This window comes from Cryobacterium sp. TMS1-20-1 (assembly GCF_004402355.1).
In the GTDB taxonomy this organism is placed as follows: Bacteria; Actinomycetota; Actinomycetes; order Actinomycetales; family Microbacteriaceae; genus Cryobacterium; species Cryobacterium levicorallinum.
The window spans coordinates 1-55,589 of record NZ_SOGF01000051.1 but is presented as its reverse complement, the minus strand read 5'-3'; the positions used below and the strand labels follow the sequence as shown (position 1 = coordinate 55,589).

55 protein-coding genes, 1 tRNA gene and 1 pseudogene (1 of these 57 running past the window's edge) are annotated in these 55,589 nt (G+C 65.2%); 27 read left to right on the top strand and 30 right to left on the bottom strand.

The genetic code is table 11. The annotated features are described in order from the left end of the window. Positions 1-252 carry the 3' end of an ATP-dependent RecD-like DNA helicase gene (locus E3O45_RS10885; protein WP_134443424.1) on the top strand. It extends 1,104 nt beyond the left edge of the window, so only the last 252 of its 1,356 coding nucleotides appear in the window; its start codon lies beyond the left edge, outside the window; the stop codon is at positions 250-252. Between the two features lie 38 nt (positions 253-290). Here the strand turns inward: E3O45_RS10885 and E3O45_RS10880 are convergent, their stop codons facing one another. The 4 genes from E3O45_RS10880 to E3O45_RS10865 form a co-directional block, all read right to left on the bottom strand. Next, positions 291-884, bottom strand: coding sequence for a hypothetical protein (locus E3O45_RS10880; protein ID WP_134443423.1), 594 nt, complete (start codon positions 882-884; stop codon positions 291-293). 51 nt (positions 885-935) lie between these two features. After that, positions 936-1,346: a DUF4383 domain-containing protein gene (locus E3O45_RS10875; RefSeq protein WP_134443422.1), complete on the bottom strand. Its 411-nt coding sequence runs from the start codon at positions 1,344-1,346 to the stop codon at positions 936-938. A 170-nt stretch (positions 1,347-1,516) separates the two neighbouring features. Beyond that, positions 1,517-1,780 (bottom strand): GlsB/YeaQ/YmgE family stress response membrane protein, encoded by a 264-nt coding sequence (locus tag E3O45_RS10870; RefSeq protein WP_134443421.1) that lies wholly within the window; start codon positions 1,778-1,780, stop codon positions 1,517-1,519. 115 nt (positions 1,781-1,895) lie between these two features. Continuing rightward, positions 1,896-2,171 carry a hypothetical protein gene (locus tag E3O45_RS10865; protein ID WP_134443420.1) on the bottom strand — a complete coding sequence of 92 codons (276 nt, stop codon included), beginning with the start codon at positions 2,169-2,171 and terminating at the stop codon, positions 1,896-1,898. Positions 2,172-2,441: 270 nt separating this feature from the next. On the opposite strand from E3O45_RS10865, the gene E3O45_RS10860 reads away from it, so the two are divergent. After that, positions 2,442-2,909 carry a MarR family winged helix-turn-helix transcriptional regulator gene (locus E3O45_RS10860; RefSeq protein ID WP_134443419.1) on the top strand — a complete coding sequence of 156 codons (468 nt, stop codon included), beginning with the start codon at positions 2,442-2,444 and terminating at the stop codon, positions 2,907-2,909. Positions 2,910-2,944: 35 nt separating this feature from the next. Here the strand turns inward: E3O45_RS10860 and E3O45_RS10855 are convergent, their stop codons facing one another. After that, positions 2,945-3,823, bottom strand: coding sequence for an NAD-dependent epimerase/dehydratase family protein (locus tag E3O45_RS10855; RefSeq protein WP_134443418.1), 879 nt, complete (start codon positions 3,821-3,823; stop codon positions 2,945-2,947). A 312-nt stretch (positions 3,824-4,135) separates the two neighbouring features. Next, positions 4,136-4,206 (bottom strand) — tRNA-Gly (locus E3O45_RS10850). Between the two features lie 71 nt (positions 4,207-4,277). Here E3O45_RS10850 and dcd point away from each other — a divergent pair. Together dcd and E3O45_RS10840 are read left to right on the top strand one after the other, a co-directional pair. Beyond that, positions 4,278-4,859 carry a dCTP deaminase gene (dcd, locus tag E3O45_RS10845; protein WP_104132984.1) on the top strand — a complete coding sequence of 194 codons (582 nt, stop codon included), beginning with the start codon at positions 4,278-4,280 and terminating at the stop codon, positions 4,857-4,859. 85 nt (positions 4,860-4,944) lie between these two features. Further along, on the top strand, positions 4,945-5,466 hold the full coding sequence (locus E3O45_RS10840) for a hypothetical protein (protein WP_092447970.1): 522 nt from the start codon (positions 4,945-4,947) through the stop codon (positions 5,464-5,466). 35 nt (positions 5,467-5,501) lie between these two features. On the opposite strand, the gene E3O45_RS10835 is transcribed toward E3O45_RS10840, so the two are convergent. After that, complete coding sequence (locus tag E3O45_RS10835; RefSeq protein WP_134443417.1) at positions 5,502-6,302, bottom strand: isocitrate lyase/phosphoenolpyruvate mutase family protein; 801 nt, start codon at positions 6,300-6,302, stop codon at positions 5,502-5,504. A gap of 96 nt (positions 6,303-6,398) precedes the next feature. Continuing rightward, positions 6,399-7,445, bottom strand: coding sequence for a LacI family DNA-binding transcriptional regulator (locus tag E3O45_RS10830; RefSeq protein ID WP_134443416.1), 1,047 nt, complete (start codon positions 7,443-7,445; stop codon positions 6,399-6,401). Positions 7,446-7,577: 132 nt separating this feature from the next. On the opposite strand from E3O45_RS10830, the gene E3O45_RS10825 reads away from it, so the two are divergent. The 6 genes from E3O45_RS10825 to E3O45_RS10800 are packed head-to-tail and all read left to right on the top strand — an operon-like array spanning position 7,578 to position 13,797. Further along, positions 7,578-9,206: an ABC transporter substrate-binding protein gene (locus tag E3O45_RS10825; RefSeq protein ID WP_134443415.1), complete on the top strand. Its 1,629-nt coding sequence runs from the start codon at positions 7,578-7,580 to the stop codon at positions 9,204-9,206. Positions 9,207-9,238: 32 nt separating this feature from the next. Then, entirely contained in the window at positions 9,239-10,177 is a 939-nt protein-coding gene (locus E3O45_RS10820; protein ID WP_241980427.1) for an ABC transporter permease, read from the top strand. Beyond that, positions 10,174-11,061 (top strand): ABC transporter permease, encoded by an 888-nt coding sequence (locus E3O45_RS10815; RefSeq protein WP_134443413.1) that lies wholly within the window; start codon positions 10,174-10,176, stop codon positions 11,059-11,061. The genes E3O45_RS10820 and E3O45_RS10815 overlap by 4 nt, the downstream gene beginning before the upstream one ends. Beyond that, entirely contained in the window at positions 11,061-11,864 is an 804-nt protein-coding gene (locus tag E3O45_RS10810) for an ABC transporter ATP-binding protein (protein ID WP_134443412.1), read from the top strand. Before E3O45_RS10815 ends, E3O45_RS10810 begins: the two co-directional genes overlap by 1 nt. Beyond that, complete coding sequence (locus E3O45_RS10805) at positions 11,861-12,697, top strand: ABC transporter ATP-binding protein (RefSeq protein WP_134443411.1); 837 nt, start codon at positions 11,861-11,863, stop codon at positions 12,695-12,697. The genes E3O45_RS10810 and E3O45_RS10805 overlap by 4 nt, the downstream gene beginning before the upstream one ends. Further along, positions 12,694-13,797 (top strand): C45 family peptidase, encoded by a 1,104-nt coding sequence (locus E3O45_RS10800; protein ID WP_134443410.1) that lies wholly within the window; start codon positions 12,694-12,696, stop codon positions 13,795-13,797. Before E3O45_RS10805 ends, E3O45_RS10800 begins: the two co-directional genes overlap by 4 nt. 109 nt (positions 13,798-13,906) lie before the next feature. Here the strand turns inward: E3O45_RS10800 and E3O45_RS10795 are convergent, their stop codons facing one another. Next, the gene (locus E3O45_RS10795; RefSeq protein ID WP_134443409.1) at positions 13,907-14,656 is read right to left on the bottom strand and encodes an SDR family NAD(P)-dependent oxidoreductase; all 750 of its coding nucleotides are present in this window, start codon (positions 14,654-14,656) and stop codon (positions 13,907-13,909) included. Continuing rightward, positions 14,649-15,521 carry a fumarylacetoacetate hydrolase family protein gene (locus E3O45_RS10790; RefSeq protein ID WP_134443408.1) on the bottom strand — a complete coding sequence of 291 codons (873 nt, stop codon included), beginning with the start codon at positions 15,519-15,521 and terminating at the stop codon, positions 14,649-14,651. The genes E3O45_RS10795 and E3O45_RS10790 overlap by 8 nt, the downstream gene beginning before the upstream one ends. Positions 15,522-15,630: 109 nt before the next feature. On the opposite strand from E3O45_RS10790, the gene E3O45_RS10785 reads away from it, so the two are divergent. The 4 genes from E3O45_RS10785 to E3O45_RS10770 are packed head-to-tail and all read left to right on the top strand — an operon-like array spanning position 15,631 to position 19,140. Next, complete coding sequence (locus E3O45_RS10785) at positions 15,631-16,917, top strand: L-fuconate dehydratase (RefSeq protein ID WP_134443407.1); 1,287 nt, start codon at positions 15,631-15,633, stop codon at positions 16,915-16,917. Further along, positions 16,910-17,866 (top strand): aldo/keto reductase, encoded by a 957-nt coding sequence (locus tag E3O45_RS10780; protein WP_134443406.1) that lies wholly within the window; start codon positions 16,910-16,912, stop codon positions 17,864-17,866. The genes E3O45_RS10785 and E3O45_RS10780 overlap by 8 nt, the downstream gene beginning before the upstream one ends. Next, entirely contained in the window at positions 17,863-18,711 is an 849-nt protein-coding gene (locus tag E3O45_RS10775) for an amidohydrolase (protein WP_198418253.1), read from the top strand. Before E3O45_RS10780 ends, E3O45_RS10775 begins: the two co-directional genes overlap by 4 nt. A 15-nt stretch (positions 18,712-18,726) precedes the next feature. Then, positions 18,727-19,140 carry an RbsD/FucU family protein gene (locus E3O45_RS10770; RefSeq protein ID WP_134443405.1) on the top strand — a complete coding sequence of 138 codons (414 nt, stop codon included), beginning with the start codon at positions 18,727-18,729 and terminating at the stop codon, positions 19,138-19,140. Between the two features lie 49 nt (positions 19,141-19,189). Here the strand turns inward: E3O45_RS10770 and E3O45_RS10765 are convergent, their stop codons facing one another. Continuing rightward, the gene (locus E3O45_RS10765; protein ID WP_134443404.1) at positions 19,190-20,059 is read right to left on the bottom strand and encodes a sugar phosphate isomerase/epimerase; all 870 of its coding nucleotides are present in this window, start codon (positions 20,057-20,059) and stop codon (positions 19,190-19,192) included. A 212-nt stretch (positions 20,060-20,271) separates the two neighbouring features. Here E3O45_RS10765 and E3O45_RS10760 point away from each other — a divergent pair, with 212 nt between their 5' ends. The 3 genes from E3O45_RS10760 to E3O45_RS10750 all read left to right on the top strand — a co-directional run bounded on the left by E3O45_RS10760 (position 20,272) and on the right by E3O45_RS10750 (position 23,961). Then, positions 20,272-21,783 (top strand): sugar ABC transporter ATP-binding protein, encoded by a 1,512-nt coding sequence (locus E3O45_RS10760; protein ID WP_134443403.1) that lies wholly within the window; start codon positions 20,272-20,274, stop codon positions 21,781-21,783. A gap of 5 nt (positions 21,784-21,788) precedes the next feature. Further along, entirely contained in the window at positions 21,789-22,811 is a 1,023-nt protein-coding gene (locus tag E3O45_RS10755) for an ABC transporter permease (RefSeq protein ID WP_134443402.1), read from the top strand. Between the two features lie 169 nt (positions 22,812-22,980). Next, positions 22,981-23,961 (top strand): ABC transporter substrate-binding protein, encoded by a 981-nt coding sequence (locus tag E3O45_RS10750; protein ID WP_134443401.1) that lies wholly within the window; start codon positions 22,981-22,983, stop codon positions 23,959-23,961. A gap of 74 nt (positions 23,962-24,035) precedes the next feature. Here E3O45_RS10750 and E3O45_RS10745 read toward each other — a convergent pair whose 3' ends face one another. From E3O45_RS10745 to E3O45_RS10695, 11 genes are all read right to left on the bottom strand, one after another. Further along, entirely contained in the window at positions 24,036-25,673 is a 1,638-nt protein-coding gene (locus E3O45_RS10745; RefSeq protein ID WP_134443400.1) for a fucose isomerase, read from the bottom strand. Further along, the gene (locus E3O45_RS10740; RefSeq protein WP_174843081.1) at positions 25,670-27,229 is read right to left on the bottom strand and encodes an FGGY-family carbohydrate kinase; all 1,560 of its coding nucleotides are present in this window, start codon (positions 27,227-27,229) and stop codon (positions 25,670-25,672) included. The genes E3O45_RS10745 and E3O45_RS10740 overlap by 4 nt, the downstream gene beginning before the upstream one ends. 64 nt (positions 27,230-27,293) lie before the next feature. Next, the gene (locus E3O45_RS10735; protein ID WP_134443399.1) at positions 27,294-28,256 is read right to left on the bottom strand and encodes a LacI family DNA-binding transcriptional regulator; all 963 of its coding nucleotides are present in this window, start codon (positions 28,254-28,256) and stop codon (positions 27,294-27,296) included. 87 nt (positions 28,257-28,343) lie between these two features. Then, positions 28,344-29,291, bottom strand: a complete 948-nt coding sequence (locus E3O45_RS10730; protein WP_241985322.1) for a phosphotriesterase — start codon at positions 29,289-29,291, stop codon at positions 28,344-28,346. 2 nt (positions 29,292-29,293) lie between these two features. Then, positions 29,294-30,208, bottom strand: a complete 915-nt coding sequence (locus E3O45_RS10725) for a shikimate dehydrogenase (RefSeq protein WP_134443397.1) — start codon at positions 30,206-30,208, stop codon at positions 29,294-29,296. Next, positions 30,205-30,858, bottom strand: a complete 654-nt coding sequence (locus E3O45_RS10720; protein ID WP_134443396.1) for a bifunctional 4-hydroxy-2-oxoglutarate aldolase/2-dehydro-3-deoxy-phosphogluconate aldolase — start codon at positions 30,856-30,858, stop codon at positions 30,205-30,207. Before E3O45_RS10720 ends, E3O45_RS10725 begins: the two co-directional genes overlap by 4 nt. A gap of 2 nt (positions 30,859-30,860) precedes the next feature. Further along, the gene (locus E3O45_RS10715; protein ID WP_134443395.1) at positions 30,861-31,817 is read right to left on the bottom strand and encodes an NAD(P)-dependent oxidoreductase; all 957 of its coding nucleotides are present in this window, start codon (positions 31,815-31,817) and stop codon (positions 30,861-30,863) included. Next, entirely contained in the window at positions 31,817-33,316 is a 1,500-nt protein-coding gene (gene xylB, locus E3O45_RS10710) for a xylulokinase (protein WP_134443394.1), read from the bottom strand. The genes E3O45_RS10715 and xylB overlap by 1 nt, the downstream gene beginning before the upstream one ends. Next, positions 33,313-33,900, bottom strand: a complete 588-nt coding sequence (locus E3O45_RS10705) for a glucose-6-phosphate isomerase family protein (protein WP_241985321.1) — start codon at positions 33,898-33,900, stop codon at positions 33,313-33,315. Before E3O45_RS10705 ends, xylB begins: the two co-directional genes overlap by 4 nt. Before the next feature lie 72 nt (positions 33,901-33,972). Next, positions 33,973-34,833, bottom strand: coding sequence for a GntR family transcriptional regulator (locus tag E3O45_RS10700; RefSeq protein WP_134443393.1), 861 nt, complete (start codon positions 34,831-34,833; stop codon positions 33,973-33,975). Positions 34,834-34,836: 3 nt separating this feature from the next. Then, a complete protein-coding gene (locus E3O45_RS10695; protein ID WP_134443392.1) occupies positions 34,837-35,808 on the bottom strand; it encodes a ribokinase in 972 nt (323 codons plus the stop codon). Positions 35,809-35,939: 131 nt separating this feature from the next. Between E3O45_RS10695 and E3O45_RS10690 the strand changes: the two genes are divergently transcribed. Next, complete coding sequence (locus E3O45_RS10690) at positions 35,940-36,605, top strand: transaldolase family protein (protein ID WP_134443391.1); 666 nt, start codon at positions 35,940-35,942, stop codon at positions 36,603-36,605. A gap of 6 nt (positions 36,606-36,611) precedes the next feature. On the opposite strand, the gene E3O45_RS10685 is transcribed toward E3O45_RS10690, so the two are convergent. The 3 genes from E3O45_RS10685 to E3O45_RS10675 form a co-directional block, all read right to left on the bottom strand. Further along, positions 36,612-37,292, bottom strand: coding sequence for a FadR/GntR family transcriptional regulator (locus tag E3O45_RS10685; protein ID WP_134443390.1), 681 nt, complete (start codon positions 37,290-37,292; stop codon positions 36,612-36,614). A 69-nt stretch (positions 37,293-37,361) separates the two neighbouring features. Continuing rightward, entirely contained in the window at positions 37,362-38,342 is a 981-nt protein-coding gene (locus E3O45_RS10680) for a Gfo/Idh/MocA family protein (protein WP_134443389.1), read from the bottom strand. Positions 38,343-38,562: 220 nt separating this feature from the next. Continuing rightward, positions 38,563-39,873 (bottom strand): MFS transporter, encoded by a 1,311-nt coding sequence (locus E3O45_RS10675; RefSeq protein WP_134443388.1) that lies wholly within the window; start codon positions 39,871-39,873, stop codon positions 38,563-38,565. A 203-nt stretch (positions 39,874-40,076) separates the two neighbouring features. Between E3O45_RS10675 and dnaK the strand changes: the two genes are divergently transcribed. The 5 genes from dnaK to E3O45_RS10650 all read left to right on the top strand — a co-directional run bounded on the left by dnaK (position 40,077) and on the right by E3O45_RS10650 (position 45,242). Continuing rightward, positions 40,077-41,951, top strand: coding sequence for a molecular chaperone DnaK (dnaK, locus tag E3O45_RS10670; protein WP_092447963.1), 1,875 nt, complete (start codon positions 40,077-40,079; stop codon positions 41,949-41,951). A 9-nt stretch (positions 41,952-41,960) separates the two neighbouring features. Beyond that, entirely contained in the window at positions 41,961-42,587 is a 627-nt protein-coding gene (locus tag E3O45_RS10665; RefSeq protein WP_092447962.1) for a nucleotide exchange factor GrpE, read from the top strand. Then, positions 42,580-43,581 (top strand): DnaJ C-terminal domain-containing protein, encoded by a 1,002-nt coding sequence (locus E3O45_RS10660; protein ID WP_134443387.1) that lies wholly within the window; start codon positions 42,580-42,582, stop codon positions 43,579-43,581. Before E3O45_RS10665 ends, E3O45_RS10660 begins: the two co-directional genes overlap by 8 nt. Before the next feature lie 2 nt (positions 43,582-43,583). Beyond that, on the top strand, positions 43,584-44,000 hold the full coding sequence (locus E3O45_RS10655) for a heat shock protein transcriptional repressor HspR (protein WP_134443386.1): 417 nt from the start codon (positions 43,584-43,586) through the stop codon (positions 43,998-44,000). Between the two features lie 75 nt (positions 44,001-44,075). Next, positions 44,076-45,242: a class I SAM-dependent methyltransferase gene (locus tag E3O45_RS10650; RefSeq protein WP_134443385.1), complete on the top strand. Its 1,167-nt coding sequence runs from the start codon at positions 44,076-44,078 to the stop codon at positions 45,240-45,242. Between the two features lie 105 nt (positions 45,243-45,347). Here E3O45_RS10650 and E3O45_RS10645 read toward each other — a convergent pair whose 3' ends face one another. The 4 genes from E3O45_RS10645 to E3O45_RS10630 form a co-directional block, all read right to left on the bottom strand. Continuing rightward, entirely contained in the window at positions 45,348-45,941 is a 594-nt protein-coding gene (locus E3O45_RS10645; RefSeq protein WP_134443384.1) for a histidine phosphatase family protein, read from the bottom strand. Beyond that, positions 45,938-47,260: a glycosyltransferase 87 family protein gene (locus E3O45_RS10640; protein ID WP_134443383.1), complete on the bottom strand. Its 1,323-nt coding sequence runs from the start codon at positions 47,258-47,260 to the stop codon at positions 45,938-45,940. The genes E3O45_RS10645 and E3O45_RS10640 overlap by 4 nt, the downstream gene beginning before the upstream one ends. A 169-nt stretch (positions 47,261-47,429) precedes the next feature. Then, positions 47,430-50,888 carry a DEAD/DEAH box helicase gene (locus E3O45_RS10635; RefSeq protein WP_134443382.1) on the bottom strand — a complete coding sequence of 1,153 codons (3,459 nt, stop codon included), beginning with the start codon at positions 50,886-50,888 and terminating at the stop codon, positions 47,430-47,432. Positions 50,889-51,073: 185 nt separating this feature from the next. After that, positions 51,074-51,589, bottom strand: a complete 516-nt coding sequence (locus E3O45_RS10630; RefSeq protein ID WP_134443381.1) for an Lrp/AsnC family transcriptional regulator — start codon at positions 51,587-51,589, stop codon at positions 51,074-51,076. A 234-nt stretch (positions 51,590-51,823) separates the two neighbouring features. Here E3O45_RS10630 and E3O45_RS10625 point away from each other — a divergent pair, with 234 nt between their 5' ends. Genes E3O45_RS10625 through E3O45_RS10610 form a run of 4 tightly spaced genes read left to right on the top strand, consistent with a single transcriptional unit; the run spans position 51,824 to position 55,073 of the window. Then, positions 51,824-52,903 (top strand): thiamine pyrophosphate-dependent enzyme, encoded by a 1,080-nt coding sequence (locus E3O45_RS10625; protein WP_134443477.1) that lies wholly within the window; start codon positions 51,824-51,826, stop codon positions 52,901-52,903. Continuing rightward, positions 52,896-53,978, top strand: coding sequence for an alpha-ketoacid dehydrogenase subunit beta (locus E3O45_RS10620; protein WP_241985320.1), 1,083 nt, complete (start codon positions 52,896-52,898; stop codon positions 53,976-53,978). Before E3O45_RS10625 ends, E3O45_RS10620 begins: the two co-directional genes overlap by 8 nt. Further along, complete coding sequence (locus tag E3O45_RS10615) at positions 53,971-54,300, top strand: biotin/lipoyl-containing protein (protein WP_134443380.1); 330 nt, start codon at positions 53,971-53,973, stop codon at positions 54,298-54,300. The genes E3O45_RS10620 and E3O45_RS10615 overlap by 8 nt, the downstream gene beginning before the upstream one ends. 2 nt (positions 54,301-54,302) lie before the next feature. After that, entirely contained in the window at positions 54,303-55,073 is a 771-nt protein-coding gene (locus tag E3O45_RS10610; protein WP_134443379.1) for an alpha/beta fold hydrolase, read from the top strand. A gap of 31 nt (positions 55,074-55,104) precedes the next feature. Here the strand turns inward: E3O45_RS10610 and E3O45_RS18045 are convergent. After that, positions 55,105-55,266, bottom strand: a pseudogene (locus E3O45_RS18045) (hypothetical protein); the annotation flags it as partial. Positions 55,267-55,589: the final 323 nt, after the last annotated feature.

Sequence of the window (55,589 nt, the reverse complement as noted above, 5' to 3'; positions counted from 1 at the left end):
ACCTACGAGCGGGCGATTGTCGACCTGGGAGCACGGGTATTCAGCCCCGGTCAGACGTACGTTGCGCTGAGCCGGCTGACCAGCCTCAATGGCCTATACCTGACCAGGCCACTGCGACCGAGCGACATAATCGTCGACGAGAACGTCAAACGGTTCATGAACATCGAGGTGGTGCCGCCGGTGGCCAACCTGGCGGGGCTTGACGCGTCGGGCCAGGAGCCAACCGCCCCCGAAACCGGGCTGTCCGCCTGATTCGTGCTGTCGTGCGCTGGTGAGCTCTGCGAGGGACTCTAGTGTGCTCCGTGGCCGCCGGAGTCGGGGATGGTCGGTTCGGTCACTCCGGGCGAACCGTGGGGCACGGCATGAGAGCCGACCTCCGTGGCGGCAAGGGCCGGGGTGGTGAGCGCCGAGAGCAGAAAGCCTCCGACGACGAGGCCGGTAAGAAAACGCCAGCCGCTGGGTGCGGCAGCGCCTGCTGCGGAAACACGTCCCGTTTCACTGCTGGGGGTCGCGGGCGTAGGGGGCCCGGTCGGAGAGCGGCGCAGTGCGATGGCTACCGTAGCGGCCAGGAATACGTTGAAGAGTGAAGCGACGGACATCGGGTAGAGCGGCAGGCCGGTTTGGCCACTGGTCACCCCGAGGCCACTGCCGAGCACGGCGGTGGTACCCCAGATGACGACCGGGATGAGCGCCGCGCCCACAATGATCCGGGGCACCAGCACCCGGCCAGCAGCGAGGGTGGCGATTCCCCAGCCGAGTTCGGCAATGCCGAACCCGACCAGCAGAACCGACAGGGGCAATGGAGCGGTCACACCCACGGCCAGATGGATCAGGGCGGCGCCGAAAGCGGCGAAGCCGAGCCAGGTGCGAACGACCGGGGACATTATGCTCCTATTGACTTGGTGCGCGAAGGGATGGAGTGAAGCGGTGCGGCGTTAGGCGTTGGCTTTACTGTGAACCGTTTTGTCTGCGGTGAGGCCGACACCGAGAAGCACGATCGCGCTGGCGAGGTGCAGGAAGTGGTCGGCGGTGTTGAGCGCCAGGATGTTCAGCGAGGTGCTCGCGATGAAGAATCCGACGATTCCGAGAAGCAGGTACACGGCACCGATCGTGCTGTTGGTGGCCTTGGCTGCCATGGCGTTGGAGAGTCCGGCGATGAGCAGGGCCGCTCCGATCAAGAGGTGCGCGATGTTGTGCAGCGGGTTGACCTCGAAGATGCCGAGAAGCAATCCGCCCTCGGTGGCGATGAAGCCGACACTGCCGGTGACGGCGAAGCCGAGTAATCCGACGAGAACATAGACCGCGCCGAAGACGGTGGCGATCAGGCGATTGGGTGATGTGCGCATTTCAGGTGCCTCCTAGGTGATTCACGGCTAACCCGTGGTTGCTATTTGTTCGGAGCTCCATCCGCTTCGGATTGGTACTAATTGTGGCCCTGATCTCCCCGTTTAAGGGGATCGGCGCGCAAAAACAGCGCGCCACCCGAATTGGGTGACGCGCTGTGTGCCGAGGCGGGTCAGGCCTTGCGACGGTTAGTGATCGCGCCGTAGATAAGCAGCACGATCAGCGAACCGACGATAGCGAGGGCCCAGGTAGTCAGCGAGAAGAACTCCTCCAGACTGACATTGAACAGGAGCCCGCCGAGCCAGCCACCGAGGAAGGCACCGACAACCCCGAGCAGCAGGGTGATAAGCCAGCCCCCGCCCTGGCGACCGGGCAGGATCGCCTTCGCGATGGCTCCGGCGATGAGACCGAGCAGGAGAAATCCGAGGAAACTCATGAGAACTGCCTTTCAGGTTGGCCTGGATGTGGCGCGGACTAAGCCGTTCGCGTGAATGTACCCGCCTGTCTGTGCACCGTCAATAGCCTCCGGCCAACGATTCGACTTGCGGGCTTCAGTCCAGCCAGTAGTCGTCGTCCAGGTACTGCGGGCCGGTCACCGGGGTTGCGTCGTTGATATCGGGGAGGTCGACGGCGTTGATCGTTTCAATCTTGACCATGGAGTGGGCCGTGATCAGCAGGGAGACGTGCGCCCGCATGGGGCTGACGACGTCGACGAAGCCGCCGCCGCTGTGCACGGCGGCGGACAGAGCTGACTTGAGACCGGCAATGTTGTACTCGGCCGACAGGTAAAACCAGTCGTCATTGATCGTCAACCGATAGCTCTGCATTGCATTGTCCATTTCGTTGTGACAGGTTCGTGAGCGCGCTGCCGGTTAGGAGCGTGCGGGGGCTTCGTTGCCACCGCGGACTCTGCGCGTCGCGCTGCTCGGCAGCGCGAGTTTCAATATACGGGATTTGCTTCAAACAGTAAACTATTTAATAATTAAGAAACTTAGCAATTGATCTAGCGGCTACACTGACAGAACAGAATGCCCTCACGGGCAATTTTGCGAGCCTGAAGTTGGGCGAAACCAACAGACCAGAGGTCAGGAGAACGAATGTATGGTCGGGACAGTTCCGGATGCACCCCGGACGCCTTGTCGGCATCCGCTTTAGCTTTTCTGCGCGCCATGGATCGGAATCGAAACCGGGTTGCGACCGAGAGCGGTCTGACCGGGAGCGAGCTGCGCGCCGTGGCTCGCGTTGCCGAAGCGGGCAGCATTACCCCGAAATTGCTCGCGGAATCGATGGAAATGACGACCGGTGCAGTGACCGCGATCTCGAATCGACTCGTGGCCTTGCAACTGCTGGTTCGGGTGGCTCACCCGCACGATCGACGCAGTCTGCTCTTGACCTTGACACCGGCCGCGGAGCAGATCACGCAGAAAATCTACGACGACTTCGAGGCGCTCATCGCTCACTCCGTGCGCGACGTGAGCCCGGAGGACCAAGCACGGCTGGGCGCCATGCTGTCCGCGATGGCGTTGACCGTGGGATCGGATGCCGATCTGAGCCTGACCGCCTGAGTATGACCGCCTGGGCCTGACCGCCTGGGCCACCGTTAGGGGTGGCGGATTCCGCGTCCGGCCAGCATGGCCCGGTATCCTTCCCGGTAGGTGGGGTAGCTGAAGATGAAGCCGGTATCGCGCAGAAGCTGGTTGCTCAGTAGCTTGTCGCCGCCCCTTTGGCTTTCGCGGGTGCGCGTCGGCTGGTCCGACTCGTTCAGCGCCGACTCGTTCAGTGCCGGTTCGGGCAGGCCGAGCTCGGCGGCGAGAAAGGTCAGCACCTCGTCACTGCGCACTGGCTCATTGTCGACGCCGAGATAGAGCGGCGCCGGTCGCTCAGAACGCAGCAGCAGGTGAACGATCGCGGCGGCTGCGTCGTCCCGGTGGATGCGGTTGGTGTGGCGTGACTGGGCGGAGAGCCCGGCACCCGCGCGTACTTGGGCGATCAGGCGTTCACGGCCGGGGCCGTAAATGCCGGCCAGGCGCAAAACGGTGGCGGCGGGGAGTCTGGAGTGGAGCATCCGTTCGGCATCGAGCACGATTGAATCGGTGCCCGGTCTCGGATTCGCCGGGGTCTGCTCGTCGACCCGGCTGCCGTCGTTGACGTCGTAGACCGCCGTCGACGAGACCAGCAGCACGCGGCGCGGCGTGACCTGCGCCTCATTGAGCGCGTCGAGCAGGTTGCGCAGGCCATCAAGGTAGGCGGCGCGATAGGCCAGGGCCGTGGGGCTGCCGGCCGAGATCGCGACGACCACGAACTCGGTGTCTGGCGGGATGGCGGGCTTCTCGACGCTCAGGTCGATGGACTGGCCGGTGATTTCTGGGGGGAGCAGGCGTGCGTTGCGCCGCAGCCCGACCACAGTATGCCCCAGCCGCGCGAACCGCAGGCCAACCTCGGTGCCGAGGTCGCCGCATCCGGCAATGAGTACCGTCATCTGTCTCCTTGATTTATTCCACGCTAGCGGGCGCACCCTGACGATGAGCCCGCAGCGCCGCGAAGTGCGGGCATTACCATGAAACCATGCCTATCGTTCCTGACACGTCTGACTGAAGCTGGGTAATTGAACGCCCATGCCCGGCCGGTCGTTTTCGGGCCGGCGAGGTGGGCTGGTGACGACGCTCGGGGCGTACTTTCGGCACGACGTGGGTGCCGACCAACCTCGTCGCTGACTGGACAACTTTGGGTGGTCACAGTCCGGTTGCACCACACGAAGTTGTCCACTGAGAACGTGACGGTGCTTATTCGGAGCGGATGACGGGAATCGAACCCGCGCTATCAGCTTGGGAAGCTGAAGTTCTACCATTGAACTACATCCGCGCGCCCGACCGTGAGTGAACAACAATCGGAACGGTGCCAGCATATCAACCCGGCGCGGCTAGGCTGGCACCGTGCTGCTCTCAGATCGCGATATCAAGGCTGAACTCGACGCTGGACGAATCGGTTTGGAGCCGCTCGACCCCGCAATGATCCAGCCATCGAGCATTGATGTGCGCCTCGACCGCCTGTTTCGGCTGTTCGACAACCACAAGTACGCCTACATCGATCCGGCCGAGGACCAGCCAGAGCTGACCCGCCTGATCGAGACCAAGCCCGACGAGCCGTTCATTCTGCACCCGGGCGAATTCGTGCTCGGCGCTACGTATGAGCAGGTGACCCTGCCAGACGACATTGCCGCCCGGCTCGAGGGCAAGAGCTCGCTCGGACGTCTCGGTCTGCTGACCCACTCCACGGCCGGGTTCATCGACCCCGGCTTTTCGGGCCACGTCACGCTCGAGCTCAGCAACGTCGCGACGCTGCCGATCAAGCTCTGGCCCGGAATGAAGATTGGCCAGCTGTGCTTCTTTCAGCTCAGCTCCCCGGCCGAGAAGCCCTACGGCTCGAGCGAATACGGCTCCCGCTACCAGGGCCAGCGCGGCCCGACGGCGTCGCGCTCGTTCCAAAACTTTCACCGCACGGTCATCGACCGCTGACGCAGCCTTCCAACACCAGCGGATGCCCGCGGGCCGAGCAAACGTAATATGTCGAACGTAACCTCGCGTCGGGTAAAATCGGAGGATGACCTCCATGCCCACCCGATTCGATGAGGCGCTGATCGCGCACGGCCCCACGCCGGAGTATCCCGGGCGCATGCACCGCTTCGGCCAGATGGTCGGATCCTGGGCCGCCAAGGGTACCCGCCTCGACGAAACCACCGGAGAGTGGATCGAACGTGACTTCGTTTGGATGGTCGAATTCATCCTCGACGGGCGGGCCGTGCAAGACGTCGAAGTCGTTGCGAGCACGACGCATCCGTCTGGGTTTGAAACCGTCGCCACTACCGTGCGCGTCTACGACCCGTTCGCCGGAGCCTGGCGCGTGAGCTACTTCGCCCCGGCGCTGGGCGAATACTGCCAGCTTGTGGCCACCCCATACCGGCATGGAGTTCGTCAGGAGGGCACCCGCACGGACGGTCGCCCGATCCGCTGGAATTTCACCGCCATCACCCCCGACAGCTACAAGTGGGAGGGGTGGGTCTCCGCCGATGAGGGCGCGACCTGGCAACTCGTCGAACACAATGAGGCCACCCGCATCCGCTGAGAAACGGATGCTGATGGCCTCGGTGTCTGGGCGGCTTAGAGGGTGAACTTGAACCCGAGGTCGGCCGGGTAGTCGCCGAGGGCGGTGAGGTTCGTGGCCGCGGCCTGCAGTGCTGCGAGGGTGAGGCCGAGGGTGCCCGGGCCGAAACTGACCCGGCTGATGCCGAGTTCCGCGAGGCGCTTCAGCGGAACAAGTCCGGGCGCACCGATCACCGATATTTTGCCGTTGACCTGCTCGATCGCGCGGGCCACCTTGTCCTCGTCGGTCAGGCCGAGGAAGAAGATGACGTCAGCGCCGGCGCCGAGGTAGGCGTTGGCGCGGGCGACGGCTTCGTCCCAGTCGCCGCCGCCGGCCAGGGTGTCGACGCGGGCGTTGATGACGACGGGAATGCCGCTCTGCTCGGCGCCGGCTCTCGCGGCGGCCACGCGGGCGGCGGCGGTCTCGATGTCGAACTGCGGGGCCTTGTCGGCGCCGACCGAGTCCTCGATGTTGATGCCGACGATGCCGGATTCCTCGATCAGGCGACGCACGTTGCGGGTCACGCAGGCAACATCCGGTGCGTAGCCCTTCTCGAAGTCGGCAGAGACCGGCAGGTCGACGGCGCGGGCGATGATCGTGGCGGCGAGAATGGCCTCGTCGAGCGAGAGTCCCTCGCCGTCTGGCAGGCCGCGCACGTTCGAGATGGAGTGGCTCGCGGTGGCGAGGGCCTTCACGCCGGGCGCATCGGCCACGATCTTGGCGGTAATGGCATCCCACACGTTGGTGACGATGAGGGGCTCGCCGGGCACGTGCAGCGAGAGCAGGAGTTCGGCCTTCTGGAGCTGGGTAAGAGTCATACCCTTCAGTCTGACCGGCCTGCGCGCCCCGGGCGAGGGGGCCAGCCTTAGTTCAGCGGATGCTCAGGCAACTGCGGGTTGGCGCCCAGTCCGCGGCTACGCGACCGACGTGCGGTTCGTGGACTGCCGGGGTCTGAGCACATTCTCGATCATCGGCGGACTGCTGCGGGTATCGCCGTCGATGCGTCGCAGCAGAAAATCGACCGCGGCCTTCGCTGTGATTTCGGGCGTGAGGTCGATCGAGGTGATCGGCGGGGCGCTGTTGCGGGTCTGCTCGGAATCGGAGCCGGCCACGATCATGACGTCGGCCGGAACCTCGTAGCCGGCTCGCTGGAGCCGGCGCTGCAGACCCGCCGCGTGCCGCCCGGTCAGGCAGTACACCGCGTCGGGCAGGCTCTGCTCGCCGGCCGTGGCGAGCATCCGCTCAGCGATCGCTTCCCCGCCGGGTTCGCCGGCGGTTTCGTCCTGCTGGTAGACCGCAGCGGCCTGGCCGCGCTCGGCGGCCCAGGCCCGGTAGGTGCTCTCGCTGTCGGCGTTCCAAGCGTTGGTGTCGGTGCCGACGACGAGGGCGACGCGCCGGGCGCCGTGCTCGGTGAGGTGGTTGAGCACCGCGCGGGTGTCTGCGTCGGTGCCGAGGCCGAGCCAATCGGTGAAGTCGGCGCGCTCCACGTCCCGGCCGACCGTCACGAGCGGAATTCCGTTGCGCTGTAAAAGCTCGATCACGGGATCGTTGCCGAGGGGGTCGGAAATGATGAAGCCGTCGACGGCCAGAGCGATGCCGGGCACGTTCTTGGTGGTGGGGTCGCGCACGAGCATGAGCCCGAACCCGCGGTCGAGGGCTTCGACCGCGGCGGCACCGGCGAAACGTACGAAGTAGTCGACCCCGGCTGGCTGGTAGGAGTCGAGGGTGTCGAGCGGTCGAATGACCAGGCCGAGCACCCCGAGCCGGTTACTTTGCAGCCCGCGCGCGATGGCGTCCGCGCTGTAACCGAGGCGTTCAGCGACATCGAGAACGCGCTGACGGGTGGCCGCGGCGACGGCTCCCTTACCGTTGAGCGAGTGCGACACCGTGGTGATCGAGACCCCGGCTTCGCGCGCCACATCGTGGATGGTGACGCGTCTCCGTTCCGGCAACGAGTTCATACCTGCACGTTACCGTCATATTTCCGATAGCAAAACGTTTTGTACAAAAGCTGGCCCAAAACGTTTTGGTCAGTTAGGTTCTCATAAAAGCCCTTGCACGCCACAGCGTTGTTGATCAGTAGGAGCATCACCATGAAAAAAAGAACAGTCGTTATCGTCGGCGTTCTGGCCGTTGCCCTCAGCGGCTGCGCCGCCGGAAACACCGACGGAGCAGCGCCGAGCATCAGGACGGCAGACCTGGCCGTGACCACTCCGGCCGGCGGGGAACTCGACCTGGCCACCTGGAACCTCCCCTTCGGAGAGCCGGCTTCGCTCGACCCGATCAAGGCGTACAACTACGCGGAGAACACCGTCGTGGCCAACCTGTGCGAGGGCCTGATGCAGCTGCAGCCCGACTACACCGTGCAGCCGAACCTCGCGGAAAGCGTCGAGAGCCCGGATGCCTCAACCTGGGTGTACACCATTCGCCAGGGCGTCGAGTTCTGGGACGGCGAGACCATGACCGCCGACGACGTGCTGTACAGCCTCGGCCGTCAGCTCGACCCGAACGAGGGCAGCTACTGGGCCGGCGGCGTCGTTGACAATATCGCCTCGATCGAGAAGACCGGCGACTGGGAGATCACCGTCACGCTCATCGAGCCCGACTCCACCTTCAACTCCTATCTGGCCACCCCGATCGGCAACGTCGTGGAGCAGGCCCACCGGCTCGCCGCCGGCGAAAGCTACGGCACTCCCTCGGGCGGCGTCATGTGCACCGGCCCGTATTCGGTCGGCGCCTGGAACCAGGGCCAGAGCATCTCCCTGGAGCGCAACGACAACTACTGGAACACCGACAAGGTCGCCAAGACCGCGCAGGTCGACATCAGCTTCATTGTCGACGCCGCCGCGATCTCCAACGCACTGACCACCGGCGCCATCGACGGTTCCTATGACGTTCCGCTCGGCTCGATCGCCACCCTGCAGTCGGCCACCGACGGCAGCCTCATCCTCGGTCGTTCGCTGCAACTCATCGCGATCATCGGCACCGGCAACGGAGCCTTCGCCGACCCGGCCGTGCGCCAGGCGCTCATGCTCGCCACCGACCGCGAGGCGATCGCCGCGACGGTTTTTGAGGGCACCGCCGAGGCATCCGCTTCGCTCGTTCCGAACAACTCCTGGTCGTACGGCAGCGATGTGTTCGAACAGGGCCGGGCCGACCTGCCGTCGACTGCCGTCGACATTGAAGGCGCCAAAGAAGCACTGAAGGCGGCCACGACCGACCTGACCCAGCCGATCTCCATCGTCTACCCGGCCGAGCGCACCTACTACGCCGACATCATCTCGGAGATCTCCAACGGCGCCACCGCGCTCGGGCTCACGGTTGTTCCCGAGGGAGTGCCGAGCGCCCAGTTCGGTGCGTTCTTCTCCGACCCGGAGGCACGCGCCGGCCACGACGCCTTCGTCACCGCGAACTACCTCGACGTCGCTGACCCGCTCGCCTTTCTGCGCACGATCCTCGGCAGCACCGGCGGCCAGAACTACAACGCCTACAGCAACACCGAAATGGATGCCCTCCTCGCCGACGCCGGCGCCGCCAGCGACGACGACGAGCGCGCCACGCTCGTGAATGAAATTCAGGGTCTGGCCATGGACGAACTCCCGTGGATTCCGATCGTGGACCCGTCGGTGCGGCTCTTCCTCAACGACCGGGTTACCGGCGTGCCGGCCTCGTTCGTCTACCTGTACTACCCGTGGGCTGCCGACCTCGGCGCTGCCGAGTAGTCACTGTTCACCGCTGAAAGGGTCGTTCCGTGATGTTTGTTTTTCGTAGGCTGCTGGCGCTCGCCGGGGTGCTTTTCGTGTCGAGCTTTCTGGTCTTCGCCGCGATGTATGCCGCCCCCGGCAGTCCCGAGAACTTTCTGGTGCAGGGCCGCACGGTCTCGCCGGAGGTCCTTGCGGCCATTCGGGAACAATATTCACTGGACGACCCCTTTCTGGTTCGGTTCTGGAACTGGATCACCAATGTGCTGCACGGAGACTTCGGGCAGTCGCTGAGCAACCGGCAAGACGTGGGCGAACTGCTCGCCAACCGGCTGCCGACCACCCTGATGCTCGTCACCCTCGCCGCCGTGATCATTGTCGTGCTCGGCATCGGCCTCGGCGTCATCGCCGGCACGCGCGACGGCGCGATCGACAAGATCATCGTGCTCGGCTCCAACCTCGGCTTTGCCGTTCCCACCTTTTTCGCCGCGCTCATCCTGATGAGCGTGTTCAGCGTCGCGCTCGGCTGGTTTCCGGTCTTCGGCAGCGGCGACGGTTTCTTCGATCGCATCTGGCACCTCACCCTGCCGGCGTTCGCGCTCGCGCTGCCCTCGGCGGCCGTCGTCGCCCGCATCACCCGCACGTCTATCCGCGAAGAGCGAGACAGCGAACACTCCGCCATGTCTCGGGCCCGCGGAGTACCCAGCGGCCTGGTGCTGCGCCGTCACGTCATTCGCAATTCAATGCTGCCGGTGAGCACCATCGTCGGCGTGCACATCGCCGGACTCATCGCCGGATCCTTCGTGGTCGAGTACGCCTTCACCCTCGACGGCCTCGGCACCCTGCTGGTCGGGGCGGTGCAGCGCAAGGACTTCGCCGTCGTGCAAGCGATCGCCATCATTCTGGTCGCCGCCTTCGGCATCATCAACCTGCTGGTCGATCTGCTCTATGCCAGTATCGACCCGCGAGTGAGATTGGGGCTCAACGCATGAGCACACAGATTCTACCCACCCACACTCGACCGCCCGCCACCCCGCTCGCTCGCTTTCTGTCGGCCCTCTACGAGCGGATGGGCGTGCTCGGCCTGATCGCGATCGGCATCGTTCTGGTCGTGCTGCTCGGCGCCGTGCTCGCCCCGGTGATCGCGCCCTACGACCCGACCGTCGGCTCGGTCACCGAGCGCTACAGCGGCATGACCGCGGCGCACCTGCTCGGCACCGACCAGGCCGGCCGGGATATTTTCTCGCGCCTGCTCTGGGGTGCCAGGTCGAGCCTGGCCGGGCCGCTCATCGTCGTAGCGGTCACGGCCGTGCTCGGCACGCTCATCGCCTTGGTCAGCGTCTGGTGGGGCGGGCTGGTCGACTCCCTGCTCAGCCGCGTGCTCGACCTGCTCTTCGCCTTTCCCAACCTGCTGCTCGCCGTGCTCGCCATCGCCGTGTTCGGGCCGAGCCTCACCACGGCCGCCCTGGCCCTGTCTATCGCCTACATTCCCTACACGGCACGGGTCATTCGCAGCATGGCACTGCGGGAACGCAACCTGCCCTACGTGCAATCGCCGCAGTTGCAGGGCATCTCCGGTGTCGTTATCACGGTGCGTCACCTGCTGCCCAATATCGCGCCGCTGATCGTCACCGGCGCCACCATCAACTTCGGATTCGCCATGATCGAACTCGCCGCGCTCTCCTTTCTCGGCCTCGGCGTGCAACCGCCCGCCGCCGACTGGGGACTCATGGTCAGCAACGGCCAGCAGTCCCTGCTCAAGGGGTATCCGGCGGAGAGCCTGCTGGCCGGGCTGTGCATCATGCTGACCGTCGCCTCACTCGGCTATATCGGAGAGAAGCTCGGCGGCCGCGCCGCCGCGGGGAGGAAGGTCTGATGCTCCAGATCGACAACCTCTCGCTCACCCTGGCCGGCAAATACGCCGACCTCTCCATTCTTCGCAACGTCTCCCTCACCGTGGCCACCGGCGAGGCCGTGGGGCTGGTCGGGGAATCCGGCAGCGGCAAATCGATGACTCTGCGCTCGATTCTGCACATGGCCCCGGCCAATGCCACCGTCACGGGGCAGATCCTGCTCGACGGCGAAGGCGTGCTCGGCCTGCGGGGCGAAGACCTGCGACGGATGCGCTCCCGCGACGTGTCGATGATCGCCCAGAATCCACATGCGGTGCTGAACCCCGTGCTTCCGGTGGAACGCTATCTGCTGGAGGGCATGCACGACGCCCAGGGGCTCGCCACCAGGGCCGCAAGGATCCGGGCCGGGGAGCTGCTGGAACAGGTCGGCATCGATGAGGTCGATCGGGTGCTGCGCTCCTACCCGCACCAATTGTCGGGCGGCATGCTGCAACGCGTCGTCATCGCCGGCGCCATTGCGGGCAAGCCCCGGCTCATGCTCGCGGACGAGCCCACCACCGCCCTCGACGTGACCACTCAGGCCGAGGTCATGGCCATTCTGGACGATTGCCGCCGCGAACTCGGTATGGCCATGCTCTTTGTGACCCATGACCTCGACCTGGCGGCTGCGGTGTGCGATCGCATCAACGTAATGAAGGACGGCGAAATCGTGGAAACCGGCGTGCCCGAACAACTGCGGGACCATCCGAAGCATCCTTATACGCGCGCCCTGATGGCATCCCGCCCCGCCGGAGTCAGCTGGACCCGCGCGGGAGGACAAGCATGAGCCAGACGACTCAACCGGCCATCGTCGTGGAGTCGCTGACCCGGATCTTCCGCACCGGCCGGGGCCGCACGGTCACGGCCCTCGACGGCGTTTCGGTGACGGTCGAGGCCGGCAGCTGCCTCGCCGTGGTCGGCGAATCCGGGTCGGGAAAGACGACACTCGCGCGCATCATCGTGGGACTGGAGCGGGCCGATGCCGGCACGGTCACCCTGGTCGGTCGCCCGGTCGCCCCGAAGGCTCGCCGCCGGGAGCTGCGCAGGCGCGCCCGGCAGATTCAGATGGTGTTCCAAGACCCGCAGAGCTCCCTGAACCGCCGCCTGCCGGTGAGTGCCGCGGTCGACGAGGTGTTGCGGGCCCACTCTAGCCTTGGCGCTCGCGCCCGGCGCGAAATGTGCGCCGAGCTGTTCGAGCAGGTCGGACTCGAGTCCCGGCACCTCGGCGCCCGGCCCGACGAGCTCTCGGGCGGTCAGCGGCAGCGGGTGGCGATCGCTCGCGCGCTCGCCGCCGATCCCGCCGTGATCGTGCTCGACGAATCGGTCGCCGCCCTCGACGTGACCGTGCAGGCGCAAATCTTGCAGCTGCTCGCCGAGCTGCGGGCAGCGAAGGGCCTCACCTATCTGTTCATCACGCACGACCTGTCGGTGGTTCAGCAAATCGCCGATCACGTCGTCGTCATGCGACGCGGCGTGATCGTGGAGCGGGGAACGACGGCGGAAGTGCTGGGCAACCCCCAGCATCCGTATACCCAACTGTTGCTCGAGTGCGCGCCGCGCCCCGGCTGGAAACCCCAGCGTGGCATGATCCATGCCCTGCGCGAGGAGATCGCCTCATGAGCCTGCACGGCCTCGGCCGCCCACTTGCCCCGCAACTGCTCAGCATTGATTCGACGGATGCCTACGAGCGCGGCCGCCAGCGCGGCCTGCGGCTGGGGGACTCCCTCGAGACCGGCATTGGCATCTATCAACGCTTGTTCGCCGGGGCCGGCATCGACCTGCGCGTCGTTCAGGCGAACGCCGAAAGCGCCATCATCGCGACCGAAGCGTGGAGCCCGGCGCTCGCCGCGGAACTCCGCGGTACGGCTGATGCGAGTGGTCAGCAGTTATGGAAGATCGCCGCCCTGAACGCGCGCACCGAGATTCTCTCTGGTGCAAGCGGAGCGAGCGGTACCAAGCCGGGCGAGTGCTCGACCATCGTCAGCACCCGGGCCAGCCCGGTCGGCGCGCAGACCTGGGACTGGCACGATGAACTCGCCGGCTGCTGGCACCTGCAGCACGTGCAGGGCGCCCCGCACAGCTTCGTCGGCCTGACCGAACACGGCATTCTCAGCAAGATCGGCATCAACGATGCCGGGGTCGGCATCATGCTCAATATCCTCGGCCACCAATCCGACCGCGCCGACGGCGTGCCCGTGCACCTGGTTGGCGCGCGCGTGCTCGCCGAGGCAGGCACCCTCGAAGAGGCGCTTCAGATTCTCCAGACGGCACCGGTGAGCACGTCGAGCGCCATCACTGTGCTCACCCCGGATGCCGCCGTGACGGTCGAGCTCAACCCGACCGGCTCGCAGGTGGTGCAGCCGCGCAACGGCATGCTGCTGCACACCAACCACTTTCTCGACGGGGGCCTCGGCCAGGGCGAGAAACCGGGACTCTACGACCCCGACTCACAATTGCGGCTCGGGATGCTCCTGGAGCGAACCAGGGTCGCGCCGTTGCCCACGGTGGCCGCCGACCTCGTTCCCTACCTGGTTTCGCGCCCCGGCGACGTCGCCGAACTGTGCTGCGTGCCCGCCCCCGGCGCCACGCTGGGCGACCGCTGGGCCACGTTGGCCACGATCACCCTCGATGCCGCGGCGCGCACGATGACCGTGTCGGCCGGGTCGCCTCTGGCCGCCGTCGACGAGAACGCGCCCGTCACGACCCTGGTCGCGGGGTAGCGCGCACCGGCATCCGCTCACCGCGCCCGTTACGGGTCGCCGCGCCAGTTAGAACTGGCGCGAGGGCTCGCAGCTGGCGCGATGACGCTTCTGGCCAGAATGTCGGGCGTCACTCCGGCCGAAGCCGCAACTGCTGCATTCCACCGTCGACCGCCAAGGAGATGCCCACGGTGGAACCGGAACGTGGGCTGGCCAGATACGCCACCGCGTCGGCGACCTCGATGGCGTCGACCAGGCGGCCGTGCGGCTGGCGAGCGTTGAGAGCGGCTCGCTCGGCCTCGGGGTCGGCCGCCTTCTCAAGCAGACGGCCGATCCAGGGGGTGTCCGCCGTACCGGGGCTCACGCAGTTGACGCGGATGCCGTCGGACAGGTGATCGGCGGCCATCGCGCGGGTGAGGGCGAGCACTGCGCCCTTGGAGGCGCTGTACAGCGCACGCTGCGGCAGCCCTGCCGTGGCCGCAATCGACGACGTATTCACGATTGCCGCCGACGGCGAACGGAGCAGCCACGGCAGCGCGGCGCGCGTGACCCGGGCGATGCCCACTACGTTGATGTTCAGAACGCGCGCCCACTCCTCGTCGTCGTTGTCAGCGATCGTTCCCTGAGCGCCGATACCGGCGTTATTGATGACGATGTCGATTCGTCCGAATTCCGCCCCGACCGCGGCGATCGCGTCGTCGACGGAGGCCGAGTCCGCAATGTCGGTCCGCACCGCGAAGTGCTCCGCAGCCGCCCCTTGCGGGTTCAGGTCGAGCACGGCCACCCGGGCACCGCCGGCGTGCAGGCGGTCGGCGATCGCGGCGCCGATTCCGGACGCGCCGCCGGTGACGACGGCGACGAGGTTCTCGAACTCATTCATGCTGGCGCCTTTCAATGGAGGTCGGGACGAAATTCTGGCGTTGTCGACCGAGCCCCTCGATTTCGATTTCGCAGGTGTCTCCGGCCTGGAGATAGGGAAAGCGTCCCGACAGCGCGACGCCCTCCGGCGTGCCGGTGAGCACGAGGTCCCCGGGCTCGAGCGTCAGATACTGGCTCAGGTGCCAGATCACGTAGTCCACGCTGAAGATCTGGTCCGCGGTGGTCGAGTCCTGCCGCGGCTCGCCATTCACCCAGCTGCGCAGGGACAGGTTCTGGTAATCGACTTCATCGGGCGTCACCAGCCACGGGCCGGTCGGGTTGAAGCCGGGCGCGCACTTGCCCTTCGACCACTGCCCGCCGGAGACGCTCATCTGAAAGTCACGTTCCGAGAGATCATTGGCGGTGACGAAGCCCGCAATATGGCCGAGGCTGTCTGCCGGACTGGCCAGGTATGACGCACGGCGGCTGATGACCACGCCCAGTTCAACTTCCCAATCGGTTTTGGTGCTCGTGCGCGGAATCTCGACGGTGTCGTTGGGCCCGACCACGGTATTGGGAGTCTTCAAAAACATAATCGGGATCTCGGGCGGAAGGGAGCCGGATTCGGCCGCATGAGCGGCATAGTTCATACCAATGCAGATCACCGCGCTCGGTCGGGCGATCGGTGCCCCGATCCGCAGCGCTTGCGCGTCGTTCAGCGAGGGGAGGGAACCCGCCGCCAACGCCGCCCGAACCGCCGTCGGGCCGGTGCCGGCGAGGAAGACACCGTCAATGTCCGCGGTGATCGTGGTCAGGTCAAAGTACGTGCCGTCGACCAACACCGTTGGGGTTTCCTGGCCGATCGGACCCAGGCGGGCAAACTTCATGGGGCCAACTCTCGTCGTTGAGTGTCCGGCAGCACCGGATCAAGTCCTCGATTGACATTCTATACATCGGATGTTTAGGCTCGGGGAGCTGACCAAGGAGAAAAATTTCGTGAGTAAAATTCTGGCACTGCAGACCAGCGACGTACGCTTTCCCACCTCCACCTCGCTCGACGGCTCCGACGCGATGAACCCGGACCCGGACTACTCGGCGGCGTATGTGCGCATCATCACCGATGCGGAGGATGGCCTGGAGGGGCACGGTTTCGTCTTCACGATCGGGCGCGGCAACGATGTGCAGGTTGCGGCGATCGACGCGCTGGCGGAGCATCTGGTCGGCCGCAACACGGAAGACCTGCTCGCCACCATGGGCGCGACCTGGCGCGAGTTCGTGTGGGACTCGCAGTTGCGCTGGCTCGGACCGGAGAAGGGCGTCATGCACATGGCCATCGGCGCCGTTGTGAACGCGCTCTGGGATCTGAAGGCGAAACGCGCGCAGCTGCCGCTGTGGCAGCTGCTCTCCCGCATGACACCGGAGCAGCTGGTGGAGCTGGTGGATTTTCGCTACCTCACGGAGGTGCTCACCCCCGACGATGCGCTGCGTATCTTGCGCGCCGCGGTGCCCTGGCGGGCCGAACGTGAAGCGGAGCTGCTGGCATCCGGTTACCCCGCCTACACGACGACGCCGGGATGGTTGGGCTACAGCGACGCAAAGCTTGCCCGACTCGCAGCAGAGGCGGTCGATGAGGGATTCGGCATGATCAAGCTCAAGGTCGGCGGCAACCTCGACGATGACATTCGACGGATGCGCCTGGCCCGGAAAACGGTCGGACCGGATATTCGCATCGGTGTCGACGCCAACCAGCGCTGGGGCGTCAGCGAGGCGATCGAGTGGATGTCGCACCTCGCCGAATTCGATGTGGCCTGGATCGAAGAACCGACGAGTCCGGATGACATTCTCGGGCACGCGGCCATCGCCCGCGGTGTGGCGCCGATTCCCGTTGCGACCGGTGAGCACATGGCCAATCGCATCATGTTCAAGCAGTTTCTCCAGGCCGATGCCCTGCAGGTGCTGCAGATTGACGCCACCCGCGTGGGCGGGGTGAACGAGAACATCACGATTCTCCTGCTGGCCGCCCAGTTCGGCGTGCGCGTGTGTCCGCACGCCGGCGGGGTGGGGCTGTGCGAAGCCGTTCAGCACCTGTCAATGTTCGACTTCGTCGCCGTCTCCGGCACCAAGGACGGCCGGGTGATCGAATTCGTCGACCACCTGCATGAACACTTCGTCACCCCTGTCGCGTTGCGGGGTGGCGCTTACCAGGCTCCGACGGCGCCGGGGGCCGGCACCGAGATGCTGGCCGCCAGCCGCGACGAGTACGCTTTCATCAGAAATGACTGAATTCACTCCCGGGCGGCTCGGCTATGGCGCGGCCAATGTGGGAAACCTCTACCGGGCGATAACGGATGCCGAAGCCAGCCTGATTCTGGGCGCGGCATGGGACGCCGGAATTCGGCACTTCGACACCGCCCCGCACTACGGCCTCGGCCTGTCGGAGCGTCGCCTCGGTGCGTTTTTGGCCACAAAATCGCGGGATGAATTCACCGTGTCGACCAAAGTGGGCCGACTGTTGCGGCCGAACCCGGAGGGTGCGGGCCGGCTCGATCTGGACAATGATTTCGCGGTGCCCGCCGAGCTGAAGCGCGTCTGGGACTTCTCGCCCGACGGCATCCGCAGCAGCCTGGATGAGTCGCTCGAGCGCACCGGCCTGGATCGCTTTGATGTGGTCTACCTGCACGACCCCGAACGCAATGACCTTCAGGACGGGCTCGACCGGGCTATTCCAGCCCTGGTCGGGTTACGCGCGGCCGGGCTGGTGCGCCGCATCGGGGTGGGGTCCATGGCCACGGCCGCGCTGCTGGCATGTGTGCAGACTGGCGCGCTCGACCTCATCATGATCGCGGGCCGGTACACGCTGGCCGATCAGTCGGCGCTGGCCGAGGTCGTACCGGCCTGCCGACACTACGGCGTCGGAATCGTCAATGCCTCCGTGTTCAACTCCGGGCTGCTCGCCACCGATCGCCCCGGATCGGACGCCCGCTACGATTACGCCGACGTTCCGGTTGAATTGCTCGCCCGGGTTCAGCGCATCGCCGCAGTCTGTCAAGATTTTGGGGTGTCACTGCCCGCCGCCGCACTGCAATACTCGCTGCGCGACAACATGGTGCGCTGTGTCGTGGTCGGCGGGAGCAGCCCACACCAGCTGGCCCAGAATGCGCAGCGGATGGCCGAGGTCATCCCGAGCGAACTCTGGCAGCGGCTCACCGAACAGAACCTCATCCCGGCGTGACCGCACCGGGCGAGCGCATCGACGCGCACATGCACCTGTGGGATCTGACCGTGTCGGAGTACGGATGGCTCGGCCCCGAACACGGCGCCTTGTACGCCAGCTGGACTGCCGAGCAGGCGCAGGTTGAACTCGCAACGGCCGGAATGGACGGCGCCGTGCTCGTGCAGGCGGAGGATTCACTCGTCGACACGGCGTATCTGCTCGAGGTGGCGATGAGCCACCCCTGGGTTCGCGGCGTCGTCGGCTGGGTTCCACTCGAGGATGTGCGCAGGAGCATCGATGCCCTCGAGCGCTGGGGCGAGCACCGGGCCTTTTGCGGTGTGCGCCACCTGATCAATGACGACCCCCGAGCGGATTTTCTCGACCTGCCGCAGGTACGCGAGTCTCTGTCCATCCTTGCGACGCGAGGACTGCCCTTTGACCTTCATGATCCCTGGCCTCGTCATCTCGACCAGGCCGAGCGGCTGGTGCGCGCTCTGCCCGAACTGACGCTCGTGGTCGACCATCTTGGAACGCCGCCGCGCGGTAGGGACGATTTCGCTGATTGGCGGCGGTCCCTCAGCCGGGTTGCCGAGCACCCCGGAACCGTGGCGAAATTCTCCGGATTACGAACCGAGACGGCGCCGTATTTGATCGATGCACTCCGAGACGTCTGGCAGATAGCCCTCGACCTCTTCGGCCCCGACCGCCTCATGTATGGCGGCGATTGGCCCATCACCGAGCCGCACGGGGGCTACCAGCCAACCTGGCAGGTGATCAGTGAGCTTGCCGCTGAACTGAGCCCGCCGGAACGCGCGAGCATTCTCGGCGGCACCGCCGCACGGATTTACCACCTGACCGACTAACGATTGGAACCTGCAATGCTCATTGGAATCAACCCACTCCTGACCGGCGATCTGCTTAAGCACCTCGAGGAAATGGGGCACTCGGACAAGGTCATCGTCGTGGACGCTCACTTTCCGGCCGCACGGCTGGCCAACCGTCTGGTGGAGCTTCCCGGCACCACGGCGCCGGAGGTTCTGGCTGCCATCCGCAGCGTCTTACCGCTGGATGATTCCCCGGCGGTGGACCTCATGACCTCGGCCGATGGCGCGGTTCTTCCGGTGCAGACTGAGCTGTTGGAAGCGGCGCGGATCGACCTGACCGGCGCCCGGTTCGTCGACCGATTCGACTTCTATCGGGATGTCGCTGATGCCTATGTCATCGTGCGCACCGGCGAAACGCGCACCTACGGTTGTGTCATCGTGCGCAAAGGGCTCGTCGGGCACGAGTAGCCCCTATGCGCCTTCCGGTCGCAGCGGCGGCCGGAAGGCCAGGGATGGCTTACTGGAGTGAAATTGACTGCACGGCCCGGAGCTGGTTTCGGATGAAGGTATTGGCGTGTGCCGCTAGGTCATCGGAGTCTTCCCAGAGGTTGCGCCAGATGCCGAGGGTGCGGCTGAGATCACGATTGACGACGGAGGAGGAGAAGGACTCGAACACAATCGGCCCGTCATAGTTGATCCGTGCCAAGCCACGGAAGAAGGATCCGAAGTCCACGGTTCCCGAACCCAGATAGCCACGGTGGCTCTCTCCGATGTGCACGTATCCCAGCCGGTCGGCGACGTCGAGCACCGGGGAGAACAGATCGGATTCCTCGATGTTCATGTGGTACGTGTCGAGGTGCACGGAGACGTTGTCGTGATCGATTTCGGTAAGAAATTCAAGAGCCTGCCGCCCGGTGTTCATCAGATTGGTCTCATACCGGTTCACGACCTCGAGGGAGAGATGAATTCCCTGGTCGGCCGCACGCGAGGCCAGACGGTTGATCGCGGCCGCACTCGATGCTCGACCCGACACCGTAGCCGGCTCCATGTACTTCTGCATCGCGCTGTAGATGACACCGCAGAGCCGTGTGCCGCCGAAGGCCGAAATGATGTCCAGACACTCTTCCAGCATCCTCTCCCCGGCAGCGACACACGCGGGGTCTGAACTGCTCAGGTCGGTTGATTGACTCAATCCCAGTGAGGCGGTCGCGGCCAAATCGTGCTCGGCGAGCAGTCGCGCTGCCAGTTCGCGGTCAAACGTGAACGGGTCCATGAGCGGAATTTCGATCAAATCGAAGCCCGCGTGCTTGGTTTTCTCAATGGCAAGGGTCAGCCCGGCTTCGTCGAAAGACCCCGTAAACACTAGGGCGTGGGCGCCAATTTGCATGTGGACTTCTCTCTCACAAGTTCTTCATTGAATTTTGCATTGCCAAGAACCAGCACGCCCGGTATTGCGAACGGTCCAGTTTTAGATACATTAGGGTACAGCTCTGACCCAATACCAATTTATGTGAAATTGGTCGGATCTTTACGGCAATGTCTGCCATGATCAAGTGGCTGGTAGCCGAGGTCCATCCTCCGATGAAGTAGGTGATGTGTATGTCAAACCAATTATTGAGAGTCACCGGAATCAGCAAAAGCTTTCCGGGCGTTCAAGCGCTCAAAGACGTTCAATTCGAACTCAACAGTGGTGAAGTCCTCGCGCTCGTGGGCGAGAACGGTGCGGGCAAGTCGAGCTTGATGAAGATTCTTTCGGGCATCTACGCCAAGGATGAGGGCAGCATCTTCCTCGAGGGCGTCGAGGTGAACATCGACAGCCCCAAGACCGCGCAGGCCTTGGGGATCAGCATTATCCACCAGGAGATGAACCTGATGGCTCATCTCACGATTGCGCAGAATATCTTCATCGGGCGCGAGCCGCGCGAGGGACTGTTCCTGCGGGAGCGGGCACTCAACCTAAAAGCAGATGAATTGCTCAAGCGCCTGGGTATCAACCTGGACCCGACGGCCCTCGTTGAAACGCTCACTGTCGCGAAACAGCAGATGGTGGAGATTGCCAAGGCATTGTCGTTCGACGCGAAGGTGCTCATTATGGATGAGCCGACGTCGGCACTGACGGATGTCGAGACCGAAACGCTCTTCACCCTCATCGAGGGCCTGAAGAAGACCGGCACAGGAATCATCTACATCTCGCACCGCATGGATGAGCTGCTGCGGATCACCGACCGCGTCACCGTTCTGCGGGACGGTGAATACATTGGAACTCTGCAAAAAGCAGAACTGGATATTCCCCGAATCATTGAAATGATGGTCGGTCGACACATCGAGGCCAGCGCGCGTCCGACAGCGCGTGATCGCGCCGGCGACGAGGTGGTGCTCAAGGTTGAAGGCCTGAGCACGCGTCGGCTCGTCAAGGACGTCTCATTCGAACTCAAACGCGGCGAAATTCTTGGCTTCGCGGGAATGATGGGGGCCGGCCGAACGGAGGTCGCCCGGGCGATCATCGGGGCTGACGCGGCTGAGAGCGGCCGAGTGCACGTCAACGGCAAGCCGGTCACGATCAAGCAGCCGGCCGACGCGGTCGCGCACGGAATCGGCTACCTCTCAGAGGACCGCAAGGCCTATGGCCTCCTGCTGGAGCAGGACGTGAAGACCAACATTCTGCTGGCCTCCCTGCGCGATTACACCGATGCGCTGGGTTTCGTGCACACACTGAAGGGCAAGCAGAAGGCGAACGAATACGTCGCGTCTTTGCGCATCAAGACGCCGTCGATTTCGGCAACGACCAAGAACCTGTCCGGCGGCAATCAGCAGAAGGTCGTCATCGCGAAATGGTTGGCGCGGGACTGCGACATCCTCATTTTTGACGAACCGACCCGGGGTATCGACGTTGGAGCCAAGGAAGAAATCTACAAGTTGCTCAACGACCTCGTAGCCCAGGGCAAGTCGATCATCATGATCTCCTCTGAACTACCCGAAGTGCTGCGTCTGTCACACCGCATCGTGGTGATGGCCAACGGACGGATCACCGGAATACTCGACAACGAAGATGCCGATCAAGCAAAAATAATGGACTATGCCACCCGCATGGGCGACGAGAAAGTGTTGTGACGGCGATGAACGCTACCCCCGTAACTGACCAGAAGAGCATTGTGGGAGAGACGACGCCGGACCCGCGCCGTTCGGCCAGAAGCTTCCTGCAGGCTAAAATTCAGCAGTCCCTGGCATTTGCGACGCTCGTCGTACTGCTGGTTTTCTTCTCCATTGCGAGCAGCAACTTCTTCACCTGGAGCAACATCTCCGGAATTTTGCTCTCCACGGCCGTGATCGGCATCCTCGCTCTCGGCACCACTTTTGTGATCATCACCGGCGGAATCGACCTGTCCATCGGTACCGGTATGACGCTGGCGGCGGTTATGACCGGTATCTTCCTGGTCAACCTCGAGTTGCCACTGATCGTCGGTGTGATCGGAGGCATCCTCACCGGCGGGCTGATGGGATTTGTGAACGGCTTCAACATCGCCGTTCTGAGACTTCCACCGTTCATCGCGACCCTGGCCATGATGCTCATCGCGCAGGGGCTCGCTCTGGTCATCTCCGGCGTACGCCCGATCTATTTCTCCGGCATCCCCGGGTTCAAGGACATCGCCCTCGGGTTTGTCATTCCGGGCCTGCCGAACGCGGTGTTGATCCTGTTTCTACTCGCTCTCGTGGCCTTCGTGCTGCTGAGCAAGACGCTGCTGGGCCGTTACACCTTCGCGATCGGCAGCAATGAGGAAGCAACCCGGCTCTCCGGAGTAGACACCCGCAAGTGGAAAATAGTGATCTACACCGTCGCCGGTCTGTTCACCGGAGTCGCCGGCGTCGTCATCGGGGCGCGACTCGATTCGGCTCAGCCGCAGTTGGGCTCGGGGTACGAGCTGCAGGCCATCGCTGCCGTCATCATCGGCGGAACGTCGCTGCTGGGCGGTCGGGGGTCGATTCTGGGGACCTTGATCGGCGCGCTCATTATGAGCGTGTTGATCAACGGACTTCGAATTATGTCGATCCAAACCGAATGGCAAAACGTCGTCATCGGGGTAGTTATTTTGGTGGCTGTGTTCACCGATGCGCTGCGTCAGCGACGAGGCGTGTCCTAGCCGACGGACGCTGTTTGTCTGGTATTTTGAAATCGGTTACATCCGCGTAATCACGGCAAATATAACGATCTTGTATCTGCCTGTATTTCGATCGTTTTTCCGCACCAATATCGCTAGCATTACGTGACAGCAAAGACGTTGTCCGCCGAAACAACAATGGAGTTAATCGATGAAGAAAAAAGTAGCCTTTCTAGCCGCTGCGGCAGTTATCTCGCTCGCCCTGGCCGGATGCTCGGCGGGTGGCGCAAGTACTGTTGACGCTGGCGCGAACAGCGACAAGCCGTACATTGCCCTCGTGTCCAAGGGATTCCAGCACCAGTTCTGGCAGGCCGTGAAGAGCGGGGCTGAAAGCAAGGCCGCCGAGCTCGGCGTCACCGTGACCTTTGACGGCCCGGCCTCTGAAACCGAGGTGGACAGCCAGCTGCAGATGCTTCAGGCCGCCATCGACAAGAAGCCGGATGCGATCGGCTACGCGGCGCTCGACCCCGAAGCGTGCGTGTCACTGATGGACGCGGCGAAGGCGGCGGAGATTCCCGTGGTTCAGTTCGACGCCGGTTGCAACAGTGACTACCCGTTGAGCATCGCCAAAACCGACAGCCTCGGCGCCGGCGCACTCGCGGCCGACCACATGGCCGAGCTCATCGGCGGCAAGGGTGAGGTCGGCATCGTCGGTCACAGCCAGATCAACTCCACTGGTGTCGAACGTCGCGACGGATTCGTCGACCAGATGGCGGCGGAGTACCCGGACATCACCATCGTTGACATTCAGTACGGCGACGGTGACCACCTGAAGTCGGCGGATATCGCCAAGGCCATGATCGCCGCACACCCTGACCTCAAGGGCCTGTACGGAACCAACGAGGGCTCGGCCATCGGTATCGTGAACGCGGTCGGCGAGCTGGGGCTGGCTGCCGGTGAACTCACCGTCATCGGTTTCGACTCCGGTCAGGCTCAGATGGATGCCATCACCAATGGCCTGATGGCCGGCGCGATCACGCAGAACCCCATCGGGATCGGCGAGGCAACGGTTCAGGCCGCCTTCGACGCCATCAATGGCAAGACTCCCGCGAAGATCATCGACACCGGATACTTCTGGTTCGACAAGACCAACATGGAAGACCCTGAGATCGCAGCCGTTCTCTACAAGTAGTCACACGGCCTGATCACACAAAGCAGCCCCCACCCGATCGGGTGGGGGCTGCTTTGTGTGATCAGCGGATGTAATTAGACGGCGACGTCACCGCACAGGTGTACGAGAACGCCGAGCTCTGCAAAGAGTGCCGCCTTGGCCACCAGCGCGCGGTCCGCGGTGTCGGCATCCGGTGCATAGACAACCTGCGCGTGGTTGGCCTTGTGTCGGCCCATCAGCTGGTTGCGCGTGACGCCGTTCAGCACAGCGTGCATGATCGGCCACTGCGGGTCGGTGGCATCCAGGCGGCGCTGGGTCTCAGCGGCGGGGAGGTCCGCGACGTGACCCCGGCCGAGGTCCACGTGCAGCACGCCATCCATGATGAAAACCCGGGACCAGACGATTTCACCCGGTTTGGACACTCCGCTGAGTGTTCCTCCGCCGAGCGGGAAGAACATCGGTGGCTGACGCATGCTGTAGCTCTTGTCGTAGCCGCCGTTGTGAGAGGCCGGAACCGATCCGGAAATCTCGAAAACCCAGACGAACTCCCCGTTGTACTCCTCGCCCCAGCGCACATCGTGCAGCGTGTTCGCCGGGTCGAGCCCCATGGCGGTCCAGACCCGGTTGGTGATCAGCGCATCGACAGCCACTCCCTCATCCACTTCGTTGAAGTGCGGCAGAGCCGCTCCGGCGTACAGCTCGCGCTGGCCGTCACGGGAGAAGACCGGAGGGCGTTCGACGTTGTTCAGCAGGCCTTCGGCGAGGTCGCTGGCCGGCACGAGGTCCTTGAGGCCTTGCTGGTATTGAATACCGACGGCGTCGAGGCCGAAGTCATCCGATATGCGCAGCGCGGCGATGTACATCTTGAACTGGCTGTGCACCTGGGCGGGGGTGAGCTCGGTGGCATCGTCCGGGCCGAAGTGGAACGTGAACCCGGCGTTGTCCAGCCAGGCCTTGACCGTGTCGGCTTCCGCGTCGGTGACCAGGGCCATTTCGGCGAACAGGGCGCTCTGGGACAGGCGCTCCTTGTAGATGCCGAGCGGGTTGAGCAGCTCGTCGTCGATGATGGCGTTGTACATGCCCATGCAACCCTCGTCGAAGATTCCGATGATGGCTTGTTCCTGCTGCAACTGGTGCGCCAGGGCAACGCCGAGGGCGACTTCGGGGCTGGCCGCATCAAGCGCGGGAAGATCGCGAACGTGGCTCTCGTCGGGAATGATCCGTCCGGTCTCCAGCCAGGTTTCAAGCTGCGACACGGCCCACTCGTCGGTGAAGTCCTCGCTCCAGAGAGAGGAGTAGGCGATGCCGGCCTTGGTGAGGCTCGCGGTGAGATTGAGCAGGCCGACCAGTCCGGGGTAGTCTCCGGCCCAGTTGGCCACGACGAGAATGGGGCCCCGGTGGGCGCGCAGGCCGGCGAGCACATGGTGGCTGTACTGCCAGACGGCCTCAACCACCACAATCGGAGCGTCACTGGGGATGGTCTTGAAAACCTCGATGCCCATGCGCTGGCTGTCGATGAAACCGTGGCCGCTCGCAGTGTCGGCGGCGTGCCCTCGCTTTACGCTCCAACCGAACCGATTCACCGCTGAACCGAAGTCCGCTTCGAGTTGCTGCTGGGTGGGCCAGCACCTGAGGTTCGCAGCCTGGCGGAGGTCTCCGCTCGTCACGGTGAAAATCGTGCGCTCGGGCGTCGATGCCCGGGTGAGCGGTGTGGGCAGGAGGTAGCTGGTCATACAAGACTCGCTTTCTGATATTTGGTGTCGGTTTGTGTCGCGGTCGGTGAAAGGGAAGGGGACTCCGCTCGGCTCTGCCGAGCGGCGAGGGAGTGGGAAATATCCCGGGTAGCCGGGTACAGGTCGCGATACAACCCGTACAGCTCGTCGTAATCGGCACGAACCGCGGGATCGGGCTGTCGCACCTCGGCGGGCGGGTTCCACGAGTCGATATCTGCAGTTGAGACGGCGAGAGCGGCGAGAAAGGCAGCGCCGAAGCTCGCTCCGATCAGCACGCTCGGGATCACCTGAGGAAGCCCCGTGACATCACTGACGATCTGGGTCCAGAGGTCGCCCTGGGCGCCGCCGCCGACGGCCACGATGCGCTCAATCGAACCGCCGGCCAGCTGCATGGCTTCGATGTTGTGCCGCACTCCGAATGCCGTCGCCTCCAGAGCGGCGCGGTACAGATCGCCCGCCGTGTGGGAAATGGTCAGGCCGGCGATGACACCGCGGGCATTGGGATCTTGAATCGGGGTGCGTTCCCCCGCGAAGTAGGGCAGCATAAGCAACCCACGCGCCCCCGGACCGGATGCCGCCGCCAGGGCGAGCAGCTCGGGAAAGTCACCGGCGCCGAGCAGGTCGCGCAGCCAACCGGTGATCGCACCCGACGTGGCCATGCCGCCCGCGAGGTTATGCGTGCCGGGGAAGGCGCCGACCGTGCCCCAGAGGCCGACGGCCGTGACCGGTTCAGGAACCGTATTGACCAGAAACATGGTGGTTCCGTACATGAGCATGAGATCTCCGGGATGCTGGGCGCCCACGCTCACCGCCTCGGACCAGGCGTCGATCGTGCCGGCGATCACGGGGATGCCCGCGGGCAGCCCCGACTCGGCGGCGGCGGCATCCGTGATGTGGCCAGCGATGTCGCCGGGCCAGCACAGGGCCGGGAGTTCGATCGGTCCGGCTAGCGGCCGCGCCCATGGTTCGTGCCAGGCGTGTGCGCCGGCGTCGTAGAGCGGGGTGCACTGACTGGCGGAGTGGTGGTCGAGCACGTAGGCGCCGGTGAGGTTCCAGGCCAGCCAGGAGCTCGGCATGAAGAGCCGGCGTGATTGAGCGAAGACTGCGGGTTCGTTGTCCGCGAGCCAGGCCAGCTTGGGGCCAACGGCCTGGGTCGACAGCGCCGACCCGGCGCGAGCCATGATGACGTCGTCGCCGCCCAGCGCGTGGGTGAGGTCGGCGATCTGCTGGGTCGCACGGGTGTCAATCCCGTAGAGGATGGCTGGTCGCAGCGGCATTCCGGAGGCGTCGGTGACCAGGACACACGGCCCCATTCCACTGACTCCCACTGCGATGATGTGGACGTTGTCGTCTGAGGCCGCATCGAGCAGTTCGCGGGAGATGGCGACGAATTCGCTCCACCAGAGGTCGGCATCCATCTCGACCCAGCCGTCTCGGGGCCGGGACGGGTCGTGCGATCGGCTGGCCGAGTGCAGCACGGTTCCGTCGAGCGTCACGAGCACGCCCTTGCTGCTGGACGTGCCGATATCTACGCCGATAATCGCATCAATGCTCATGGAGCCAGCCTAAATGAAATCGATTTCAGGGTCAACAATGCGGCCCCTGAACGCGGAGGTCTGATCAGGAGAGATTGCTGAGTGTGATGGTGCGAGGAGGTTGATCGTCACCGCGAAGGCGCTCGATCAGCAGCCGAGCTGCGGCTTCACCGAGCAGGCGTGCCGGCAGGGGGATCACGGTCACCCCACGGGGCGACAGAGTGGCAAACGGCAGGTCACCGAAACTGGCGACACCCACTACGGGTGGGGTGAGATCCCGCTCGATCAGTGCTCGCAGGGCTCCGACGGCCATAAGGTTGTTCGCGACGAAAACGGCGTCCGGTGGTTCCGGCAGATTCAGCAGCTCCAACATCGCCGTATGGCCGCCATCCACGCGAAAATCGGCGTGCCGCAAATACCGGTCAACGCTCCCTGACGCCGCGGCATCGGCATCGACGATCTCTCGCCAACCGTCGGCGCGGGCCTCGGCTGTTCTGCCGCCGCGTGGCCCCGTGATGCAGCCGATGCGCCGAAAGCCTTGCTCCAGCAGGGCCCGCGTCGCATCGCGTCCGCCCGCGACGTTGTCAACGGTCACGGTATCGATCTCAGGCAGGCTGCGATCAACGGCCACCACGGGGCGCCCGCGCCGGGTGAGGGGGGTCAGATTAACGTGATCGGTTGCGGCGGCGAGAATGATGCCGGCCATGTTCTCTGAGACGACGACATCGAGATAACGGGCCTCCTTGGCGGCATCCTCATCGGTGTTGCACAGCACGACCGAGTAGCCGGATTGCTGAGCCACGTCTTCCACGCCGCGCGCCAATGCCGTGAAGAACGGGTTCTCGATGTCCGGAATGATCAGCGCGATGACCTCAGAGGACTGCTTTCGAAGCGTGCGAGCGGTGCGGTTGGGCGTGAAAGACAGCCGCTCGGCCGCCGCACGAACCCGGTCGCTGCGTTCCGCCGAGACGGTGATGCCGTTGAAAACGCGGGACACGGTGGCCGGGGAGACTCCCGCAAGCGCGGCGACGTCATAAATCGTGGCCATGTAGGTCCTTTCCTGCAAGGGACTCAACCTTACTGAACGTTATCGGCGCCCGCCGCGCGGGCGCGACAGAAGCGGCACCGGCGCAGTTCACGCCGGGGTCCAGGTGAGAAATTGTGCGGCATTGGTGCGGAGTATCCGCTCCACCTGCTGGTTCCCGATCCGGGCGCGCAGGGCGGGAAGGTAGCGGTTCCCGAGATAGGCCAAGCCCGGCATTCCCCCGTAGGAGACGTAGCGGCTCCGGCGCGCCACGTCGCCGCCGATCAGCAGCCGGTTCAGGCCACCACCAGCGACGACGGCTTCGGTGAGCGTGAGTAGTTCGGCATCGCTGCGCGTGCGCGGGCGGGCGATGCCGTCATAGCCGAGCCAGGCGTCCCGGGCCACCAGCTCCAGATGCAGGGCGGGGTTCGGGTCGCGATCAGCATGCGCGAGCACAACTCGTTGCGGTGCCACACCGAAACCCTCCAGCAGATCGAGCACTTCGTGGGCCGCCGTGCAGTATTCCAGGTGCACCATGATCGGCGCCCCGGACGCCGCGTGAGCGAGGGCAACCGCCTCGAGCGTTTGCCGTTCGAACGGCGAGATCGACCAGTAACCGATCCCGGCCTTCAGCAGACCGGCGCGCACGGGATCGCCGGTCGGCGTCACGGCCCGTGTCGGCTGATCATCTCGTATCGGCATGCCGTCGTGCAGGTCGGCCAGGAACAGGGCGGCGCGACTGCCGGCATCCAGCTGACGAAGCCAGTGGTCGGCCGAGTAGTGGGCATCGCGATGGGCGCCGGTTGCGGCAATCACGGTGAGCCCCGACGAAGCACTGATTCGAGCCACCGCCTCCGGGTTGCGACCGAGCCCGATCGGGGTCGCGTCGACCATGGCATCAAACCCGCTCGCCCGTAACAGTCGGGCTTCACTGCCGGATGCCGCCTCGTCGTTCAGCTCGTCACCGAGCAGCAGCGGACTGACCTGAAAGAGGTGCTCGTGATAGTCGACCAGACCCAGCGTGGCTGGATCGACGTCGCCGAGAACGCTGCGAATCATGTTCATCGTGCAGCCAGCGCGGCCTCGGAGAGGCGGCTCACCAGGTCGTCGGTGAGCTCGATAGTGAACACCTCGGCTATGACCTGCGACCAGCCATGGATGAAGTAGCGCCAGCCGTCTATCACGGTGAGCTCCGCGGAATCCGCTTGCGCACGTGCCTGCGCCAGAAACTCCAAGCTGCCGCGGTAATTGAACTCCCAGACATACGCAGCTTCGGGAAACCGCGTTTCGTCCGGAACAGGGCTGCCCGGGCGATCCTTACCGAGCCCGCTGGCATTGACGATGAGGCTGTGCGCGGGGGCATCGGCAAGCACGGTCCTTGTGGTTTCGGGACTTTCGACCAGAACAAAACGGATCAGCTCGGCGGGAGTTCCTCGGCGAAGGTGCACCGCGCGCAAATGGTCAAGTCGACCCTGGTCCGTATCGGTGACAACGATCCGCTCTGGCCGGTCGGCCCGCCCGGCCAGATAGCAGGAGAGGGCGCCGCCGGCGCCGCCGGCACCCAGACACACGACGTGGCCTCCCGTGCGGGTGAAGTGATCGTCGGGGAGGAATTCCTGCGCGGCGAGCCCCGCCGTCAGGGGGTCCTTGGCGTGGCCGATGAGCCGGCCATTTCTCTTGGCAATACTCGAGAGTTCTCCGCCGACGGTGCTGAACTCGTCGAGCTCGTCGAACAGGTCGTGGGTGGCCGCAAACAGACCCATTTTGTGGGTGGTCACCAGGGCGCCCCAGTGATTCGGGTCGTCCCTGATCTGCTGCACGAGGTGAACGTACTGCTGGGGTGTGGCGTCGATCGCCAGGTCGTGACCGATCAGCGTGCGCGTCGGGAGACCGAGAATATCGGCCCAGGTCGGAAAGATTTTCATGATCGACGATTTCTCGGTGCTCACCCCGACAAATCCCATATAGCCGCTCATGCCCGTACCTCTGCCGGGTCCAGGCGGGTGCCGGCGGACACGAATTGAGCGGCGAGACGTTGGATATTGTCGTAGCGCCCGGCTGCGAGATCGGCGGCAGAGACCAAATCGCTGCCGGCTCCGACTGCGATCGCTCCGGCATCGAACCAGGCGCCGATGTTGCCCGGAGTGACACCGCCCGTCGGCATGAACGGAACAGCCGGGAACGGTCCGCGAAGGGACCGGAGAAAGGCCGGGCCGCCGAGTGAGGCAGGAAATATCTTCACCACATCGGTTCCGTATTCCGCGGCGGCCATGATTTCACTCGGAGTGAGCGCCCCGGTCATCACGAGCAGCCCCGTGGCCTTCATCGCCGCGGTGAGCTTGGGCCGGGTGCCGGGGCTGACCAGAAAGGCCGCGCCGGCATCCGCTGCTCGGCGCGCTTCATCGGCGGTCGTGACCGTGCCCGCGCCGAGGTAGACGGTGTCGCCGTACTGGGCGCACAGCTCGCGGATGACGGCGGGCGCGTCGGGGGTGGAGTAGGTGATCTCCAGCCCGGTGACCCCACCGGCCACGAGGGCATCCGCTGCCCGCAGGGCTACGTCGGCGGAGGGGGCGCGCAGAACGGCCAGAATGCGGGTGCTGGCGAGGCGATTTAAGGAATTCTGCATGATCACGCTTTCGAGGAGACGGGATTGGCGGGGGAATCGCCGGCGAGAACGGAGAGTAGGTTGCTCACGGCCATCGAACTCATGGTGTCGACGGCCTGGGTGGTCTGGGCGCCGAAATGCGGGGTGACGATCACTCGGTCCTGCAGCTCGGTCGCCAGCAGAGGGGAGGACAGCCCCCGGGTATCGCCCGCGAGGGTGTCGGCGGCGAACCCGGCGATGCGCTGCGAGCGGAGGGCCTGTGCCAGAGCATGTTCATCGACGAGTTCTGGTCGCGCCGTGTTGACGACCACGAGCCCCGGCCGCGCGCGGGCAAGCCAGCTGTCGGAGACGATGCACGTGCCGCCGGGGCTGTGCAGGGTGACCAGATCGCACTCCGCCGCCATGGCAAGCACTCCGATCGGCATCGCTCCTCCGTCGCTGATGGCGTCATTGCTCAGCCAAGGATCGTGCGCGACGATGCGGGAGCCGAAACCACGGAGGCGACGGGCGACGCCCTGCCCGATCCGGCCGAATCCGACGATGCCAATGGTCAGGGCGCCGAGCTCTCGCCCGCGGAGCACGGTCCAATCGTTGGCTCGAACGCGGCGGTCTCCCGCCGTGGTGCCGCGCAAGATCGCGAGCATGAGGCCGACGGCATGGTCGGCGACCGCGTCACTGTTGGCGCCGGGCGTATTGGTGACGACGATTCCGCGTTCTTCTGCCGCAGCGATATCGACCGATTCGACGCCGACCCCGTAACGGGCGATCACGCGCAGTTGGGGCGCCGCGTCGAGATGTTCCGGAGTGATCTCACCGGTTCCGGCGATCCACCCGACAGCGTTGCGCAGGAGGCCCTGAAGAACGACGAGATCATGGCTGGCCGGGCCCGTGACGACCGCGTGGCCGGCATCCGAAAGACGGCCTGCTTCATCGCTGTTGCCCGACGAAAAGGACCGACTGGTGACCAGAACGGTGCCCATCAGCGCCCTGCCCGGGTGGCGAACCACGGTTGGAGGCACTCATAGCCCTCGACGAAAACGGCATGGCGGTCGAGGTACTCGGCGTGACGATCACGGTCGGGGGAGAACTCCGCGGACACCTCCGAGAGGCCGCGAGCCGCCCCGAAGTCATCGACGAGTCCAAGCCCGACTGCCGCCGTGACTGCGGCGCCGAGACTGTTGGCCTCTTCCACGATGGTGCGTCGTCGCACGGGGATTCCCCAGACGTCCGCGAGGATCTGCAGCCAGGCATCACTGGCGGCCCCGCCGCCGATCGCATCAACGCGCTCGATGGCGGAGCCCGAGTCCCGGAAGGCCTGCAAGCAGGTGAACAAGTTGAAGGCGACGCCCTCGAGAACGGCCCGCGTCATTTCGGCGCGTCCGTGGTGACGGTTGATTCCGATGAAGGATCCGGCGGCATCTGAATTCCAGTAGGGCGAGCGCTCGCCGAGCAGATACGGCAAAAAGTAGAGACCACTGGACGACGCCGACGCCGTTGATGCTGCGGAGACCAGGGCGGCGAGGTCTGTGCTGGAAGGCTGCGGGTGGAGCAGTTCCGACACCCAGGCCAGGGCGCCGCCGCCGGCCTGCATCGTTGCCGTGGGCACGTACTGGCCGGGAACCACATGGTCGAAGGTCATGGTTCGCTGCAGCGGGTCGTGCACCGGCGCGGCACTTGCGAAGGAAATCCAGGACGAGGTCCCCAAACACACGTAGGCACCGTCTTCGGGTGCCACGATGCCCGCACCGACCGCCGCAATCGGGCCGTCGCCGCCGCCGAGCACAACGCGAGTGGTGACCGCCAATCCGGTCTCGCGTGCCGCTTCGGGGGTGAGGGTGCCGACGACGGCGGTGGCGTCAAGGATGTCGGGGAAGAGACGAGCGTCAAGACCGGCAGCCTCCAGCATCTCCGTCGACCACTCGCCGCGGGTTTGATCGTAGGCGTTCGTGGCGGAGGCGTCGGAGCGATCGGTGACCAGACGCCCGGTGAGTCGCTGGACCACGAAGTCTTTCGCCAAACAGAAGTGGCGAACCCGCGAAAATGTCTCGGGCTCGTTGTCGCGAACCCACATGATTTTTTCCAGCGAGTACGTGGGGTTGAGGCGATGCCCCGTCAACGCGTACGCCCGATCCTGGCCGATGACGCGTTCGAGATGTTCGGTCTGGGCCGTGCTGCGGGTATCGGCCCAGATGAGCGCGGCACGAACGGGCCGGTACGCGGCATCCAGCAGCACCGCGCTCATCATCTGGCCGCTCACCACCAGGCCGGTCACCTGTGCCGGGTCGGTGCCGGACCGCGCGAGCAGACCCCGGGTAGCTTCCACGACCGCCCGCCACCAGTCGTCGGGGTTCTGCTCCGCGACGCCGTTGTCGGCGAAGCGGGCGCTGTAGCTCACGGTGACGGAGGTCACAAGCCGTCCATCGTCGCGGTGCAGGGATGCCTTGTTCCCGGTGGTGCCGAGGTCGTGCGAGATGATCACGGCCGGGCGCCCGTGAAGTAATCCCGAAAGACAACACCGTCGTTCTCTGTGCATACTCGCTGGCCGAGACCGTGCTCGAGTACCCAGCCATAGTCATGACCCGCGCCGCCGGGGTAGACGGCGAGGAACGAATACGGTTCCTTGCCGACATTGACGCTGCGGTGGGCCCAGCCCGGGGGAATGTAGCCGATGGTGCCTGGGGCCATGTCCACCCAGTTTGTGCTGGTTCCGTCAAACATGAGCAGGCCGCCGCTGCCCGAAATGCCGAGGTAGATTTCTCCCTGATGGTTGGGGTGCTGGTGGCCCTTGGTCATCCAGAATTCACAGCCGGTGACGCCGGGCTGAATGGTCGTGATCGATTGGGGAAGCTCGCGGTCGATTTCCGGGACGCGGCTCGACACGACCGAGTAGACGATCGGGTCGCCGTCGGCGAGGGCCGAGCGCCAGGCATCCTGGTCGAGGAACAGGCCTTCGAGGTCAGACATGCGCCTGGTGAGAGTCGGTCCGGCGGGGCGGAGGGTGCCGGCAGCGTGATCGAAACGGATACTCATGGGCAAAACGGGCAGTTCGGAGTAATCAGACACGTCGTCTCCTGGCTCAGCGGCAGCGGCGGTGCTGCCGGTTCAGCGTAACCTGTAATTACATGTCACGTGTAATTACAGGTTGTATTCATCCGTCGTAGCAGCGGCCTCCGCGGCGGGGATCCCGGTATGGCGCAGCGCTGCCGTGCTCTGGGTGGCGGACGACGCACTCAGCTGAAACTCGAAACGACTGCGGTCACCGCGGTGATGGGCAATGAAATACTCCATCGGCTGTTCGTTTTCGTCATAGCTAATGCTGCGCAGCACGAGCAGGGCCCGGCCGATTCCGACCTTCAGCAGTGCCGCCTGCGCGCGATCGGCGGATGCTGCTTCAGCGGACCGAACACCGCGTACCGCGCGAACTCCGTGGTTGGCCAGCAGCGCATAGAGCGATTGATCTCGAAGGTCTTCCTGCAAAACCAGCAACCCGATATCGTGCGGCAAATACGTTGTGGTCCAGGACCACGGTTCTTCGTCGACATAGCGCAGCCGTTCGATCACGACGACCGGCGATCGCGGCGGCACTGCGAGCGAATCGGCAACGTCGTCGTCTGCCTCGATGATCTCCTGTCGGCGCACCTCGCTGCGAACGTGCCCCCCGCGGGCGGCGACTTCTTCGTATAAACCGGTCAGCGTGTGCACGAGGCTTTCCGGCACCTTCTGACGCGCGACGAATGTGCCTTTGCCTTTGACTCGTTCGATCACCCCCTGGTACTCGAGCTGGGCCAGCGCCTGCCGCACGACCGTGCGCGAAACCTGGAACTGCTCGCATAACCGGTGCTCGCCCGGAAGGATGTCGCCGGCCCGCAATCCCTGACTGGCAATATCGTCGAGGATGCGGTTCTTGAGCTGGTGATACATGGGCGTCGCCGCCTGGCGATCGATTCCCGGCGGGTTGTGCGGATCGAGGTTAGTGGCGTGCGTCTGTTTGGTCATCGGTCAGGCTTTCGTCGCGCGCATAGCGGTGTGGCGAGTGAGCAGAGTCTCGACGTCAGCGCGCGAGGGGAGGCTGGGTGAGGCGCCGCGCTTGGTCACGGTGAGTGCGCCGGCGGCCATGGCGCGGCCGATGGCATCCGGCAGGTCGTGGCCGAGGGCGAGGGCCGCACCGAGGTATCCGGCGAAGGCGTCCCCTGCTGCCGTTGTGTCAACAGACTGAACGGGAATCGCGTCGAAATGTTTGATCTCGGTTGCAGACACCAGGAGCGCGCCTGCCGCCGCCATGGTGATCAGCGCGTAGCGAACGCCCCGGTCGACGAACCATCGTCCCGCGGCGGTGGCGGATTCGAGGTCGGTCACGACTATGCCGGTCAGCAGCCTGGCCTCGGTCTCGTTCGGTGTCACGATGTCGATGAGCGGCCAGATCGCATCGTCGAGCACGGTCGCGGGGGCCGGGTCGAGGATCACGGTGAGTCCGGCCTCGTGCCCTTTTCGAATCGAATACTGCGTGAGTGCCCACGGAATCTCAAGCTGGGTCAACAGCACCGTCGATGACCCGGCCCGGGCACTGAACGCCGCATCGATCTGCGCTTCGCTGAGGGAGGAATTCGCGAGGGGCACCATGACAATGTCATTCTCGCCGGAATCATCAACCCGGATGTGGGCGATTCCGCTGGGTCCGGAGACTCGACGAACGTGCTCGGTGTTGACCCCGGCGCTCTGCATACCTTCGGTCAACAGTGGCGAGAATAGATCGGTGCCCACGCACGAGACCATGTGTGCCGAGCTCCCGGCGAGGGCCGCGGCTATCGCCTGGTTGGCGCCCTTCCCGCCCAGCACGAGCGTGAATTCATCCCCCAGAATGGTCTCGCCCCGAGCGGGAAGACGGTGCGAAAACGTAGTGAGGTCGGCCGTGATGCTCCCCACGATCAGGACTCCACCGGATGGGGGTGCCGACGACTCTGTCTGGCTCATTTTTTCCTTTCGCACCGCTGGCGTCGCTTTGACGTGTAATTACATTACCGGACAGGTCGGGACAGATCCCAGTGTTTCGTTGCTACTGTCGAGTATCAGCCAGAGCCGGCGGATCGAAAGGAAGCTCCCACATGAGCCGAGAACGTCGCTTGTATGTTGACAGTGCAGAAGCCGACGAGGTCGGCGAGTTGCTTCGTGATGGGCTCGTGCACGGCGTGACGACGAACCCCACGATTCTCGAGCGGGCTGACCGCTCGGTTGCGGATGCCCCGGAACTGTATGCGCGCTGGATCGCGGAGGGCGCACACGAAGTCTTCTTCCAGGCCTGGGGTGAGAGCCGCGGCGCACTGCTCCGCACCGCCGAGGGAATACTGGCGCTCGGACCCGAGGTCGTCGTCAAGGTCCCCGCCACACGCGAAGGGTTCGTCGTCGCCGCCGAGCTGAGCAGAGCGGGTGCGCCGGTGCTGCTGACCGCGGTCTATTCGCCGGCCCAGGCGCTGATGGCGGCGACTCTGGGCGTGCGCTATATCGCGCCGTACCTCGGGCGGATGCAGGACAGCGGCCTGGACGGTATCGCCGAGATAGCGGTGATGACGGCCGTCGTGGCCGGGTCCGGCACCGATGTGTTGGCAGCGAGCCTGCGCACGCCGGACGCGATCGTGGCGCTCGCCGCGGTGGGCGTGCCGTATTTCACGGCCGCACCGGCGGTCATCCTGGCGGTGTTGCACCACGATGTGAGCGACCGTTCGAGCGAGGAGTTCGAGGCGGCCGTTGCGCGCGGTTTGCAGGGAGCCTAGTCCGCCTCAGGCAGCGGCCACCGCGTCGCGCAGCCACTGTTCGATTCCCGAGATGTGTACGGTGGTCAGGGCCTGCGCGAGGTCTGCGTCGTGGCGTTCCAGGGCGTCGGCGATCGCCTTGTGTTCGGCCAGTGTGCGTTCGACGGAGTGTTCCTGGGTGAGTCCGCGCCAGATCCGGGCGCGAATCGTGTGGCTCGACAGCGAGTCGATCAGACTCGCCAGATAGGTATTTCCGGCCGCCGCCGCGATGGCGCCGTGAAAGTGGATGTCTGCCGCCACCAGACCCTCGACATCGGTCGACTCGTTCACCAGTTCCAGAAGCGCCCGCAACTCGGCCAGCTCCTGGGGGCTCATCCGTACGGCGGCCAGTGCCGCTGCGGCCGGCTCCAGAATGCGGCGCACCGCGAACAGCTCCAGGATGGATGAGTCCGTGTGCAGATCGGTGATGAAGGTCATCGCTTCCAGCAGCAGACGTGGCTCGAGGCTCGTGACGTAGGTTCCGTCGCCTCGCCGCACGTCGAGCACACGGATCACCTCCAGCGCCTTGACGGCTTCCCGGAGAGAACTGCGCGAGAGCCCCAGCCGCTCGCTCAGCTCCTTCTCCGGGGGGAGCTTGTCCCGGGGTTTGATCTCACCGGACAAGATCATGTCCTTGATCTTGAGGATCGCTTCGTCGGTCACAGCCATGGAGAGATCCTACCTTTGAGACAGGTTCCCGGTGGAGGGAGAAACTCAGCGCGGAGCTGCCGGGCTTTCCTAGACGAAGCTTCGATCGAGTCCGGCCGCGGCGTAGATGGCATCGATGGCGATCATATTGTTCAGCGAGTCAGCGCCCTCCGTGGGCAGCGCCGTGTGATTCTTCAGGCCCACGATGATCGCTTCGAGCTGGTGATCGTAGGTGGTCCAGCCGCGCACGGTGCTCACGCGGGTTATCCCGTCGATGGTTTCGCTGATGCTGTGGCCCGCGGAGGGAAAGACGAGATTGTTCACGTGCAGAGTGCCGAGGGTGCCCACGATGTCGAGTGTTGATATCTCGGTCGGGCCGGCATCCATGCTCGCCGTGATGCGCGCGGTTGTCCCCGACGGGAAGCGTAGCTCCGTGTCAATGCTGCTGTCAGCGCCGAGTGGGTTCGTTGCGGCGATCGCGCTGACGACGGTGGGCTCCTCATTCATCAGTGCGCGAACCCAGTGCAGCGGATAACAGCCCAGGTCCATCAGCGCCCCACCGCCGAGTTTCGGATCGTGACGGATGCCGCTCGGCTCGAAAGCATTGCTGACCGAGAAATCCGCGCGCAGCGAGACGATGTCGCCCAATCGCTTCGAGGCGACCAGGGCATCGATTTCGAGGCTGAGCGGGTGGTAGCGGTCGTGGAAGGCCTCGATGAGCCGCCGGCCGGTGGCATCGGCCGCTTTCAGCATCCGCTCGGCCTGCATCGCGTTCATGGCGAACGGCTTTTCGCACAAAACATCCTTGCCGGCTTCGAGTGCCGCGATGGACCACTCGGCGTGTTCGGACGGGGGCAGGGAGTTGTAAACCAGGTCGATGTCGGGGTCGGCCAGCAACGCGCGGTAGTCGTCGTAGGAACGTTGAATGCCGTGAGTTGCTGCGTAGGCGGCGGCGGTTGATGCGCGGCGCGAGGCGACGGCCACAACGGCAACGTCTTCTCGCCGGCTGGCCGGCTGGATGACTGCTGCGGGGGCGATTCCTGACGCACCCAGAATGCCGATACGGAGCACGATGTCTTCTTTCCGAAAGCTGTCGTTGAGCGTTGAGCCATGCGCCGGCGGCGATGCCGGGATTGTGACGTGCGAGAAGCAAAAGCCCTGATGAATTGCTGAACCACACACTCTCGGCAATGCTAGCAAGTAGCCTCAACGCCTGACGCGCGCGCCGGCATCCGCTCACCGCGCCCGTTACCGGTCATCGCACCAGCCAGAACTGGCGCGGAACCCCGCGCTAGACGATCTGCTGCTGGGATGCCTTGACCGGCAGGAGGAGGAGCAGGCCGAGCAGCAGCACGAGCATGATGCCGAGAATTCCCCAGTAGGTGGCGCCGAAGATCGACACGAAGACGGCGAAGGCGGTGGGTGCCAGAAAGCTCACGGCGCGGCCGGTCGTGGCGTAGAGCCCGAACACCTCGCCCTCGCGCCCGGCCGGAATGAGTCGGGCGAGAAAGGTGCGACTGCCAGATTGGGCCGGCCCGACGAACAGACATAGGGCGAGGCCTGCGGTCCAGAACACGATCTGGCCGCCGTCGTGCAGCAGGAAGACCAGCATGCCGCTCACGAGCAGGCCCACCAGGGCCGTCACGATCACCGGCTTCGCGCCCAGGCGGTCGTCGAGCACCCCGACCGCCATGGTGGCGATGCCGGCCACCACGTTGGCGGCGATGGCGAAAATAATGACTTCCCCCGGTGAGAAGCCGAAAACGGATGCCGCCAGCACGCCGCCGAAGGTGAACACGCCGGCCAGGCCGTCGCGAAAAATAGCGCTCGCCAGCAGAAAGTAGACGGTCTGCCGGCTCGTGGTCCAGAGGCGTTTGACGTCGCGGGCGAGCACGACGTAGCTCTGGAAGAAGCCGACCTTGACTCGCCGTTCGGCGGCGGGGGCGCGGTACTCAGGGACGCGCAGCAATAGCGGCAGCGCGAAGAGCCCGAACCAGGCGGCGGCCACCAACATGGTGACCCGCACGGCCAAGCCGTTCTCGCTGGTCACGCCGAACAACCCCACCTCGGGAGCGATGAAACCGAAGTAGACGATGAGCAACAGCACGATGCCGCCCAGATACCCCATGCCCCAGCCGAAGCCGCTGACCTTGCCGATGGTGCGGGGAGTCGATACCTGGCCGAGCATCGCGTTGTAGTTGACGCTGGCGAACTCGAAGAACACATTTCCGGCCGCGAGCAGCAGGAGCCCGAGCAACAGATAGCTGGGGCTGGCCTCAACGAAAAACATCGCTGTGGTGAGGCCGACGACGGCGAAGGTATTGGCCCCCAGCCAGAATTTGCGCCGGCCGGAGGTGTCGGAGCGCTGCCCCGTGATCGGTGCCAGCACGGCGACTAGGAGTCCGGCTATGGCGAGGGCCCAGCCCAGTTGCGCGGAAACGACGGCTTCGTCGCCGAACGCTGAACCGGTGAGGTAGACACTGAAGACGAACGTCGTAACGACCGCGTTGAAGGCCGCCGACCCCCAGTCCCAGAATGCCCAGGCCGCCACCCGACCACGCGTTGGAGGGGCACCCGCGTCTACGGCGACAGTCTCGGTCATGTGCACAATCTACTGCCCCGGGGTAAATATCCGGATTTGCCGACCAGCGGCATCCGCTTTGAAAGTTGAGCCACTCACACTCAACTTTCAGCCGCAGAAATTGACAGGGACGAAACGGCTCTGGAATACTTGAGCCATCGAGGCTCAAGTCTTGAGATTACTTAGCAGTTCGTTTCGCACATGATTGAAGGAGAACAACCCAGATGGCTCGTGCAGTAGGTATTGACCTCGGAACCACAAACTCGGTGGTGTCCGTGCTCGAAGGTGGAGAACCCACCGTCATCGCCAACGCTGAGGGCTTGCGCACCACCCCCTCGGTGGTCGCATTCACCAAGGACGGCGAAGTTCTCGTTGGAGAAACCGCCAAGCGCCAGAACGTGACCAACGTCGACCGCACCATCTCCAGCGTCAAGCGCCACATGGGCACTGACTGGACCGTCGCGATCGACGACAAGAAGTACACCCCGCAGGAGATCAGCGCGCGTATCCTCGCCAAACTCAAGCGTGACGCCGAGCAGTACCTGGGCGAGAAGGTCAGCGACGCCGTCGTGACCGTGCCGGCGTACTTCAACGACGCCGAGCGTCAGGCCACGAAGGAGGCCGGCGAGATTGCCGGACTCAACGTCTTGCGCATTATCAACGAGCCGACCGCCGCCGCGCTGGCCTACGGTCTCGACAAGGGCAAGGAAGACGAGCTCATCCTGGTCTTCGACCTCGGAGGCGGAACCTTTGACGTGTCGCTGCTCGAGGTGGGCAAGGACGACGACTTCTCCACCATCCAGGTGCGCTCGACCGCCGGCGACAACCGCCTCGGCGGCGACGACTGGGACCAGCGCATCGTTGATCACCTGATCAAGCGCTTCAAGGAGACCACCGGCGTTGACGTGTCCAAGGACAAGATCGCCAAGCAGCGCCTCAAAGAAGCCGCTGAGCAGGCCAAGAAGGAACTCTCCTCGAGCATGTCGACGAGCATCCAGCTGCCCTACCTGTCGCTGACCGAAAACGGCCCGGCCAACCTCGACGAGACGCTCACCCGCGCCCAGTTCGAGAAGATGACTGAGGACCTGCTCGACCGCACCAAGAAGCCCTTCCAGGACGTCATTCGTGAGGCCGGCGTCAAGGTCGGTGACATCGCCCACGTCGTTCTCGTCGGTGGTTCCACCCGGATGCCCGCCGTCTACGAGCTCGTCAAGAGCGAGACCGGCGGCAAGGACCCGAACAAGGGCGTCAACCCGGACGAGGTCGTCGCCGTCGGCGCCGCACTGCAGGCCGGCGTGCTGAAGGGCGAGCGCAAGGACGTTCTGCTCATCGACGTCACCCCGCTGAGCCTCGGCATCGAAACCAAGGGCGGCATCATGACTCGCCTGATCGAGCGCAACACGGCCATCCCGACCAAGCGCAGCGAAACCTTCACCACGGCCGACGACAACCAGCCGTCCGTTGCGATCCAGGTCTTCCAGGGCGAGCGTGAGTTCACCCGCGACAACAAGAACCTCGGAACCTTCGAGCTCACCGGCATCGCGCCGGCGCCGCGCGGAATCCCGCAGGTCGAGGTCACCTTCGACATCGACGCCAACGGCATCGTGCACGTGTCCGCCAAGGACAAGGGCACCGGAACCGAGCAGTCGATGACCATCACGGGCGGTTCTTCGCTCGCGAAGGAAGACATCGAGCGCATGGTGCGCGAGGGTGAAGAGCACGCCGCAGAAGACAAGCGTCTGCGCGAAGTCGCCGAGACCCGCAACACGGCCGAGCAGCTCGCCTACTCGATCGAGAAGCTGATCAAGGACAACGTCGACAAGCTCCCCGAGGACGTGAAGAATGAGGTGCAGGCTGATGTCGACGCCCTCAAGTCCGCTCTCGCCGGCGACGACGACGACGCGGTGAAGACCGCGTTTGACAAGCTCAACGAAAGCCAGGGCAAGCTCGGCGAAGCCATCTACAAGTCCAGCCAGGCGGATGCCGCAGCCGGCGCTGATGAGACCAGCACCGACGAGGCTCCTGCCGAAGAGAACAAGGACGAAGACGTTGTCGACGCCGAGGTTGTTGACGACGACGAAGACGAGAAGAAGAAGTAGGCCGCAACCATGGCTGACAAGAAACATCCAGACAACGACGCGTCCGCTGCGGGGGTGCCCGATGACGGCACCGCCGCCGCGGGCGCGGCCGCTGCTGATGCAGCATCCGCTTCTGAACCTGACAGTGCTGTAGCCGACGGTACGGCCGACGGGATCGAAGAAGACGAACTGACCGTTCAGGACATTCTGGACGCGGCGGAACGCGAAGTTGCTGAGCCGACGAGCGAACACCTCGCCGACCTCAAGCGCGTGACGGCCGAGTACGCCAACTATCGTCGGCGCACCGAAGCCAACCGGGCCATCGAGAAAGAGCGCGTGACCGGGGATATCGTCAAGGTGCTTATTCCGGTACTGGACGACATCTACCGTGCTGAGAAGCACGGCGATCTCGTGCCTGACTCGGCCTTCGCCACGATCGCAGCCAAACTGCGTTCGAGCGTTGAACGGCTCGGGCTGACCTCGTTCGGCACGGTCGGCGAACCCTTCGACCCGACCATGCACGAGGCGATCTTCCAGCAGCCGAGTGCAGCGGTCGACGTGGAAACCGTCGGCGACGTCGCGGAGACGGGGTACTACCTCGGCTCCACGCTGCTGCGCGCGGCCAAGGTCGTCGTTCAGGTACCGAGCGATGGCTAGCCAGGATTGGTTTGACAAGGACTTCTACAAGGTTCTCGGGGTATCGAAAGATGTCACGCCGGCCGAGTTGAAGAAGGCGTACCGCAAGCTCGCGCGTAAGTACCACCCGGATTCCAACCCGGGGAACCCCGCCGCCGAGGCGAAGTTCAAGGAACTGAGCGAGGCGCACTCGGTGTTGGGCGATGCCGCGCAGCGCAAGGAATACGATGCCGTGCGGGCCATGGGCAGTGGGGCGCGGTTCGCCGCGCCCGGCGGCCGGGCCCAGAGCGGTGGCTTTGAGGACGCCTTCGGAGGCATGTTCGGCGGCGGAAGCCGTCAGCAAAGTTATACCTTCGAGCAGGGTGGCTTCGACGATATCCTCGGGGGTATGTTCGGCAGAGGTGGCGGCGGTGGCGGCGGCTTCGGCAACCCCACCGGCGGCTACCGCGGATCGGGCGCACCTACCCGAGGCCGCGATGTGATCGCGTCGACGACCATCGACTTCATCACGGCTACCCAGGGCGACCAGATCAGTCTGCAGACCCAGGACGGCCGGCCGATCAAGGTCAAGGTGCCAGCCGGCGTCGCCGACGGGCAGAAGATTCGCCTGCGCGGCAAGGGCCAGCCCAGCCCCGACGGCGGAGAAACCGGCGATATCGTGCTGACGATCACCGTGCGCAAGCACCCGGTGTTCGAACGGGACGGTCTCAACCTGCGGGTGACCGTCCCGGTCACCTTCGTCGAGGCGAGTCTCGGTGCGACGATCGAGGTGCCCACTCTCGGTGGTGCCCCGGTCAAACTGCGCGTGGCCCCCGGCACTCCCGGAGGACGCGTGCTGCGGGTCAAGGGTCGCGGCGTCACCACGGCGAAGGGCGCCGGCGACCTGCTCGCCATCGTGCAGGTCGCTGTACCGTCACACCTGTCGAAGGATGCGGAAGAAAAGCTCGCAGCCTTTGCCGAGGCACTGCCCAAGGAAAATCCGCGTGATGAACTGATCGCGCGAGCGAAGGGCTAGTCATGGACGAGACCACCCGGGTTTTCGTGATTTCCACGGCAGCAGAGCTTGCGGGAATGCACCCGCAAACCCTGCGCCAATACGATCGCCTGGGCCTGGTCAGCCCGGAGCGCACCCCCGGAAAGAGCCGTCGCTACTCCATGCTCGACGTGGCAAAGCTCCGTGAAATTGCGTTCTTGGGCTCAGAAGGTGTGAGTCTGGAAGGCATCCGTCGTATCCTCGAACTCGAGGATCACGTGCGCGGGCTCGAAAAACGTCTGCGCGAGTTGGAATCGACGCTCGCCGACGAATTGCTGAACCGTCCGGGCCGCCGCGTTTTCGCGGCTGGCTCGGCCGGCGACGTCATTTCGATGAAGGCGGGCACCCGCACCAGACGCAGCAACCAGATTGTCATCTGGCGGCCGCGAGACCACATGTAGTTCTACAACACCTAGCTCCACGTTTCGCTTTCACAGCACGAACTGGTTGCACCGGCACCACTTTCAGGGGGAACCATGTCCGAATCGGGCACGCACGACCAGTCCGCGCTGCGGAACACCAACGACTTCGACTTCGATCGGGTGCGACGTCGCCCCGACATCGAGGCCGAGAACCTGTTCGCCGTCGACGCCAGCGACCGGCTCATCCTCGATGAGGCCGCCGGTGCGATCGCCGCCTACCGCAGCGGTGGAGTCGTCGTGCTCGAGGACCGCTATGGCGCCCTCACCCTCGGCGCCGCCGCACTGCACGATGCCCGCGGCATTCGCGTCTATCAGGACGCCCTCTCGGGCGAGTACGCGCTTGACAGCAACGCCTCCGGCGTCAATCTGACGGATGCCTACCGCTCCCTTCCGCTCGGCGAGGAGCTACTGGCCGACGCCCACGTCGTGCTGCTGCAGCTGCCCAAAAGCCTCGACGCCCTCGATGAGATCGCCGGCGCCATCGCCAAGTACGCCGCCCCCGACGTGATCGTCTTCGCCGGCGGCCGCATCAAGCACATGACCGTGAGCATGAACGAGGTGCTGCGCCGTCACTTCGGCGCCCTCAACGTGCGCCCGGCTCGCCAGAAGTCCCGTGTGCTCATCGCCTCCTCGCCGCTCACCACGTCGACGACCGACTGGCCGCACAGCGAGAAGCACGAGGACTTCGACCTCGTGGTGCGCGGCCACGGCGGAGTGTTCGCCGGAACGAGCATCGACATCGGCACCCGGGCGCTGCTCGAGGTGCTCGACCGGATGAAGCCCGATGCCGAGCGCGCCATCGACCTCGGCTGCGGCACCGGCGTGCTCGCCGCGGCGCTCGCGGCGCAGCGACCCCTGCTGCGGGTGCTCGCGACGGACCAGTCGGCCGTTGCCGTGGCATCCGCTCGTGCCACCGTCGACGCCAACGCGCTCGCCGAACGGGTCACCGTCGTGCGGGCCGATGGCCTGTCCGGCCAGGCTGATGACTCCGCCGACCTGATTCTGCTCAACCCGCCCTTTCACATCGGCGCATCCGTGCACGCGGGCCTGGCCGAGAAGCTGTTCATCGACGCGGCCCGAGTGCTTGCGCCCGGTGGCGAACTGTGGACGGTCTGGAACACGCACCTCGGCTACCGTCCGATGCTGACCCGCATCGTCGGTTCGACCCGCCAAGTCGGCCGCAACACCAAGTTCACGGTGACGGTGTCGACCGGTCGCTAGCTTTTTCGGGGTGGCTTACGGCGGTCCTGCGGCGATCTCGGCAAGCTCGATCAGCGGATGGTGACGACCGGCAGACACTGGTCTGCGGTGATACTTCGGGCGCGATCAGGCGCGTACGAGCGGCTCGCCGTTCAGAACGTCGAGCTGCCAGGCGGTCGATCCATCAGCGTGTGTGTGGTGGTGCTGCACGACGTTGAGCGAGGCGTTCGTAATGCTGCCGATGGGCTGGTCGAGCGCGTTTTCGAGGCTCAAACGAATGAGCGTGCCGTGCGCGACCACAATGATGCGCGCTCCAGGGTGCTCGCGGGCGAGGTCGCGCAGGGCATCGATGCCGCGCGCGGCGACGGCTTGTTCGGTCTCGGCACCGTGGAACCCGCCGGGAAAACGCAGGGCTTCGAGTTCGGCGCCAGCGCTCAAACCCTCGGCCGGCCCGTAGTTGCGCTCGATCAGTGCCGGGAGGCGGCGGGCCGTGTCGAGGCCGAGCCGCTCGCCGATCAGGTCGGCGGTTTCCGCAGCACGGGAGAGCGGGGACGAGACGATGAAATCCCAGTCGTAGCGTTTCAGGGGAGCGACGGCATCCGCTGCCTGACCGCGCCCCACGTCATTCAGCGGGATATCGGTGGCGCCCTGGATGCGCGCGGCGGCGTTCCAATCGGTCTGGCCGTGGCGGATGAGGGCGAAGGTCGTCGTCGTGGTCACCCGTCTATTCTGCCTTGGCCGACTGGGAGTGCGCGCCGCGCGCCAGCGGCGGCCTCGTTCCGCGGTGCGGTGTGGGCCGACCGTGCGAGCGCGACGATGGACCAGCCGCCGAGTGCGACGAGCAGCCCGTTGCGCGCCGTGAGCAGCAGCAACGAAAATAGGTTGCCGTCGATCAGGGGCAGGTAGAAGATTGGAAAGATCAACGTCGTCAATGCTGAAATGGCCAGCATCAGCACGGCGGGCACCCGCCAGGCCGCCCAGCTGCGGCCAACGCCGACCGCGACGATCGGCACCAGCCAGAGCATGTATTGCGGCGACCCGACCTTGTTGAAGATGATGAATGCGCTGACCAGGGCCAGGGAACCGAGCAGCAGCAGCTCGGCGGCATCCGCTTGTCGACGTTGAGCAATGACCATCAGCACGAAGATCGCCGCGATGGCACCGAACATGACCGGGGTCATCAGGGAGGCGACGAGACCGGCCCCGGGGCCGCTCACCTCGCGGGTCGCGATGGCAAAGTTTTCGTAGATGACCGTGTCGTGCTGGCCGAGCGAGGCCAGCCACACCCACGGAGTCGTGACCGGAGCCTCGAGCTGCAGCGCACGGTCGGTCTGTTCGGTGACGAATCCGGTGAGAAACTGCGCAGCATCGAGCAGCCAAACGGATGCCGCCACCCCCGCCGACAACGCCGCTCCGGTCAGGACCATCGTCAGTTTTCGCGACGATACCGTGACGACCGCGAGGAAAACGGCGGCCGGCCAGACCTTGATCCAGGTGGCGAGGGCCAGCAGGAGCGCGGCGATGACCGGTCTACGCGCGAGCAGCACGAGGCCGACGATGACGATCGGTGCGGTGACTCCTTCCAGGCGTAACAGCCCGACCGGGCTCAGCAGGAACGAGCACAGCAACCAGTACCAGGCCGGCTTGTAGCCGCTGCGGCGGCGTCCCCAATCGGTCAGGGCTCCGACGGCGACGGCGTTGAGCGCTGCCGTCATCAGAAACCAGAGCAATTGGTAGAGCAGCGGCCCGGCGATGCCGGCGAACGCGATCGGCAGCATGGCCCCGATCGGATACACCCAGGCCACGTCGAGGCCCTGCCAGAAACCGTTGCCCAGGCCGAGTTCGGCCCATTGTCGGTAAAGCGGGAGATCACCGAGCACCCGGCCGGTGAGGATGGTCGGGAGGAGCGCGACGAGAAAGACCGCGTGCAGGCCCAGGAACCCCAGGGCCAGAGTGCGCGGTCGTTGCAGGGTGAGACGGCGGCTTGGGGTGAGCGCCGTGGCGAGGCGGGCGTCGATCCAATCGAAGGTTCTAGACATGTCACCGTTTCTGCAGCGCGGGGTGGGGAGTCGCGGGCAGTCTAGGGGTGGCGAGTGAACTTCTGGTGACGGATGGCCATCCCCCGGGCCCAGGTTGTGGAAGCGGGCCCATGATCTATCATGGGCCCGCTTTCCGGGCCCGGGCCCCGACCGCAGGGGGTGGAGGGGGTCAGGCGAGGAGCTCTCGGATGTCGGCGGCGGTCAGGGCGGTGCCGGCCGGGGCACCATCGGTCATAACGCTTTCGAACAGGCGGGCCTTGGTGGCTTTGAGGGCCATGACCTTCTCCTCGATGGTGTCCTTCGACACCAATCGGTAGACCATGACGTTCTTGGTCTGGCCGATGCGGTGTACGCGGTCGACCGCCTGTGCCTCGGTCGCCGGGTTCCACCACGGGTCCAGCAGAATAACGTAGTCGGCCTCGGTGAGGTTGAGGCCGAATCCGCCGGCCTTGAGGCTGATCAGGAAGACGGAGCTCGAGCCCTCCTTGAAGTCGCTGATGGCCTTGGCTCGGTTGCGGGTCTTGCCGTCGAGGTAGGAGTAGCTGATGCCGGCCGCGTCGAGCCGGTCCCGCGCCTTGCCGAGGTACTGGGTGAACTGGCTGAAGATGAGGGTGCGGTGGCCCTCGGCGACGGTGTCTTCGAGCAGCTCAAGCAGGGCGTCGAGCTTGGTCGAGGGAACGCTGTCGTACTTCTTGTCGTACAGGCTCGCATCGAGGCTGAGCTGGCGCAGCATGGTGAGCGAGCGAAAGATCTCGAACCGGTTCGCGTTCATGTCCTCGATCAGGCCGAGCACCTTCTGGCGTTCCCGGGCCAGGTGCATGTCGTAGACCTTGCGGTGCCGCGGGTGCAGGTCGAGTTCCAGCACCTGCTCCTGCTTCTCGGGCAGGTCGCTCGCCACCTGGGCTTTGGTGCGGCGCAGCATGAAGGGACGGATGCGGCGGCGCAGCTGCGTGAGCCGCTCACCGTCGGCATCCGTTTCAATGGGCTTGCGGTAGTAGTCGGCGAAGCGGCTCGGGCTCGGGAACAGGCCGGGCGCGGTGATGGAGAGCAGCGACCACAACTCCATCAGGTTGTTTTCCATCGGCGTGCCGGTGATGGCGAGCTTGAACGGGGTGCGCAGCCGGCGGGCGCAGACGTGCGCCTTGCTTTGGTGGTTCTTCACGAACTGGGCCTCGTCGAGCAGTAGTCCGGCCCAGTCCTGGGCGTTGTATTCCTCGAAGTCGAGGCGAAAAAGCGTGTACGAGGTGATCACGACATCCGCTTCACCCATCACATCCTGCAGGCTGGAGCCGCGCTTTCCGGCGGTCTGGGTGATGGCTGCTGTCGCCAGGTCGGGAGCGAACCGGGCGCACTCGGTGGCCCAGTTGGAGACGACACTCGTGGGCGCGACGACGAGGAACGGCTTGCGCACGGTGCCCGGCTGCGCGCGTTCGCTGTCCCGGGCGTGGGCGATCAGGGCGATCGCCTGCAGGGTCTTGCCAAGCCCCATGTCGTCGGCGAGTACGCCGCCGAGCTGGTGGTCGTAGAGAAAGCTGAGCCAGTCGAACCCGGTCTGCTGGTAGGCGCGCAGGGTGGCGTGCACGGCCGGCGGGAGCGGGCGTTCGGCGATGGGAGCGGCTTCCGCCAGACCCTGAAGGGCGGCGAGGCCCTCGACGGCGCTGCGCCAGGTAGCGGCCTGTTCGGCGACCACGCCGAGCAGCTGCAGTTCGTCCCAGAGGTCGGCCTGAAAGCGGCTGAGGCCGAGCGCGCCGGCGTTGCTCTCCTGAAGACCACGGGCCTCTTCGATCAGGCGGCGCAGCTGCTGCAGCTCCGGCCGGTCGAGGCTGAAATAGGTTCCGCTGTCGAGGATCATCAGGTCCTGATCGGTGGCCAGTGCCCGAAACAGGTCGTCGAAGGGAATGTCTTCGCCCTCGATCGACACGGTGACGGCGAGGTCGAACCAGTCGCGGGTATCGGTGCTCTCGGTGGTGGCCAGGCTGATCACGGGCGCTTCGTCGGCCTCGCGATAGCTTGGCGCGTCAGCGGAGACCTGCACGATGACGCCATCTTCCGCGAGCCGGGGTACGGCTTCACCGAGGAAGGTGATCATGACGGCGCCCTGCAGCTCGGCGTGCTCGAGCAAACGGGCCGCACCGATCGGGGTTGCCGGCTGCCAGAGCTGCTCGAACGAGCTGATGGCGCGTTCGACGTCTCGCAGCGTGTCGCCCTCGCGGGTCGCGTCGCGAAAGCGGGTGTCGTTGGGTGTCGGGCGCAGCGGGTGGCGGTAGAGCACGGGGGCGGGCTCTATTTCGACGGCGTCGGTCGGGACGGCTGCGGCCTGGTCGGTGGGCGCGACGTACTGCCACTCCCAGGCCAGGGTGATGCGGGCATCCGTTTGGTGCGTGATCGTGAGGGCGAGTTGGGGGCGGGCGGTCTTGGGCAGCTCAAACGATGCGTCATGGCTGGTCAAGACCAGTTTCTGCTGAAGAAAGGGGTAGAAGTCGGTGAGGAAGGCCACCTCGTCGTCGGCCGGAATATCGAAGCCGCCGGTCACGGCCAGGGCGCGGATCTCGGAGTTCACCGTGGCAGTCAGCGGGGCGAGGATGAGCTGATTGCCGGTCGCGAGCGGGTCGGCCGGGGCGGTCCAGGTGTAGGCGCCGTGCGCCGGATCGCCGAGAAAACCGAATTCGGAGCCGCGGTGCAGCTTCTCGTTCAACACGAGCAAGGGGGTCAGCTGCAGGCCGTCATCGTCCCGCCGAATGTCGACCTCGAGCGAGGCGGGCGTGGGGGAGAGGAGGACGGGATTCTGGGCATCCGTTGCGCAGACGAGTGGCAGACCGCTCAGCTGAGCCTCGTGCAGTAGATCCCAGAGGGCCTTGTTCTCGAAGTTGTCGAGGTAGAGCCAGTGGTCGGTGTAGCTGTAATAACGCTGCCCGGTGGCCGAGAGGGCGTAGAGGGCGTTCAGGATTTTGCGGTGGCCGCGGTTGTAGGTGCCGGGCGTCCAGGACAGGTTGTCCCAGGTGAGGGAGCCGCGGATCCACTTGCCCTTCTTGCCCATCACCATGGGGCGTGCGCCGAGGCGGCGAGGCCCGGTGCGGCGGTTCGGGCTGTAGGCGGGATCAAGCAGGTCGAATTGCAGCGCGAGGGCCGTGCTCGTGACCGTCTCGGCGCCGCTCGGCTTCGCGAGCGGGGCCAGGGCGGCGCGCCAGGCCGGGACCGGCGGGCGAATGGGGACGACGGGGGCCGGGGTGGGCGGCTGATAGGCGGCCGGCACGAAGGTCGACTCGAAGACGGGGGTGCGGCGGTCGCCGATGGCACGCACGTTGGACGCCGCGCGCTCGGCATTCAGCTCCGCCGGCGTGCTGCGGCTCGCCAGCAGCAGGGCGGCGACGTGCTTGCAGTTGCTGGCCATCGGGCAGGTGCACGTTCCGCTGGCTCGAACGGCCTGGCCGGCCGCATTGAGGGTGAACGAGACCAGCACGGTGTACGGCTGGGGACTGGTGCCGCTGACGCGTCCGGTGAGGTGTGTTCCCGACGGAGCCCAGGACTGTTCGGTGACGTGTCCGTTGCGGGCGTACCGTTCACCGCGCGAGAACGACTGGCTGCCGACGATGCGGGCGATCTCGTGAGTGCTGAGGGAATGGGCCATAGGTGAGGGAGCTCCGTAAGAAAAAGGGACCAACCCTTATTGTCTCACGCGAGCCTGAGCGGCTCAGCTCAGCGTGGTGTCTCACGGGGCTGCCTGGTGGCTAATTCAGGAAACTTCCTGAGCCGGGGGGAGTTGCGCCGCATTGGTTCGGGAGCCGCGGGGTCGCTCGCTGAAATTATCCTGAATTAGCCACGATCGACGGGCTGCACCGGCGTGCCAGGAGTGGAGATAGTGCCGGCGGCAGTGGCCTGCAGCAGGGCCAGGGCCTGCGCCTCGATGTGGGTCTGCAGCACGATCACGCTCGAGGAGCGCACGACCGTTTGAGTGGCGACGATGAGGTCGAGCACGCGCTGCACGTCGGCGTTCGACCGGGCGACGACCCGGGCGAGCATGTCGCTGTCGCCGGAGACCGTGTGCAACTCCAGAATCTCGGGAATCTTCGCGAGAGCCGCAACGACAACCGCGTGGCCAGAGTCCTGCCGCACGGTGAGCGAACAGTAGGCGGTGACCGGGTAGCCGAACTCGCTCGGGTTCAGGGTCGGCGCCCAGGATTTGATCACCCCGCGGCTCATTAGCCGGTCGAGCCTGGCCTGCACGGTTGCCCTGGCCACCTTGAGCCGCCGTGAGGCCTCGAGCACCGAGAGCTTCGGCCGCTCGCAGAACAGTGTGACGAGTCGGGCATCCAGCGAGTCGACATCCATGAGCGTGACCTTTCGGTGGTCCGGTCGGGCATCGTTGCCGAGCGGGGGTGTACCAACTGTATGGTGTTTCGTCGAAAATGCACACAATTATTCACAGAGTGTGCACTTCAAATGGTCACTGTGGCAGACGCTCGGCAAAGTCACTAACTTTGCTGTAGCCCGCCCAGTCAACGATCAGAAGGAGCCAGCATGGCGACTCACGCCCTCGACACCCTTCCCGTGCGTTCAGGGCAGATGCAGATGCAGAGTGCGGATGTCGGCGACCTCACCCCGGATCAGCTGCGCGACCTGTATCGGATGCTGGCGAACGTGCGTCAGCTCGACCGCGATGCCGTGGCGTGGCAGCGCCAGGGTCTCATTCCCGGTTACGCGCCGATGCTCGGCCAGGAGGCAGCCCAGGTCGGTGCCGGCTTCGGCGTCGATAAGACCCGGGACTTCATCTTTCCGACCTACCGTGAGATGGGCGTGGCGTACACGGTCGGCGTGAACATGGTCGAGTACATATCGACCCACAAAGCGATCTGGCACGGCGGGCTCTACGACCCCGGGGCCACCCACTTCGCGCCCTTTCAAGCGGTTGTCGGCGGATCCGTTCTGCACGCGGTGGGCTGGGCGCACGGGCAGACCCTGAACGGCCAGACGCTGAACGGGACGGCTGCGGCAACGGGCGGTGCGGCATCCGTTTCAACAACCGGCCTCGGCGTGGGCCTGGCCTTTCTCGGCGACGGCGCGAGCTCGCAGGGTGACGTGCACGAGGCGATGAACTTCGTCGCCATTCTGAAGGCGCCGGTGGTGTTCTTCGTGCAAAACAACGGCTGGGCCATCTCGGTGCCGACCGAACAGCAGGTGGCCGGCGGCTCGGTCGCCGCACGCGCTGCCGGCTACGGCATGCCAGCCGTGCAGGTCGACGGCAACGACGTGCTCGCCGTGCTGGACGCCACCCGACGCGCGGTCGCCCACGCCCGCGCGGGCCTCGGCCCGGTCGTGGTCGAGGCGATGACCTACCGGCGCGGTCCGCACTCCACGAGCGACGACCCCGGTCGCTACCGCACCCTCGAGGACGAGAAAACCGGCGGCGGCGAAGATCCGCTCAACCGGTTTCGCGCGGTGCTGCTGGCCGACAACGTGGCTGACTCTGCCTTCTTCGCCGTGGCTGACGCTGACGCCCGGGCGCGTGCCGACGAGATTCGCGACGGTGTCGTGGCCCTCGAAAGCCGGCCCGGAAGCGAAATGTTCGACTTCGTTTTTCAAGAATCAACCCCGACGCTCGGCGCCCAGGCGCGCCAGTGGAGAGAGGAATCCGAGCATGTCTGAGTCTATGAACGGCGCCGTCCTCGAACTCGTGCGGGAGACCCCGCTCCTGCAGCTCTCCATGCAGCAGGCCATCAACCGGGCGCTCGGTGAGATTCTCGAAACGGATGAGCGCGCCCTCATTTTCGGCGAAGACGTCGGCGTGCTCGGCGGAGTCTTTCGGGTCACCGACGGCCTGCAGCAGAGCTTCGGCGCGAACCGGGTCTTTGACACCCCGCTCGCAGAGTCTGGCATTCTCGGCACCGCTATCGGGCTGGCCATGGCCGGTTTTCACCCGATCCCCGAGGTGCAGTTCGACGGGTTCGCCTACCCGGCCGTCAACCAGATCATCACCCAGCTGGCCCGCATGAACTATCGCAGCCGCGGACGCCTGCCGATGCCGGTGACGCTGCGGGTGCCGAGCTTTGGCGGCATCCGCGCCCCCGAACACCACGGTGAGAGCCTCGAATCGCTGTTCGCGCACGTGCCCGGACTCAAGGTCGTGTCGCCGGCCAACCCGCAGCAGGCCTATCACCTGCTCAAGCACGCCGTCTCGATGCCCGACCCGGTCATCTTCATGGAGCCCAAGGCGCGCTACTGGAACAAGGCCGGGGTCAACCTGGTCGACAACGTGGTCGGTGATGGCATCTCCGGGGGAACGGATGGCCCGCTCACCGGCCGCGCCTCCCTCGAGGGCTCGGTGATCGCCTGTCCGGGCAAGCATGCGACCCTCATCGCGTGGGGCTCAATGGTCTCCCGCTGCCTCCAGGTCGCGGAGTTGGCCGCGGAAGATGGCATCGAACTCGAGGTGCTCGATCTGCGCTGGCTGAAGCCGATCGACGAAGCGGGGCTGGCGGCATCCGTTTCACGCACGCGTCGGGCCATCGTCGTGCACGAGGGGCCGCGCACCATTGGCCTCGGTGCCGAGGTCGCCGCGCTCGTCTCGCAGAGCTGCTTCGACACGCTGCGGGCGCCGGTCGAGCGCGTGACCGGCTTCGACGTGCCGTACCCGTCTGGCGATCTGGAGGACGAGTACATCCCGAACATTGATCGAATTCTCTTCGGAGTTCAGCGAGTATTGGAGTACCGCCGTGGCTGAAATCTCTTTTCCCCTGCCCGACCTCGGTGAGGGACTGCTCGAGGCGACCGTGCTCGAATGGCTCGTCACGGTGGGTGACCAAGTCGAACGCAACCAGCCATTCGTCGAGGTTGAAACGACGAAGTCGTCGGTGGAATTGCCGTCACCGATCGCCGGTATCGTGCTCACGCTGCACGGCGAGCCCGGCGACAGGGTGCTCGTCGACACACCGTTGATCACCTTCACGGTCGCCGACGACTCGGCCGGCATCGTCGGCACTGTGCCGGCAGAGGCCGCGCCGAAACGCCGCGTGCGCCTCACCGCCGTTCTCGACGAGGACTAGACATGCTCACCAGTTGGCGCCAGCACGAACCCGAACTCGACGCGGGCCTTGCCCCAGTGCTGCTAGTGCACGGCTTCGCCTCCTCCACCGCCCTCAATTGGGAGGCGACCGGGTGGGTGCGTGACCTCGTGAGCGCCGGCCGGCGCGTCATCACCATCGATCTGCTCGGTCACGGCGCAAGCGCTGCACCGGCCGAAACGGATGCGTACGCCCCCAGCCGCCTGCGTGCGGCGGTTCTCGAGGTGCTCACCCTGGCCGGCGCCCGGCCCCGCGAGGCCGGCCAGCCCGCATCCGGTGTCGACCTGATCGGGTACTCGCTCGGCTCGCGCCTGGTCTGGGAACTCGCCGCCGAGCGGCCCGACCTGATTAATCGCGCGGTGCTCGGCGGCATGAGCTCCGAGGACCCGCTCGCCGACTTCGACCTCGAAGCAGCCGCCCTGTTTCTGTCGGATTCCAGCGCGATCGCGCACGAGTCGACCGCCTCACTGATGACCCTGATGCAGCTCGCTCCGGGCTCGAACACCCCGGCCCTGCTGCGGCTGGTCGCCGCGATCAAGGCTGAGCGGTTCGAGCCGGGCGCATCCGTTCCGTCTCGGCCCCTTCTCTTCGTCACCGGCGACCGCGACGTGCTCGCGACCGGCACGGCCGAGCTCGCGGCGCTCGCCGCCTGCTCCGAAGTGTTGTGGCTGCCGGCCCGTACCCATATGAACGCGGTGAGCTCACGGGCCTTCAAGCAGGCCGCGATCGAGTTTCTCGGTCGCTACCAGTCGTAGCGGAACGACCCGCCCCCCCAGTAACTAGCGGTCAGTCCGGACCCAGCAGGTTCTGCAGAGCCGCGTCTGTGGCGCGCATTTTCGAGCCATTCAAGCGACCGGCGAACTCACCCAGCCGGATTTCCTGATTGACCGCTGTCAGTTGCTCGACCAACACTCCGGTCTTCGTGCCGTTGATTTCGACCTCGGGGCGAAATGACGCTTCGCGTCGTCGGGCTGCAGGACCACAGCGAACCGCACCCCAGTTTGCTCGTGTCCACGAGGGTCACTCGGCGTCTTCTGGATCGTTCCGGATCGTTCTGGAGCGCTTCGGACTCGGCCCGGAGTCGAGCGCGGCGGTGAGTACGTTCAGACTCCATGATCGCCATCCGAGCGGCCTCCGAGCGGGACAGTCCATCACCGGTCAGCGCCGCTAGGAGCGTGAGTCAGTAACGCCTATTTCGGCTTGATGCCGCGGAATACGGGTCCATGTCTCGGCGTGGGTTGGGTGTTGCTGGCGCGGTAGCCAATGGGGGA

Bases quoted from the DNA above. Each gene is read 5' to 3' on its own strand.
- E3O45_RS10695 (WP_134443392.1), bottom strand. From the start codon at position 35,808: ATGAGCCAGACAGAGTCGTCGGCACCCCCATCCGGTGGAGTCCTGATC.
- E3O45_RS10805 (WP_134443411.1), top strand. From the start codon at position 11,861: ATGAGCCAGACGACTCAACCGGCCATCGTCGTGGAGTCGCTGACCCGG.
- E3O45_RS10750 (WP_134443401.1), top strand. From the start codon at position 22,981: ATGAAGAAAAAAGTAGCCTTTCTAGCCGCTGCGGCAGTTATCTCGCTC.
- E3O45_RS10800 (WP_134443410.1), top strand. From the start codon at position 12,694: ATGAGCCTGCACGGCCTCGGCCGCCCACTTGCCCCGCAACTGCTCAGC.
- E3O45_RS10810 (WP_134443412.1), top strand. From the start codon at position 11,061: ATGCTCCAGATCGACAACCTCTCGCTCACCCTGGCCGGCAAATACGCC.
- E3O45_RS10740 (WP_174843081.1), bottom strand. From the start codon at position 27,229: ATGAGCATTGATGCGATTATCGGCGTAGATATCGGCACGTCCAGCAGC.
- E3O45_RS10825 (WP_134443415.1), top strand. From the start codon at position 7,578: ATGAAAAAAAGAACAGTCGTTATCGTCGGCGTTCTGGCCGTTGCCCTC.
- E3O45_RS10755 (WP_134443402.1), top strand. From the start codon at position 21,789: ATGAACGCTACCCCCGTAACTGACCAGAAGAGCATTGTGGGAGAGACG.
- E3O45_RS10855 (WP_134443418.1), bottom strand. From the start codon at position 3,823: ATGACGGTACTCATTGCCGGATGCGGCGACCTCGGCACCGAGGTTGGC.
- E3O45_RS10815 (WP_134443413.1), top strand. From the start codon at position 10,174: ATGAGCACACAGATTCTACCCACCCACACTCGACCGCCCGCCACCCCG.
- E3O45_RS10870 (WP_134443421.1), bottom strand. From the start codon at position 1,780: ATGAGTTTCCTCGGATTTCTCCTGCTCGGTCTCATCGCCGGAGCCATC.
- E3O45_RS10665 (WP_092447962.1), top strand. From the start codon at position 41,961: ATGGCTGACAAGAAACATCCAGACAACGACGCGTCCGCTGCGGGGGTG.
- E3O45_RS10835 (WP_134443417.1), bottom strand. From the start codon at position 6,302: ATGACTCTTACCCAGCTCCAGAAGGCCGAACTCCTGCTCTCGCTGCAC.
- E3O45_RS10655 (WP_134443386.1), top strand. From the start codon at position 43,584: ATGGACGAGACCACCCGGGTTTTCGTGATTTCCACGGCAGCAGAGCTT.
- E3O45_RS10660 (WP_134443387.1), top strand. From the start codon at position 42,580: ATGGCTAGCCAGGATTGGTTTGACAAGGACTTCTACAAGGTTCTCGGG.
- E3O45_RS10625 (WP_134443477.1), top strand. From the start codon at position 51,824: ATGCAGATGCAGAGTGCGGATGTCGGCGACCTCACCCCGGATCAGCTG.
- E3O45_RS10630 (WP_134443381.1), bottom strand. From the start codon at position 51,589: ATGGATGTCGACTCGCTGGATGCCCGACTCGTCACACTGTTCTGCGAG.
- E3O45_RS10635 (WP_134443382.1), bottom strand. From the start codon at position 50,888: ATGGCCCATTCCCTCAGCACTCACGAGATCGCCCGCATCGTCGGCAGC.
- E3O45_RS10790 (WP_134443408.1), bottom strand. From the start codon at position 15,521: ATGAAGTTTGCCCGCCTGGGTCCGATCGGCCAGGAAACCCCAACGGTG.
- E3O45_RS10865 (WP_134443420.1), bottom strand. From the start codon at position 2,171: ATGCAGAGCTATCGGTTGACGATCAATGACGACTGGTTTTACCTGTCG.
- E3O45_RS10690 (WP_134443391.1), top strand. From the start codon at position 35,940: ATGAGCCGAGAACGTCGCTTGTATGTTGACAGTGCAGAAGCCGACGAG.
- E3O45_RS10830 (WP_134443416.1), bottom strand. From the start codon at position 7,445: ATGAACTCGTTGCCGGAACGGAGACGCGTCACCATCCACGATGTGGCG.
- E3O45_RS10725 (WP_134443397.1), bottom strand. From the start codon at position 30,208: ATGAGCGGCTATATGGGATTTGTCGGGGTGAGCACCGAGAAATCGTCG.
- E3O45_RS10735 (WP_134443399.1), bottom strand. From the start codon at position 28,256: ATGGCCACGATTTATGACGTCGCCGCGCTTGCGGGAGTCTCCCCGGCC.
- E3O45_RS10760 (WP_134443403.1), top strand. From the start codon at position 20,272: ATGTCAAACCAATTATTGAGAGTCACCGGAATCAGCAAAAGCTTTCCG.
- E3O45_RS10875 (WP_134443422.1), bottom strand. From the start codon at position 1,346: ATGCGCACATCACCCAATCGCCTGATCGCCACCGTCTTCGGCGCGGTC.
- E3O45_RS10720 (WP_134443396.1), bottom strand. From the start codon at position 30,858: ATGCAGAATTCCTTAAATCGCCTCGCCAGCACCCGCATTCTGGCCGTT.
- E3O45_RS10620 (WP_241985320.1), top strand. From the start codon at position 52,896: ATGTCTGAGTCTATGAACGGCGCCGTCCTCGAACTCGTGCGGGAGACC.
- E3O45_RS10700 (WP_134443393.1), bottom strand. From the start codon at position 34,833: ATGACCAAACAGACGCACGCCACTAACCTCGATCCGCACAACCCGCCG.
- E3O45_RS10795 (WP_134443409.1), bottom strand. From the start codon at position 14,656: ATGAATGAGTTCGAGAACCTCGTCGCCGTCGTCACCGGCGGCGCGTCC.
- E3O45_RS10640 (WP_134443383.1), bottom strand. From the start codon at position 47,260: ATGTCTAGAACCTTCGATTGGATCGACGCCCGCCTCGCCACGGCGCTC.
- E3O45_RS10610 (WP_134443379.1), top strand. From the start codon at position 54,303: ATGCTCACCAGTTGGCGCCAGCACGAACCCGAACTCGACGCGGGCCTT.
- E3O45_RS10820 (WP_241980427.1), top strand. From the start codon at position 9,239: ATGTTTGTTTTTCGTAGGCTGCTGGCGCTCGCCGGGGTGCTTTTCGTG.
- dnaK (WP_092447963.1), top strand. From the start codon at position 40,077: ATGGCTCGTGCAGTAGGTATTGACCTCGGAACCACAAACTCGGTGGTG.
- E3O45_RS10780 (WP_134443406.1), top strand. From the start codon at position 16,910: ATGACTGAATTCACTCCCGGGCGGCTCGGCTATGGCGCGGCCAATGTG.
- E3O45_RS10745 (WP_134443400.1), bottom strand. From the start codon at position 25,673: ATGACCAGCTACCTCCTGCCCACACCGCTCACCCGGGCATCGACGCCC.
- E3O45_RS10730 (WP_241985322.1), bottom strand. From the start codon at position 29,291: ATGATTCGCAGCGTTCTCGGCGACGTCGATCCAGCCACGCTGGGTCTG.
- E3O45_RS10715 (WP_134443395.1), bottom strand. From the start codon at position 31,817: ATGGGCACCGTTCTGGTCACCAGTCGGTCCTTTTCGTCGGGCAACAGC.
- E3O45_RS10675 (WP_134443388.1), bottom strand. From the start codon at position 39,873: ATGACCGAGACTGTCGCCGTAGACGCGGGTGCCCCTCCAACGCGTGGT.
- E3O45_RS10770 (WP_134443405.1), top strand. From the start codon at position 18,727: ATGCTCATTGGAATCAACCCACTCCTGACCGGCGATCTGCTTAAGCAC.
- E3O45_RS10685 (WP_134443390.1), bottom strand. From the start codon at position 37,292: ATGGCTGTGACCGACGAAGCGATCCTCAAGATCAAGGACATGATCTTG.
- E3O45_RS10765 (WP_134443404.1), bottom strand. From the start codon at position 20,059: ATGCAAATTGGCGCCCACGCCCTAGTGTTTACGGGGTCTTTCGACGAA.
- E3O45_RS10650 (WP_134443385.1), top strand. From the start codon at position 44,076: ATGTCCGAATCGGGCACGCACGACCAGTCCGCGCTGCGGAACACCAAC.
- E3O45_RS10880 (WP_134443423.1), bottom strand. From the start codon at position 884: ATGTCCCCGGTCGTTCGCACCTGGCTCGGCTTCGCCGCTTTCGGCGCC.
- E3O45_RS10860 (WP_134443419.1), top strand. From the start codon at position 2,442: ATGTATGGTCGGGACAGTTCCGGATGCACCCCGGACGCCTTGTCGGCA.
- E3O45_RS10840 (WP_092447970.1), top strand. From the start codon at position 4,945: ATGACCTCCATGCCCACCCGATTCGATGAGGCGCTGATCGCGCACGGC.